48 protein-coding genes and 1 pseudogene (2 of these 49 cut by a window edge) are annotated in these 57,207 nt (G+C 65.2%); 29 read left to right on the top strand and 20 right to left on the bottom strand.

Annotated features, from left to right (window positions below; genetic code table 11):
* The 8 genes from ACEOAB_RS23435 to ACEOAB_RS23400 all read right to left on the bottom strand — a co-directional run.
* Positions 1-859: the 5' portion of a tryptophan 2,3-dioxygenase gene (locus tag ACEOAB_RS23435; RefSeq protein ID WP_413747795.1), read on the bottom strand. Its footprint begins 29 nt before the window's first position; 859 of the gene's 888 nt are visible here — the first part of the coding sequence; it begins with the start codon at positions 857-859; the stop codon falls past the left edge of the window.
* A complete protein-coding gene (locus tag ACEOAB_RS23430; RefSeq protein WP_495653144.1) occupies positions 856-2,259 on the bottom strand; it encodes an amidase in 1,404 nt (467 codons plus the stop codon). Before ACEOAB_RS23430 ends, ACEOAB_RS23435 begins: the two co-directional genes overlap by 4 nt.
* A 119-nt stretch (positions 2,260-2,378) precedes the next feature.
* Entirely contained in the window at positions 2,379-3,428 is a 1,050-nt protein-coding gene (locus ACEOAB_RS23425; protein WP_413747793.1) for a glutathione S-transferase family protein, read from the bottom strand.
* 174 nt (positions 3,429-3,602) lie between these two features.
* A complete protein-coding gene (locus ACEOAB_RS23420; RefSeq protein ID WP_413747792.1) occupies positions 3,603-4,226 on the bottom strand; it encodes a glutathione S-transferase family protein in 624 nt (207 codons plus the stop codon).
* A 167-nt stretch (positions 4,227-4,393) separates the two neighbouring features.
* Positions 4,394-5,257, bottom strand: a complete 864-nt coding sequence (locus ACEOAB_RS23415) for a hypothetical protein (RefSeq protein WP_413747791.1) — start codon at positions 5,255-5,257, stop codon at positions 4,394-4,396.
* Between the two features lie 31 nt (positions 5,258-5,288).
* Positions 5,289-6,257, bottom strand: coding sequence for an alpha/beta fold hydrolase (locus ACEOAB_RS23410; protein ID WP_413747790.1), 969 nt, complete (start codon positions 6,255-6,257; stop codon positions 5,289-5,291).
* 119 nt (positions 6,258-6,376) lie between these two features.
* Positions 6,377-7,420, bottom strand: a complete 1,044-nt coding sequence (locus ACEOAB_RS23405) for a LysR family transcriptional regulator (protein ID WP_413747789.1) — start codon at positions 7,418-7,420, stop codon at positions 6,377-6,379.
* A gap of 166 nt (positions 7,421-7,586) precedes the next feature.
* Positions 7,587-10,457, bottom strand: coding sequence for an ATP-binding protein (locus tag ACEOAB_RS23400; RefSeq protein WP_413747788.1), 2,871 nt, complete (start codon positions 10,455-10,457; stop codon positions 7,587-7,589).
* A 528-nt stretch (positions 10,458-10,985) separates the two neighbouring features.
* Here ACEOAB_RS23400 and ACEOAB_RS23395 point away from each other — a divergent pair.
* The 7 genes from ACEOAB_RS23395 to ACEOAB_RS23365 all read left to right on the top strand — a co-directional run bounded on the left by ACEOAB_RS23395 (position 10,986) and on the right by ACEOAB_RS23365 (position 17,537).
* Positions 10,986-11,798 carry a sensor histidine kinase gene (locus tag ACEOAB_RS23395; protein ID WP_413747787.1) on the top strand — a complete coding sequence of 271 codons (813 nt, stop codon included), beginning with the start codon at positions 10,986-10,988 and terminating at the stop codon, positions 11,796-11,798.
* Between the two features lie 162 nt (positions 11,799-11,960).
* Positions 11,961-12,308 carry a hypothetical protein gene (locus ACEOAB_RS23390; RefSeq protein ID WP_413747786.1) on the top strand — a complete coding sequence of 116 codons (348 nt, stop codon included), beginning with the start codon at positions 11,961-11,963 and terminating at the stop codon, positions 12,306-12,308.
* A 100-nt stretch (positions 12,309-12,408) separates the two neighbouring features.
* Entirely contained in the window at positions 12,409-13,230 is an 822-nt protein-coding gene (locus ACEOAB_RS23385; protein ID WP_413747785.1) for an alpha/beta fold hydrolase, read from the top strand.
* Between the two features lie 34 nt (positions 13,231-13,264).
* Complete coding sequence (locus ACEOAB_RS23380; protein ID WP_413747784.1) at positions 13,265-13,513, top strand: hypothetical protein; 249 nt, start codon at positions 13,265-13,267, stop codon at positions 13,511-13,513.
* Positions 13,514-13,595: 82 nt separating this feature from the next.
* The gene (locus ACEOAB_RS23375; protein WP_413747783.1) at positions 13,596-14,225 is read left to right on the top strand and encodes a LuxR C-terminal-related transcriptional regulator; all 630 of its coding nucleotides are present in this window, start codon (positions 13,596-13,598) and stop codon (positions 14,223-14,225) included.
* Positions 14,222-14,842, top strand: a complete 621-nt coding sequence (locus tag ACEOAB_RS23370) for a LuxR C-terminal-related transcriptional regulator (protein ID WP_413747782.1) — start codon at positions 14,222-14,224, stop codon at positions 14,840-14,842. Before ACEOAB_RS23375 ends, ACEOAB_RS23370 begins: the two co-directional genes overlap by 4 nt.
* Positions 14,835-17,537, top strand: coding sequence for an ATP-binding protein (locus ACEOAB_RS23365; protein WP_413747781.1), 2,703 nt, complete (start codon positions 14,835-14,837; stop codon positions 17,535-17,537). The genes ACEOAB_RS23370 and ACEOAB_RS23365 overlap by 8 nt, the downstream gene beginning before the upstream one ends.
* Here the strand turns inward: ACEOAB_RS23365 and ACEOAB_RS23360 are convergent.
* From ACEOAB_RS23360 to ACEOAB_RS23335, 6 genes are all read right to left on the bottom strand, one after another.
* The gene (locus ACEOAB_RS23360) at positions 17,528-20,257 is read right to left on the bottom strand and encodes an ATP-binding protein (protein WP_413747780.1); all 2,730 of its coding nucleotides are present in this window, start codon (positions 20,255-20,257) and stop codon (positions 17,528-17,530) included. The genes ACEOAB_RS23365 and ACEOAB_RS23360 overlap by 10 nt on opposite strands.
* Positions 20,258-20,545: 288 nt before the next feature.
* The gene (locus ACEOAB_RS23355) at positions 20,546-20,902 is read right to left on the bottom strand and encodes a c-type cytochrome (protein WP_413747779.1); all 357 of its coding nucleotides are present in this window, start codon (positions 20,900-20,902) and stop codon (positions 20,546-20,548) included.
* A 10-nt stretch (positions 20,903-20,912) separates the two neighbouring features.
* Positions 20,913-22,673 carry a GMC family oxidoreductase gene (locus ACEOAB_RS23350; protein ID WP_413747778.1) on the bottom strand — a complete coding sequence of 587 codons (1,761 nt, stop codon included), beginning with the start codon at positions 22,671-22,673 and terminating at the stop codon, positions 20,913-20,915.
* A gap of 11 nt (positions 22,674-22,684) precedes the next feature.
* Positions 22,685-23,434 (bottom strand): gluconate 2-dehydrogenase subunit 3 family protein, encoded by a 750-nt coding sequence (locus ACEOAB_RS23345; RefSeq protein WP_495653143.1) that lies wholly within the window; start codon positions 23,432-23,434, stop codon positions 22,685-22,687.
* A 197-nt stretch (positions 23,435-23,631) separates the two neighbouring features.
* A complete protein-coding gene (locus tag ACEOAB_RS23340; protein ID WP_413747776.1) occupies positions 23,632-24,111 on the bottom strand; it encodes a carboxymuconolactone decarboxylase family protein in 480 nt (159 codons plus the stop codon).
* A 129-nt stretch (positions 24,112-24,240) separates the two neighbouring features.
* Positions 24,241-25,158, bottom strand: a complete 918-nt coding sequence (locus tag ACEOAB_RS23335) for an MBL fold metallo-hydrolase (RefSeq protein WP_413747775.1) — start codon at positions 25,156-25,158, stop codon at positions 24,241-24,243.
* Between the two features lie 750 nt (positions 25,159-25,908).
* Between ACEOAB_RS23335 and ACEOAB_RS23330 the strand changes: the two genes are divergently transcribed.
* The 3 genes from ACEOAB_RS23330 to ACEOAB_RS23320 all read left to right on the top strand — a co-directional run bounded on the left by ACEOAB_RS23330 (position 25,909) and on the right by ACEOAB_RS23320 (position 33,510).
* Positions 25,909-26,046 carry a hypothetical protein gene (locus ACEOAB_RS23330; protein WP_413747774.1) on the top strand — a complete coding sequence of 46 codons (138 nt, stop codon included), beginning with the start codon at positions 25,909-25,911 and terminating at the stop codon, positions 26,044-26,046.
* A gap of 645 nt (positions 26,047-26,691) precedes the next feature.
* Positions 26,692-32,739, top strand: a complete 6,048-nt coding sequence (proA, locus tag ACEOAB_RS23325) for an anti-phage protein ProA (protein WP_413747773.1) — start codon at positions 26,692-26,694, stop codon at positions 32,737-32,739.
* A gap of 129 nt (positions 32,740-32,868) precedes the next feature.
* Complete coding sequence (locus ACEOAB_RS23320; protein WP_413747772.1) at positions 32,869-33,510, top strand: hypothetical protein; 642 nt, start codon at positions 32,869-32,871, stop codon at positions 33,508-33,510.
* Between the two features lie 67 nt (positions 33,511-33,577).
* On the opposite strand, the gene ACEOAB_RS23315 is transcribed toward ACEOAB_RS23320, so the two are convergent.
* Entirely contained in the window at positions 33,578-34,231 is a 654-nt protein-coding gene (locus ACEOAB_RS23315; protein ID WP_413747771.1) for a hypothetical protein, read from the bottom strand.
* A 419-nt stretch (positions 34,232-34,650) separates the two neighbouring features.
* On the opposite strand from ACEOAB_RS23315, the gene ACEOAB_RS23310 reads away from it, so the two are divergent.
* Complete coding sequence (locus tag ACEOAB_RS23310) at positions 34,651-34,962, top strand: hypothetical protein (protein WP_413747770.1); 312 nt, start codon at positions 34,651-34,653, stop codon at positions 34,960-34,962.
* A 40-nt stretch (positions 34,963-35,002) separates the two neighbouring features.
* Here ACEOAB_RS23310 and ACEOAB_RS23305 read toward each other — a convergent pair whose 3' ends face one another.
* Positions 35,003-35,323, bottom strand: coding sequence for a hypothetical protein (locus tag ACEOAB_RS23305; protein WP_413747769.1), 321 nt, complete (start codon positions 35,321-35,323; stop codon positions 35,003-35,005).
* Between the two features lie 214 nt (positions 35,324-35,537).
* Positions 35,538-36,581, bottom strand: coding sequence for a hypothetical protein (locus ACEOAB_RS23300; protein WP_413747768.1), 1,044 nt, complete (start codon positions 36,579-36,581; stop codon positions 35,538-35,540).
* A gap of 135 nt (positions 36,582-36,716) precedes the next feature.
* Here ACEOAB_RS23300 and ACEOAB_RS23295 point away from each other — a divergent pair, with 135 nt between their 5' ends.
* The 4 genes from ACEOAB_RS23295 to ACEOAB_RS23280 all read left to right on the top strand — a co-directional run bounded on the left by ACEOAB_RS23295 (position 36,717) and on the right by ACEOAB_RS23280 (position 40,029).
* Positions 36,717-37,490: a helix-turn-helix domain-containing protein gene (locus ACEOAB_RS23295; protein ID WP_413747767.1), complete on the top strand. Its 774-nt coding sequence runs from the start codon at positions 36,717-36,719 to the stop codon at positions 37,488-37,490.
* A gap of 2 nt (positions 37,491-37,492) precedes the next feature.
* Positions 37,493-38,326, top strand: a complete 834-nt coding sequence (locus ACEOAB_RS23290; protein ID WP_413747766.1) for a hypothetical protein — start codon at positions 37,493-37,495, stop codon at positions 38,324-38,326.
* 30 nt (positions 38,327-38,356) lie between these two features.
* Positions 38,357-38,482: a hypothetical protein gene (locus ACEOAB_RS23285; RefSeq protein WP_413747765.1), complete on the top strand. Its 126-nt coding sequence runs from the start codon at positions 38,357-38,359 to the stop codon at positions 38,480-38,482.
* 110 nt (positions 38,483-38,592) lie between these two features.
* Positions 38,593-40,029, top strand: coding sequence for a hypothetical protein (locus tag ACEOAB_RS23280; protein WP_413747764.1), 1,437 nt, complete (start codon positions 38,593-38,595; stop codon positions 40,027-40,029).
* 300 nt (positions 40,030-40,329) lie between these two features.
* Here ACEOAB_RS23280 and ACEOAB_RS23275 read toward each other — a convergent pair whose 3' ends face one another.
* Positions 40,330-41,550, bottom strand: a complete 1,221-nt coding sequence (locus ACEOAB_RS23275; protein WP_413747763.1) for a tyrosine-type recombinase/integrase — start codon at positions 41,548-41,550, stop codon at positions 40,330-40,332.
* 587 nt (positions 41,551-42,137) lie between these two features.
* On the opposite strand from ACEOAB_RS23275, the gene ACEOAB_RS23270 reads away from it, so the two are divergent.
* The gene (locus tag ACEOAB_RS23270; RefSeq protein WP_056595065.1) at positions 42,138-42,815 is read left to right on the top strand and encodes an NAD(P)H-dependent oxidoreductase; all 678 of its coding nucleotides are present in this window, start codon (positions 42,138-42,140) and stop codon (positions 42,813-42,815) included.
* Between the two features lie 89 nt (positions 42,816-42,904).
* Positions 42,905-43,003 (top strand): annotated as a pseudogene (locus ACEOAB_RS23265) (transposase domain-containing protein); the annotation flags it as partial.
* Positions 43,004-44,525: 1,522 nt separating this feature from the next.
* On the opposite strand, the gene ACEOAB_RS23260 reads toward ACEOAB_RS23265, so the two are convergent.
* On the bottom strand, positions 44,526-44,969 hold the full coding sequence (locus ACEOAB_RS23260; protein ID WP_413748653.1) for a universal stress protein: 444 nt from the start codon (positions 44,967-44,969) through the stop codon (positions 44,526-44,528).
* 105 nt (positions 44,970-45,074) lie between these two features.
* Here ACEOAB_RS23260 and ACEOAB_RS23255 point away from each other — a divergent pair, with 105 nt between their 5' ends.
* From ACEOAB_RS23255 to ACEOAB_RS23205, 11 genes are all read left to right on the top strand, one after another.
* A complete protein-coding gene (locus tag ACEOAB_RS23255) occupies positions 45,075-47,396 on the top strand; it encodes a heavy metal translocating P-type ATPase (RefSeq protein ID WP_495653142.1) in 2,322 nt (773 codons plus the stop codon).
* Positions 47,396-47,533: a cbb3-type cytochrome oxidase assembly protein CcoS gene (gene ccoS, locus ACEOAB_RS23250; protein WP_056595060.1), complete on the top strand. Its 138-nt coding sequence runs from the start codon at positions 47,396-47,398 to the stop codon at positions 47,531-47,533. Before ACEOAB_RS23255 ends, ccoS begins: the two co-directional genes overlap by 1 nt.
* 65 nt (positions 47,534-47,598) lie before the next feature.
* Positions 47,599-49,038, top strand: a complete 1,440-nt coding sequence (gene ccoN, locus ACEOAB_RS23245) for a cytochrome-c oxidase, cbb3-type subunit I (protein ID WP_413748655.1) — start codon at positions 47,599-47,601, stop codon at positions 49,036-49,038.
* Between the two features lie 9 nt (positions 49,039-49,047).
* A complete protein-coding gene (gene ccoO / locus ACEOAB_RS23240) occupies positions 49,048-49,677 on the top strand; it encodes a cytochrome-c oxidase, cbb3-type subunit II (protein ID WP_413748656.1) in 630 nt (209 codons plus the stop codon).
* 19 nt (positions 49,678-49,696) lie between these two features.
* Positions 49,697-49,837 carry a cbb3-type cytochrome oxidase subunit 3 gene (locus tag ACEOAB_RS23235; RefSeq protein ID WP_130424671.1) on the top strand — a complete coding sequence of 47 codons (141 nt, stop codon included), beginning with the start codon at positions 49,697-49,699 and terminating at the stop codon, positions 49,835-49,837.
* 13 nt (positions 49,838-49,850) lie between these two features.
* Positions 49,851-50,768 (top strand): cytochrome-c oxidase, cbb3-type subunit III, encoded by a 918-nt coding sequence (gene ccoP / locus ACEOAB_RS23230; RefSeq protein WP_413748657.1) that lies wholly within the window; start codon positions 49,851-49,853, stop codon positions 50,766-50,768.
* Between the two features lie 15 nt (positions 50,769-50,783).
* The gene (gene ccoG, locus ACEOAB_RS23225; RefSeq protein ID WP_413748658.1) at positions 50,784-52,196 is read left to right on the top strand and encodes a cytochrome c oxidase accessory protein CcoG; all 1,413 of its coding nucleotides are present in this window, start codon (positions 50,784-50,786) and stop codon (positions 52,194-52,196) included.
* A 9-nt stretch (positions 52,197-52,205) separates the two neighbouring features.
* On the top strand, positions 52,206-52,520 hold the full coding sequence (locus ACEOAB_RS23220) for a FixH family protein (protein ID WP_413748659.1): 315 nt from the start codon (positions 52,206-52,208) through the stop codon (positions 52,518-52,520).
* Positions 52,517-52,783, top strand: a complete 267-nt coding sequence (locus tag ACEOAB_RS23215) for a hypothetical protein (RefSeq protein ID WP_413748660.1) — start codon at positions 52,517-52,519, stop codon at positions 52,781-52,783. Before ACEOAB_RS23220 ends, ACEOAB_RS23215 begins: the two co-directional genes overlap by 4 nt.
* Positions 52,780-54,186 carry an oxygen-independent coproporphyrinogen III oxidase gene (gene hemN / locus ACEOAB_RS23210; RefSeq protein ID WP_413748661.1) on the top strand — a complete coding sequence of 469 codons (1,407 nt, stop codon included), beginning with the start codon at positions 52,780-52,782 and terminating at the stop codon, positions 54,184-54,186. The genes ACEOAB_RS23215 and hemN overlap by 4 nt, the downstream gene beginning before the upstream one ends.
* Positions 54,187-54,188: 2 nt before the next feature.
* On the top strand, positions 54,189-54,890 hold the full coding sequence (locus tag ACEOAB_RS23205) for a sulfite exporter TauE/SafE family protein (protein ID WP_413748662.1): 702 nt from the start codon (positions 54,189-54,191) through the stop codon (positions 54,888-54,890).
* Positions 54,891-54,941: 51 nt separating this feature from the next.
* On the opposite strand, the gene ACEOAB_RS23200 is transcribed toward ACEOAB_RS23205, so the two are convergent.
* Entirely contained in the window at positions 54,942-56,585 is a 1,644-nt protein-coding gene (locus tag ACEOAB_RS23200) for an oleate hydratase (RefSeq protein ID WP_413748663.1), read from the bottom strand.
* A gap of 164 nt (positions 56,586-56,749) precedes the next feature.
* Here ACEOAB_RS23200 and ACEOAB_RS23195 point away from each other — a divergent pair, with 164 nt between their 5' ends.
* Positions 56,750-57,207: the 5' portion of a universal stress protein gene (locus ACEOAB_RS23195; RefSeq protein ID WP_413748664.1), read on the top strand. 367 nt of this gene lie beyond the right edge of the window; the window shows 458 of its 825 coding nt (coding positions 1-458); the start codon lies at positions 56,750-56,752; its stop codon lies off the right edge, out of view.

Raw genomic sequence — 57,207 nt, 5'->3', positions numbered from 1 at the left:
ACACGGGCGGCGGGTCTCCGATGAAGGTGCGCGCCGACCAGAGTTCGGGGAACGGAATCTCGTCCATCGTGGGCGCGAGCCACGCGACGCCTTCGGTGCCGAAGTACGCCGGCCTTGCGCCGAAGGTGCGCCGCGTCGCCATCAGGTGGCGGAATTTCCAGTTGCAGAATCCTTCGGCAATGTCGGCCAGCGTCTCGCCGAGCTGCTGGAGTTCGACGTTGGCGCCGGGGTCGGCATAGACCTCGCGCCAGACCTGCTCGACCTCCTTGCTGGGGGTGTAGGGCGCGCTGAGGTCGCGCGCGAACAGATGCGCCGGCACGTTCATGCCCCTGCGCCGGAGAAAAGCGAGCACGTCGTCGTAGAGGCTGGGTTCGGCCAGTGCCTTCCCGAGTTGTTCGCGGCGATGCGGCTGCGGCTCGAAGTGCTGCAGATGCTCGGCCTGCTTGATGCCCAGCAGATAGACCATGTGCCGGTAGGTCCAGCCCTGCAGCGCAGTGTCCTTGCCATGCGTGGCGACCGCGCGCGAGAGGATCGCCAGCAGGTCGTTCGGCGTCATCCAGTCGATCGAGCGCCAGATGGCGTCCAGCGGCGCGTGGTGCGCCACGACCCGCTTCAGCGTGCGCCAGGCCTGCGGCAGGTCGTCCGCGCGCAGGAAGGCCTGGGCCGTCTGGATCTCCTTGATGATGAGCATCCAGTAGAGCTCCGACACCTGCACATGCACGATCCAGGCGTGCTCGCCCGGATGGTCGCTGACCGTGCGCTGCAGCGAGTGCAGCGCGTCGGTCTGTATCCATGCGCTGTAGGGTGTCTGGCCGGACGCAGGACGTTCGATGGTCCGAGGGGTGGGGGTGTCGTTCATGGTGTGCTCCTGGTGGTGGGGTAATGCGTCGATGCGCCGGCGTGCAGCAGGCGTTCGATCCGCTGTGCCATCTGCAGCAGGGCGCCGTCGCGGCCCGGCTTGGCCACGATCTGCATCCCGGCGGGCAGCAGGCCGTCGCGTGCGGCGAGGGGAATCGAGATGGCGGGGAATCCCGCGACATTGAAAGGCGCCGTGTAGGTCATCAGCGCCTCGCGTACCGTGCCCGACCAATGGCCGATGTCGATCGATGGCTGGCCCACCCGCGGTGCGGTGCAGGGGCAGGTCGGCAGAACCAGAAAGTCGACCACCGACATGGCGCAATGCAGCCTGGCGGTGAAGTCGCGCCGCACCTGCAGCGCGCGTGCGTAGTCGCCCAGCGTCACGGTCCTGGCGCGTTCGAGCCGGTCGATGGTCTCGCGCCCGTAGTGGGCCGCGATGCGGTCGGCGTCGTTGCGCCGGAAGTGCTCTGCGCCGCCTTCGGTGAGCACGATGTGCGCAAAGGCCTCGAAGACGCCGTCGAACAACCCCGGCTCGTCGAGCGCCCCGCACGCGAAGACCTCGTCGAGCCGTGCAACAGCGGCATCGAACGCCGTGGCGACCTCGGCGCTCGGCGGCACGGGCGCGACCTCGCGCACGACGCCCATGCGTGCGTGCGGGTGTTCGAAGTCCCGCGGCGCCTCGATGCCGAGGGCAGCCGCGAGGATCGCGACGTCGTCCACCGTCTCACCCAGCAGGCCCGGATGGTCCAGCGTCGGCGCCAGCGGAAAGATGCCGCGCGTGGACAGTGCGCCGAAGGTGGGCTTGAACCCGACGACCCCGCACAGCGCGGCCGGGATTCGCACCGATCCGCCGGTGTCCGTGCCCAGGCCTGCGGCCACGGCCCCGTAGGCGATGGCCGCGGCGCCGCCGCCGCTGGAGCCGCCGGGAATGCGTGTGCGGTCCAGCGGGTTCAACGTGTCGCCGAAAACCTCGCTGGCCGTCGTCACGCCCCATGCGAACTCGTGCGTGGCCGTCTTGCCGATGGTAATGGCGCCGCGATCGACCAGCGCCTGCACCACGTCGGCGTTGGCGGCCGGCACATGTCCCAGGTAGGCGGCCGACCCGTAGCGGGTCTCGATGTCCCGGGTGTCGATCAGGTCCTTGACGCCGATGGCCAGCCCCTCCAGCGGGCGCTGGCGGCCCTGGGCATAGCGCCGCTCGCTTTCCACCACGGCCCGCAGCGCGCCGTCCCAGTCGATGGTGGGGAAGGCGTGCAACTCGCGCTGGCCGGCCTCGGCGGCATCGAGCGCCTGCTCGACCAGGCCGCCGACCGAGATGCGCCCCGTGGCCAGCGCCTCGAGCGCGCGGCGAAGGCCGGGCGCGCGCGGGACCACGCGGATGGGTTGGCGAACGGCGTTCAATGCTTGCCTCCGTGTCGGATGGGTGTCATGGGGCGAACGCGCCCGCCGTCACGAAGCGACGGGCGACAGGATCGCTGGCGGAAAGGGGCGGCGTGCTGCTTCGCGACGCGCGGGAAAAATCAGGCCAGGGCTTCGGCCTGGCAGTTCGCCACGGCCTCCATCCAGCGGGAGGGCGGCATCGAATCGAGCGAGGCCCGAATCGCTTCCCTGCACAGCGAAGGCCGCTTGGCCAGGAGCTCGAAATAGTGCGTGACATGGGGCAGCGCATCCCACATCGACGCCAGGCCGAGGTAGTTCAGGCGCACGAGGTTCACGCCCCACAGCACGTCCGCGAGCGAGAAGGCGCGCCCGTTCGAGAAGCCGAACGTGCCCGCGGCCAGGTCGCGCTCCAGGTCGGCCAGCAGCTGCGCTGTCTGAAGGCGCGCGGCGCGCTGGAACTCGGGGTCCTGGCACACCTTCTTGCCGCCGCTTTCCTTCGCGATCTTGGCCCGGTAGGCGGCCACCAGTTCGGGATCGTCCGCGTTGTCGTCGATCAGGCGCTGCAGCGCCATGAGCTTGTAGTCATAGACCGTGCGCATCGCCTCCTTGAGCGCGTCGGGCCGCAGGTCCGCATCCGGATGGAAGCCGTAGAGGAGGGCGCCGTTCGGAATCCTGTCGACGATGCCGACCTGGCGCATCACCTCGGCGCGCGCGTCGGGCGCGTCTGGCAAGAGCTGCGCCGGCTCGCGCGAGACCTCGTCCAGGTAGACGCAGATGCGCTGCGAATCGGCGATCACGCGGCCGGCCTCGCGGTCGACGAGCAGCGGCACGACGCAGGGGTCGAAGCCTTCCGACTCGACCGAAGTCCGTCCGCTGTAGCCGCTCACGTAGTCGCGCTTCAGGGTGCGCCCGGCGACCAGGCGCAGGCGGATGTAGGCGGGGTCGTAGTGTTCGGCCGGAACCAGCCCTTCGCTGCCCATGGCGCCAAGGATCCGCATGTCGTTGGAGCGGTAGGCCAGCGCCTTCTCGTGCAGCACCGTGCGCACTTTCTGCGAGCACAGCGAGCTCGCCGCATGGAACAGCTCGAAGCGCGGCTCCGGGGAGCTGCCCACCAGGGTGATGCGGGCGGGGTCCGCAACGGCGGCGCGCGCGGCGGCGGTCATTTCGATCAGGGAGGCACGACTCGTCATCACATTCCTCATCCGCCTGCGCGGCAGGCACACCAACCAACAATCAATGAGCAGCTTTTCGTTCGATCCGGCTCAGGATGAACGCAGGCAAATCGTAGGGAAGCGGTGGGTGATTGAGAAGGCGTCGGACCTTGTACGCACGGTCCCGGAATGTCGAACGATCGAAGGCGCGGTTCAGCGTCCGGCTGCCTGGCCGGCTTCGGGAATCAGCGGCACCCAGCCGCGCTGGCCGTGCACGCGCACCAGCCAGTCGCGGATGCCGGCAAAGCGCGCCATGTCGTAGCCGCCCTGCCCGGCCAGTGACACGTAGGCGGACAGTGCGAGGTCGGCGACGGTGTAGTGCTCGCCCACCAGCCATGTGCGGCCGCGCAGCCACTGCTCGAGTTTTTCGAGGCCTGCGTACCCGTCGACGTGGAGCCGCTCGATGTCCTGCCGCCGATCCTGCGCATGGCCGTGCAGGTGAAGCACGCGCGGGACGGCAATGGCTTTCTGGAGGTCGGCCTGCTCGAAGAAGAGCCAGCTCGTGACCTCCGTTCGCAGGTAGGGATCGTCGGGAAGGTAGGGGGTGCCTTGGGCAAGATGCAGCAGGATCGCGCCCGATTCGACGATCGGGCGGCCGTCTTCCAGCACGAGGACCGGCACGCGTGCGAACCGGCTGATTTGGCCAAACGCGAGTTCGCGCGCCTCGCCTTTCTGCAGATCGAGCGTGACCCGGTCGTAGTCCAGGCCCAGCTGGCTCAGCAGGATGCGGATCTTCCAGGAGTTGCCCGATAGACGACTGTCGTAGAGACGCAGCATGGTTGACTCCATCAAGTGAGGCCCGCGGCCGGAAGATCGGGCGGGGCCCGAAGGCCCGGCCGCCGATTTTCACCGCAGAAGGCGATGCCGCCAACGGCCTCGCGCGCCTCGGCCCCCGCGCAGATGCAGCGCAGGAAGCTGCCGTCGGACGTGTCTCGAACCTCCGTTCAGGCGCTGAGCCAGAAGGCCACGTTGCGCACGTACTGCTTCGTCGAGCGAAGCGCTTCGGAGAAGCGGACGATGCCATCGCCGGCCGGTTCGGTCACGAAGGAAGGACAGCCGGCCGATGGGTCCCAGTTGTAGTCTGCGAAATGATGAAAGGTCGATTGCGCGATGGCCCGGCCACCGTGCTCGGAGTGCTCGAACGCGACCGCGATGTTGTAGCGCCTGCCGGACATCGAGCTCTGGCCTTCCATGACGACGCGGCAACTCGAATCGCCTGGAGGGACGCTGACCGTGCCTTCATGCGGATGCGCGGGCAGGTACTGGATCACGCCCGTGGCCGAGCGCCTGTCGCGCATCACCGGGTGAATGCTGCCGACCGAACGGATGCGCTGGTAGTCGCCATTCGCGCCCGAGTGGTAGTTGGGCCATGAGATGGGGGCCGAGAACGGGTTGTCGGCGCATTGGCGATTCGTATCGGGCTCGCAGTTGCGGGTATGGAAGTGGTGCGCGGCGCCCACGCCGCTCAGGTTGCAGATCGAACTGCCCAGGTCCATGTGGTCGCGCGTGACCATGAGGCCGCCGCCGCGACGGCGGAATCGGCTGATGCTCGCGCAATCTTCCGGTGTCAGGCCGTCGCCGGTATCGACGGCAAAGAGCCAGAGCTGGTCGAAGTCCGATTCATCCAGCGTCGACAGCACGGGGTCTGGGGCCGCGCGTGGCGTGCGGTTGCGCGCGGTCACCTGGAAAGCGGGCCGACCGTCGTCGTCCTGCAGCTGCGAGAGAAACGAACCCAGGCGACTGAAGCGCGCGATGTTCCAGTCGTCCGGGTCTCCTTCGATCGTGGTTTGCAACAATAGATTCAGCATGGTGCAGGTTCGAGGTCAGTCATGTTCGCGTTCAGCTCTTGAGGAAGGCAAGCAGGTCCGCATTGACCTTGTCCTGCATCGTGGCGGTGAGCCCGTGCGGCGCGCCGGGGTAGTAGATCGCCCTGGCGCCCTTGACGAGCTGCACGGACTTCTTCGCCGAATCGTGGATGGGCACGATCTGGTCGTCCTCGCCGTGCATGATCAGGGTGGGCACATCGATCTTCTTCAGGTCTTCGGTGAAGTCGGTCTCGGAGAAGGCCTTGATGCACTCGTAGGAGTTCTTCTGGCCGCATTGCATGCTCCAGAGCCAGAACTGGTCGAGGATGCCTTGCGACACCTTCGCGCCCGGGCGGTTGGCGCCGAAGAACGGGAGGGAAAAGTCCTTGTAGAACTGCGAGCGGTCGCCGGCTACGCCGGCGCGAAGGCCGTCGAACACCTCGATCGGAAGGCCTTCGGGGTTCGCCGCTGACTTCACCATGACCGGCGGCACCGCGCCGATGAGCACGGCCTTGGCCACGCGCTTGCTGCCATGGCGGCCGATGTAGCGCGCCACCTCGCCGCCGCCGGTGGAGTGGCCGACCATCGTGGCCTTCTTCAGATCGAGCGCCTCGAAGAGAACTGCGAGGTCATCGGCATAGCCGTTCATGTCGTTGCCCGACGAAGACTGGCTCGAGCGGCCATGCCCGCGCCGGTCGTGCGCGATGACGCGAAAGCCGTTGCGCGCGAGGAAGTGCATCTGTCCGTCCCATGCGTCCGCGTTGAGCGGCCAGCCATGGGAGAAGGTGACGACGGGGCCGTCACCCCAGTCCTTGTAGTAGATCTGCGTGCCGTCGGGGGTGGTGATGGTGTTGCCTGTCCTCGAAGGGCTCCGGGGTTGGGTCGAACGGTTGCGGGTTGCCGCGTCGGCTGCGTCCTGCATGCCGAACGCGAGGGTTCCGGCGGCGACGGCAGCGCCGGTTGCAATCAGGTGACGGCGCGAAGGGTTCTGTGCGGTCTTCATGGTTTTCTGCGGTTGAAATTGGAACGGCGGACCACGGTGTTCGAGCGCTGCCAAGGAGGCCGTGGAATGGTTCAAATGCTAGGTCCGCCAAGGGCGAGGGGGTAGGCCCGCGCAAGGACTCACGCTGTTGTCGCGGCGGCACCAATCCCGGTGTCGGCCTGCAGCTTCGGGCTGAGGTCGGCGAGGCAGTCCAGGTCGGCGCTCCGGATCTTCGAGGTCATGAAGTCGATGAACACGCGCATGCGCGAAGGCAGGTGCTGCCGGCTCAGGTAGCAGATGTAGTGGCCGCTGTCGTCGGGTGCGTACTGGGGGAGGCACGGGACCAGCGCACCCGTTCTCAGCGACTCGCAGGCCAGGTAGCCCGGCAGCTGGGCGATGCCATGGCCGTCGAGCACGGCCTGCAGCACCAGGTCCGCGTCGTTGTAGGTGAGCTTGGCCTGTGGCACCAGCTTGCGTGGCTGGCCCCCCACCTTGAACTCCCACTCGAAGATGCGACCGGATGAAAAGCGGAAGTTGATGCACTCGTGCTGCGCCAGCGCTTCCACGCTGGCGGGCAGGCCGTGGGTTGCCTGGTAGGCGGGAGAGGCGCAGAGAAGCAACTGCATGGGGATGATCTGCTTGGCGATGATCTGGGCGTCTTCCATGCGGCCGTTGCGAAACGCGATGTCCACGCGGTCCGAGGTGAAGTCGGTCGGCTTGTCGTTGAGCAACAGGTCGATGGTGACCTCCGGGTAGGTGGCGCGAAATTCGCCCAGTAGGGGCGCAACGACCCGGCGGCCGAATCCGACCGCGGCGTTGATGCGCAGGTGCCCGCGGGGCGGGCCTTGCCGCAGGTCCCGCATTTCTTCCACGGCCTGGACGATCCGGTCGACCCCGGTGTGGCAGTTGGCGTAGAAGAGGTCGCCTTCGCGCGTGAGCGTGGTGCTTCGCGTGGTGCGCAGGAAGAGCCGGACGTTCAGCTGGTCCTCCAGCTTCTGGACGCTGCGGCTCACGGCGGAACGGCCGATGCCCAGGCGATCGGCGGCCCGTGCGAAGCTGCCTTCCGTGACGACGGCAATGAAGGCGACCACCCCTGCATAACTGGTGGCGAAGCTGGAGGCCAGCGGGTCCGCGCGTGGCGCGAGGGGGATGGAAGAGGGCGAAGGGAAGGCGGGGGTTGTCATGAGTCGGCTTCTCGGTTCGAGGGATCGGGTGTCCTGAATCCCTCCATGAAAGCGAAGCGGCCACTCTGCGCGCAAAGCCACGCCGGGGCCAGTTAAGCCCTGTCAATGTTTGTTATGGCCGGCCATCCGGCGCCGCACGCATGCGCCGGATGCGACGCGGAGTCTTTCAGCTCCGCAAGAGTTCGTTGCGCAGCGCGCGGGCGTGCGCAAGGCCGGGGTGCTCGCCGCGAGGCGCGGCGCGCCCGCAAATCTCGTCCAGCAGTTCGAGGGCGTCCTTCGCCTTGCCCAGGCGAACCCACAGCCTGGCAGTGCTGATCGCCGCGCGGAACTCCCATCCCAACGCGCCTTGTTGCCTGGCCGTGTCGATGGCGCGCCGGTAGAACGCCTCGGCCTCATCGTCGAGGCCGCGCTGCTCGCAACGCAGCCCCGCGGCGCGCCAGATCTCGGCGGCGCTCCATTGGCCGTGTCCGGCGCCGGCCCGCGCGATCGTCTCGTCGTCGATCCAGTCGGCGCAGAAGGTCACGAGCATTTCCTTGCGGGGCGCGTCGAACTCGTCGAGTTGCCGCGCGACCTGGCGAACATGGCGGTCCCGGTCGTCCGCGGTGCGCGTCTGCAGGCCCAGCGCATAGCAGTGCGCCCACTGGTGCCAGTACACCAGGCCTCTGCGCTGGGCCTCGTCCAGCAGCATGCGAACCCATTTGCGCGCCAGTTCCAGCTCGCCCGACCACAGGGCGACTGGGCATGTTCCGAACAACGCGAAGCACAGCGACAGCGCATTGCCCCCGGCCTCGGCAAGAGCCACTGCGCGGGTGGCGGTGGCCATGGCCTTCGCCGCATCGCCCTGGAGCCAGAGCGTGCGGGCCAGCAAGGCGTTCGATGCGACGGCGGCATCGACCTGGAACAGGTTGACGGGCGTCTGGCGCACGGTGTCGCCCACAAGGATCGCCGCCTGGGCGCCGGCATTCGCGGCGGAAAGATCCCCGCAGAAGTGGCTCGCCAGCGCGGTCATTCGGTGCGCGAGATTGAGCGCGGCAGGGTCGGCGGTCGATTGCGCGAATTCGGACAGCACCTGCGACTGGTGCCGCGCGACCGCGTATTCGCCGCGAATCGCATGAAGCACGCAGATGCCCCAGCGGGCCTGCAGCTCCAGCACGACCGACCTGACCGACATGGCGACAGCAAGCGCGCGCTCGCAGGCGGCGCCCATTTCCGGGACTGGTCCCCGGGTGTGCCACAGCGCATTGCCCAGTGCGATCTGCAGCCAGGCCTCCGTCTCCGTGCCCGTGCCTGGCTGTTTCGCGAGGCACCCGAGCGCGGCGATGACCCGGTCGCGGTATTCCTCGACCTGCGAGACGTGAAACCACAAGGGCGCCGAAGCGATGGTGAGTTCCGCGCCGGTCTGCCAGTCGTCCGGTTGTGCGAGGCAGGCGTCCAGTGCACTGCGCACGTCGTCCAGCCGGTGCGAGTAGCGCGCGTTCCAGGCGTGCACGGTGAGTTCGCCTGAATCCGACGTCGCGGCGCTCATCAGCTCGCGCATGAAGAGCGCATGGCGCCTTCGCAGCGCCGGGCCTTCATCGGTTTGCGCGAGAAGTGCCGCGGCGTAGCTTCGCGTCGTGTCGAGCAGCCGGTAGGGTGCGATGGCGTCGCTGTTGTCGAACGACACCAGCGACTTGTTGGCCAGCGAGATCAATGCATCGAAGGCTACTTCGGGGTCCATGTCCGCGCGGGTGACGCTCAGCGCGGACTCGACGTCGAAGCGCCCCCGAAAGACCGAGAGCCGCCGGAAGAGCCGCAGCTCCGCGTCGTCCAGCAGTGCGATGCTCCAGTCCAGCGCCGCCGCGAGCGTGCTGTGCCTGGGCACGGCGGCCCTGCAGCCCGCGGAGTAGAGCCGCATGTGGTCGTTCAGCCGGAACGCAAGGTCGCCGACCGGCTGGACGCCCAGGCGTGCTGCCACCAATTCGATGGCCAGCGGAATGCCATCCACCTGCCGGGCGATCGTTGCAAGCAACCGGCCGTCCGAATCCTCGAACGCGCGAGCACCCACGGCCTTTGCACGCTCGATCAGGAGTTCGACCGCTGGCGATGCCATGGCTTCGGCCAGGTCGGCACATTCGGTGCCGGGCACCGCGAGCGGCGACAGCCGCTCGATGTGTTCTCCCTCGATGCGAATGGCCTCCCGGCTGGTTGCGAGGATGCGCAAGCCGGGCAGGGCGCCGAGCAGTTTGGTGACGAGCAGCGCCAGCGAGTCAAGCATGTGCTCGCAGTTGTCGATCAGAAGCAGCACATCGCGGTCCGCCAGCCGCTGGAGGATGGCCCGTGTCGTGTCGGGGGTGTCCGCCGGTGCGCCGAGCGAGCGGGCCACCGTGCTCGCCAGATGGGCCTGCGAGACCAGCGACGAGAGGTCGATGAAGGCCAGCTGGATGTCCGTGCGTTCTGCATGGCATTCGGCCGCATGAATGGCGACACGGGTCTTCCCGATGCCGCCGGTGCCGGCGATGGTGACCAGCCGGCGCGTGGCGAGTGCCGCCATCACGCGCTCCATGTCGGCGTCGCGGCCCACGAGCCGGGTGAGGCGCTCCGGCAGCTTCGCGAAAGACAGTTCGGGCAGGGCGATCGCCCGCGACCGATCCTCGGTCGGCATGCCGACCGGCTCGCGAAGAACGCTGCCATTGAACCGGTAGCCGCGCAGGGGCATGTTCGAGATCCATTCCTTGCAGTTGTCTCCTTCTTGCGGTTCGCCCAAGGCCTTGCGAAGTGCGGAGATGTGGACCCGGACACTGGACTCCTCGACGACCACGCCGGCCCAGACGGTGGCGAGCAGCTCGTCCTTGCTCACGACCTCACCCGTGCGCCTGAGCAGCTGCAGGAGCAACTCGAACGAGCGGGAGCCCAGGCGCACGCTATGCCCGAGTCTTTCGAGCCGGCGCTGGGCCTCCCAGAGGATGAATGCGCCAAAGCGCCAGTGGACCTCGCTCGGCCCCTGCGCCGCGCCGGCATGCGCCTGCGATGGCGTGGAACGAGCCGCGATGTCGTACATGTCACCCACTCGTCAGCCCTCGCAATGCTTGCGCTGCGGGCAGGCCCGCGCGACGTCGGACAACGACGATCCGCCAGCCCACGATGGGAAATGCCTCGAGCGCAGATTTTTTCATTCGACGATCCAGTCAAGAAGATGAAGGCCGCAGCTGTTCGGGCCGCACGATGCGGGGGAGGAACTGCCTGCCTGCGGGCCGGGGGACGCGCCCCTTCGAGATGCAAGACGGCCGGGCACGGGGTTTTGTGACAGGGATCGCGATTTGCGCCTTCCACGGGCAGCAATCGCCGCCGTCGGCGATGTCGAGCCATTGGATGCGACGAGGGGCCGTTCAGGAACCCCGCTCGCTTGAACGAAGAGTCCGAAGATTGCGAACGATGTGTCGCGGCCGACCCCTGGCGATTGGTGTTTGGCCGGCAACACGGTGCGCCACCGCAGCGGCCTTCTGCGAGGGTGCGCGGCTGCCTACGATCGGTTCCATCGCGAGAACCAGAGAACAACGTCGTTCGTCACCGAGGCCCCCTTTTCGCGATGAATCCGGGGCGGCCGCATCAAGAAGCACGGATCCTCGTGAACCTTTATCACACCGGGGGCGCGCAATCCGCCCTTCAGACCCCACGCGATTCCCGTGGCGCAACGAGCTTACGCTGCGCGACCCGGGACCGGGCGCTGGCCGTCATCTCGCACGAACTCAGGCAGCCCCTGAATGTCATCCAGATGAACGCTAGCCTGCTGCAGCGCCTGCCCGCATCTGCGGTGCCGGTGCAGCTGCAAGGCATCGCCCAGGCGATCCAGCGCGCCATCGAGAGCCAGTCGCGGCTTATCGACGACCTGCTCGATTTCTCGCGCCTGCGAACAGGCAAGCTGGCGCTGCGCCGCGCGGAGGTCGACTTCGGCGCGCTCGCGCTGGACCTTGTCGCCGCATTCGGTGCGCGCTGGCCTTCGGGGCGCTTGCGCGCGCAGATGCAGGCGGCCGATCCGTTGATCTGCCATGCGGACCCGGTGCGCTTGGAGCAGGTCGTCGGCAACCTGCTGGACAACGCGATGAAGTTCTCGCCCGCCGGCGCCGAGGTTCAGGTGCGCCTTTCCTCCGAGGATGGCTTCGCCCGGCTTGCCGTTGCGGACAAGGGCTGCGGCATTGCGCGCGAGTTCCTGCCGCATGTCTTCGGCCTGTTCAGCCAGGCCGGCACAGGGGAGGGCGGCTCGCGCGAAGGGCTGGGCATTGGGCTGGCACTGGTTCACGGCCTTGCGGTCGCCCACGGCGGTTTCGTGAAGGCGAGCTCCGCGGGGCGGGGATGCGGCGCCGAGTTCAACGTGTGGCTTCCTCTTCAACGACGCGCCTGACGGTGCGCCGCACATTGATGCCAGGCATGCAACACGGCAGTACCTGCCGCATGACTACCGCAACCGGGATGCCAAAACTAGCATTCGAGCCATGCCGCGATGTTCGCGAACCGGAGCCCAGCCGTCCTGAGGCCAGGGCCATGGCGCCCTCGAGGAGTCACCATGAAGCAGCGCATTCAATCCCTCGCGCAACCCGGCGCACCACGCCGTACGCGCAGGGCACGGGAGCAGGCCTGGCAGGCGGCCGCCGACGCCGCGCCACGCGGCGCGATGGATCGCGTCTGGACCGTGGGCTACATGACCGTCTCGCTGCTGGCCATCGCGGCGGCCTGCGTGGTCGCAGGCGGTGAGACGGCCCACGCGGAACTCCGATTTGCCACCGTGGCCATCCGTGCGACGCCGCCCGTGCAAGACATCTGCTCCGCGGGCGCCGCCCCGTATGCCAGCTTGTCTGCGCAGGCGTGCGCCAGCGCCTCTTCGCATGGGAACGGCGCCTCTGGCGCATGTTGAGTCGCCGAAGGCCAATTGCCTGTACCTGTCGCTCGCGATGCATCCCGAAGGGGATGCGAAATTTTCAAATCAGTCCATTCATTCACCAACGGAAATCAGCATGAAGAATCTCTCCCGCCTCGCACGCGCATTCACAGCCATCGGCATCCTGGCGCTGCACCTCTGGGCACCCGCAAGCGCGGCCACGTCGGACGCACGGCCGGCAAAGCCCACCGTCGTGCTGGTTCACGGTGCGTTCGCCGAATCGGCCAGCTGGAACGATGTGGCGCGCGACCTTCGTGCGCACAGCTTTCCCGTTGTTGCGGCCGCCAATCCGCTTCGCGGCGTGAAGTCCGACGCGGACTATGTGGCCGCCATCGTGGGTTCGATCCCCGGGCCGGTCGTGCTGGTCGGGCATTCGTATGGAGGTTCGGTGATTTCCGCTGCGGCGATCGGAAAGCCCAATGTCCAGGCGCTGGTCTTCGTTGCGGCGTTCGCCCCCGAAGTGGGCGAATCGGCGGCCGACCTGTCGGGCAAGTTTCCCGGCAGCACGCTCGGCCCCACGCTGGCCTCGCCAGTGCTCCTGCCGGGCGGCGCCAAGGACCTTTACATCCAGCAGGACAAGTTCGTCAATCAATTCGCCGCAGACGTGCCGCCGGCGCTGGCGCGGTTGATGGCCGTGTCGCAGCGCCCCATCACCGAGGGCGCGCTGGGCGAAGCAGCACCTGCCGCCGCCTGGAAAAATCTGCCCTCGTGGTTCATCTACGGCGACCGCGACAAGAACATTCCGCCTGCCGCGCTGGCGTTCATGGCCGAGCGTGCAAAGTCGATGAAAACGGTCGTGGTCAAGGGCGCTTCGCACGTGGTCATGATCTCGCGGCCGAAGCTGGTGGCCCGGCTGATCGCCGAAGCCGCCGATGCCGCCGCGACGGCAAAGCCCTGAGGCTGCGCCACTTGCGTCCTGAAGCCTCGCACCCATGAAGGTCTTGCTGCCTCCTCGCCACGCCTGGATGGAATGGCTCAAGCAGGTTGCCAGCGCCGCCGTTGTGGCGATGGCACTCGGCGCCGGCGCGGTGATCGCCGCTTCCGAGTCGCAGCAGCCCATGCCCGGCAACGCCATCGTCGTGCTCCTGGGCGCGGTCGGGAGTTGCCGAAGCGCGGTGAATGCGGAGACATCCGTCCCCCGCGAGGCGGCGGTGCAGCCCTTGGCGCATCTGGACCCTTAACAAGGCTTGACACGGTTTAACTGGCGACGGGTCCGCCGAATGCACAGACTTCCACCCATGACTCCCAGAAGGACTTGAGCCCATGACCGCGCCGACCCAGGCCAGGCCGATACACGTCGCGGTGGCGCACCGCGACCCGTACATGGCTGCCGGCATCGCATCGCTGCTGCGCTCCCGCGCCGACTTCGTCGTTCGATCCGGCCTCCCCGATGCCAATGGCGATGGCGACACCGTCGACGTGTTCGTCACGGACTACGCAACCGGCGTTCGCAAGGCGACGGATGTCCAGCCCGGCCGGAGTGGCTCCGCGTCCAAATCTGTCCTCGTGGTCACGGACCAGAGCACCGGATGGCAGATACGTCGGGCCATGGACGCGGGCGTGCGCGGCTACCTTCTGCACGACTGTTCGGCCGAGGAACTGTCGCACGCGGTGCGCTGCGTTGCAGAGGGCCGCAGGTACTTGTCCTGCCCGGTGGCCGACCAGTTGCTGGACAACTTTTCGGCCGCCGTGCCGACCGACCGCGAACTCGAAGTGCTCCAGCTCATGGCGGAGGGGCTGGCCAACAAGGAGATCGGTTGGCGCCTGAGCATCGGCGAAGGCACCGTCCAGACCCATGTGAAGACGATCCTGCGCAAGCTCCAGAAGCCGACGCGGATTGCCGCCATCGGCGAAGCCTTTCGCCGCGGACTGCTTCTGGAGGTATCGCCATGACCGGCTCCATCGATCTGTGCGTGCGTGTGTGTCATGGCGATCCGCTTGCCATGGCCGGTCTCGTCTCGCTCATCGGCCAGGAACCGGGTTTCCAGGTGCAGGCGGGGACCGAGCCCGGCGAGGGCATCGTGGACGTGGTCGTGGCTGACCACGCCTGCGCGCTGAGCCTGCTCGCTTCGGCTTCGGCACTGGATCAGCCGGGCGTGGCAGGCGGCTTTCGTGTGCCGCGCGTCATCGTCGTGACGCGGCGGGACAGGGAGGGGGAGGTCATGCAGGCGATCGCCGGCGGGGCGCACGGCTATGTCTGTCAGGAAGCGAATCCGGCCGAGCTGATGGATGCCATTCGCCACGTGGCTCGGGGAGGCTCTCTCTATCTCTGCCAGCGCATGAAGACGCTTTTCGGGCACGGCATGCCGCGCACGGGTCTCACTGCCCGGGAGGAGGACGTGCTGCGTTTGCTGGTGAGAGGCGATTGCAACAAGGGAATCGCCCGCAAGCTGGACATTTCGGCCTCGACCGTCAGGACGCGCGTCGCCAGGATCCGTGAGAAGCTGCATGTCGACTCGAGGGTGCAGGTGGCCGTGAAGGCAACGCAGCGCGGGCTGGTCCGTGTCTGAGGTTCGCCGGTGGCACTTCGGCGCCTTCGCGCTGTGGGAAGCGGGGCCCAGGCTCGAGCACGACGGGCAGCCGGTGCGGCTCGGATCGCGCGCCATGGGCCTGCTGGTCGCCCTCGTGGGTCGCGCCGGCGAAGTGATCAGCAAGGACGAACTGCTCGCGGCGGTCTGGCCGGACACGGTGGTCGAGGAGGCGAGCGTTCGCGTCCACATGTCGATCCTGCGCAAGGCCCTGGGTCCACCCGGCGCGCAGGACGGGTGCCTGGAGTGGATCGCCAACATCCCCCTGCGCGGCTATCGCTTCCTGGGGCGTGTGCACTGCGAGTTCGTGCCCTCGGCCGTCTCGGCGCAAGTGACACACGTGTCGCGGGATACGCCCACCGGGTTGCCCGCTCGCTTCTCCAGGCTCGTGGGGCGCGAAGTGGAAATCGAGCGCCTGCTCGGCATGCTCGCGGCGAACAGGCTGGTCACGGTCGCGGGGCCCGGCGGCGTGGGAAAGACCAGCGTTGCCATCTGCGTCGCCGCGCGCTATCGGGAACGGCTGCAAGCCCAGGTCGGTTTCGTCGATCTCGCACCCCTGACATCGCAGGATCACGTGCTGACGACGATGGCGCGCGCCGTCGGCGTGCGAGGCGGTGTGTCGGACATCGAAGAAGCCATCGTCCAGCGCCTCGAAGGCCAGGCGATGCTGCTGCTCGTGGACAACTGCGAACATGTCATCGAGCGGCTGTCGCCGCTGCTGGGCAGGTTCCTGGCGGCATTGCCCGGACTGCAGGTCCTTGCAACCAGTCGCGAGGTGCTTCGCGTGGGAGGCGAGCATGTCTTTCGCTTGATGCCCCTGGCGGTTCAGCAGGCCGCGCCTGGTTCCCTGGCGCATGCGTTGCTCTCGCCGGCGGTGCAACTGCTTGTCGAGAGAGCCGAGGCTGCGGGCGCCCGAGGATTCGACGACGCGAGCAGCGGCCCGCTGACCAGGATCTGCCAGCAGGTGGACGGCATCCCGCTGGCGATCGAGTTGGTGGCGGCCCGCCTGGGGGCCCAACCCGTGAGCGACCTCGCATTCAGGCTCGACGATCACATGCGCCTGCATTCGACGGCCAGGCGGGCCGCGCTGGCAAGACACCGCACGCTGGCTGCGACGCTGGACTGGAGCGTCGGCCTGCTTGGCGACGCCGAACTGCTGCTGTTTCGCAGGTTGTCGGTGTTTCGCGCTTACTTCGGCATCGCGGCGGCGCTGAGCGTGGCGGCCAGTGCGCTGGACCCAGACGTGGCGTCCGACGCGTTGCTGAACCTGGCCAGCAAGTCGCTCGTCGTGTACGACACCGATCAGGCCGCGGATTCGCCATATCGCCTGCTCGACACCACTCGCAGCTATGCGCATCTTCTGCTCGAGCAGGCGGGCGAGACAGACGCGGTATCTAAAAGCCATGCCCTTTTCATGCTGGACCTCATGGGCATTGCCAGCGCGGACCTCGCTGCGCTGGACGCCGATGCCTGGACGCAGCGCTACCGTGGCTGCCTCGACGACGTTCGTGCGGCTCTGGATGCCTGCATCGGCCACCACGACGACATGACGATCGCGGGCGCGCTCGCTGTCGCATCGGCGCCGCTCTGGTTCCGCTTGTCCGAGGTCAGCGAATACCGGGATCGCGTTCGCGCGGCGCTGGACCATGTCGATGCCCTGAAGGTGCCCGACCGCCTGATGGCCGGGCGCTTGGAGATCGCGCTCTACAACGCGTTGTGGCACACCGGCGGCACGGTTGCGGAGATGACACAGGCGTGCGAGCGGGCGCTGGCCTGCGCACTCGAATTCAAGGTGAAGACGCTCGAATTCCAGGCTCGGTGGGGCCTTTGCGCGCTGAACATCACGCGCGGCGCGTACACACCGGCGTTGCGGCATGCCGAGATCCTCCGCGAGTTCGCGAACCACTCGACCAACGCCGTGACGCGCAACCTGTCGCACCGGATGCTGGCGCTCGCCAGTCACTTCTGCGGCGCGTTCGCCGAAGCCAGGGCGCATGCCGAAGCAGCGGCGGACGTGGACGACGCGATCCGGCGCAACCATGCCAACGCGTTCCAGCCCGACGCGCGCACCACCGCGATGGCCATTCTTGCAAGGACGCTGTGGATCCAGGGCGAGAGCCGTCTTGCGATGGCGACTGCCATAAGGTGCATGGAGGAGGCCGAGGCGCTGGGGCATGCGCTGTCCCTGTGCGTTGCCCTTTTCTGGATCTGCCCCATGGCCCTGTGGGCTGGTGAACAACGAGCAGCCCGCGCCTGGATCGACACGATGCTGCAGCAGACCCAGTCCAAGGGCTTCGCCTACTGGCATGACTGGGCCCTTTGTTACGACGACGCCATGAAGCTCGACGAGGTCGATGACGCCGGCGCGCACATCGATGCCGTCGCGGCAAAGGTCCTGGCCATGGATGAGCCCCGCAGGGAAATGATGGTCACGTTTTGCGACCGGTGGATAGACGATGACCTGGTTGCCCGCGCAATGCGAGGCGAAGGGCAATGGAGTGCAGCCGAGGTTTGCCGCGCTGCCGGGCGGCGCAAGGAACTGCGAGGCAGCGACGCCGAAGCCGAGGCGCTTTATCTGCAGGCCCAAGCCCTTGCGCACTCGCAGGGCGCATTCGCCTGGGAACTGCGTGCTGCGGGTGCGCTGGAAGGATTGCGCGCCAGGACGAGTCAGCGATGAACCGTCTGCGCGCCTGGGCGGCGGGCCCGTGCCGCTGCGGCGCGCCGCTCCCAGGCGACGGCGCCTTGTCGCCTGGCGGTCTCGCTGGCCCGCTGGTAGAAGGCCTCTGCCTCATCGGCGGCAGCGTTTTGCTCCGCGCGCCAGCCGGCGGCACGCCAGACCTCGGCTGCGACCCAGGGGCTCTCTCCGCGCGAGACGCGCTCGATCATCTCGTCGTCGACCCAGTCGATGCAGAAGGTCGCGAGCATCTCCCTGTGGGGTGCGTCATAGGTCGCGAGCTGGCTGGCCACTTCGCGGACGTAGCGGCCCCTGTCCGGCGCGATGCTCAGCTGCAGGCCCTGCGAGAACCATTCGGCATAGCGCAGCCAGCCCACCAGTCCCTTGCGCTGTGCTTCGTCCGTCATCAATTGAATCCATCCGGCGGCAAGCTCGAGTTCGCCGGCCCACAGCGCGACCGGGCAGGCGCCGTACAGCGCGGAGCACAGCGAGACCGATTTTCCTGCGGCTTGCGCGCGGTCCACCGCGTCGCTCGCTTCTTCCAGGGCCTTGGCCGTCTCCCCTTGCACCCAGAGTGTTCGGCTCAGCATGGCTTTCGCCGCAACGATGGCGTTGACCCCCACCATGTTGGCCCGGGCATGACCGAGGCCGCCACCCACGCGCACGGCAGCTTCGCTGTGCACCCTCGCAACATCGAAGTGGCCGCAAAAGTGGTTGGCCATCGCCATCACCCGGTGAGCGAGGTTGAGCGCGGCGGGATCGGACCAGGATTGCGCGGCCGCCATCAGCGTCTGCGCCTGATCCAGGGCCACCGAATACTCGCCGCGGAACATGTCGTGCGTGCACCGCCCCCAGCGGGCTTGCAGTTCCAGCACGGGAATCTTGACGGCCAGCGCGCCGGCCAGGGCCTGGTCCGCGGCGGCACCCAACTCGGGTGTGGACCTGCCGGTGTGGAGCAGGGCGCTGACCAGGGCCGTGTTCAGCCAGGTCGCCGTTTCGGTGTCGCGCGTGGGTTGCCGATCGACCAGTTCCAGCGCCGCGACGATCCGATCGCGGTATTCCACCACCTGGGCCAGGTGAAACCACAGTGGCGCGGAAGCCGTCACCAGCGAGGCGGCCATCTTCGCGTCGGGCTGCTGCGTCAGGCAGACCTCGAGTGCAAAGCGCACGTCGTCCAGGCGGTGTGCGTGACGGTCGGTCCAGGCCTGCTCGGTCAGATCGGACAGCTCCGCCGCCGCTGCCTTCATGAGATCGCGCATGAGCACCGCATGGCGCCGCAGCAATGCCGGGCGTTCATCGCTCTGCGCGAGAAGCGCAGCGGCATAGCTTCGCGTCGTGTCCAGCAGCCGGTAGGGCGCAACAGCGTCGTTGCTGTCGAAGAAGACAAGCGACTTGTTGACCAGGGAAATCAGTGCGTCGAATGCCGCCTCGGTGTCCATGCCGCCCGCGCTCACGCCTAGCGCGGACTCCACATCGAACCGGCCGCGGAACACCGACAACCAGCGAAAGAGCCGCAGTTCCGTGTCGCTCAGCAGCGCAATGCTCCAGTCCAGCGCCGCGGCCAGCGTTCGGTGCCGTGCGAGCGCGGCACGGCTGAAGGCATAGAGGCGCATGTGGTCGTCCAGCCTGTGCGCCAGATCGACGATCGGCTGCACGCCCAGGCGCGCGGCCACCAGTTCGATCGCCAGGGGGATGCCGTCGACCTGCCTGGTTATCTGGGCCAGCAGGGGGCCATGCGATTCGTCGAACGCACCCGCACCCGCGGCCTTGGCTCGCTCGACGAGCAATTCCACGGACGGCCAGTGCAGCGCCTGCGTAAGCGAGACCTGCCCGGCGTCCGGGATCGCAAGCGCTGGCAACCGGAGGACATACTCGCCCGTCACGCGAAGCGCCTCGCGGCTGGTTGCCAGGATGCGCAGATCCGGCAGGACGGAAAGCAAGCCGGTGATCGGCAGCGCCAAGGAATCCACCACGTGCTCGCAGTTGTCGATCAGCAGCAGCACGGCGCGCCCCATCAGGCGTTGCGTGATGGCCCCGACGATCTCGGGCAGGTCGGCGGGCACCCCCACGGCGCGCGCCAATGTGCCGAGCACGTGATCCTGGGAAATCAGCGACGACAGATCGATGAAGGCGATCTCCGTGCCGTGCCTTTGCTGATGGTTCTCCGCCACGTGGATTGCAAGCCGGGTCTTGCCGATGCCGCCCGTGCCCACGATCGTGACCAGCCGGCGGGTTTCGAGCGATTCGAGAACGCTCGCCACATCGGCTTCGCGACCGACAAGTTCGGTCAGCCGAACCGGCAGCGGGGTGAAGCCGGGACTGTGCAGTGGTGCCACGAGCCGGGTCGGGATGCCGGTCGCCTCACGCCGGACACGCCCATTGAAGCGGTAGCCGCGCAGCGGAATATTGGAGATCCACTCCTTGCATTCGTCGGTCTCGCCCGGCTCCCCCAGCGCCTTGCGGAGCGTGGACATGTGGACACGCACGCTGGCCTCTTCGACCACGACGCCAGCCCAGACTGCCGCGAGCAGATCGTCCTTGCTCACGAATTCGCCGGCTCGCTTGATCAGTTGCAGCAGCAGATCGAAAGAGCGTGGCCCCAGCCGCACGGCCTCGCCGGCCCGCTCGAGTCGGCGCTGCGCTTCCCAGACAACGAAAGCGCCGAAATACCACCGGACTTCCGCCGATGCCAGGCCAGATGGCTCCTCGGGCTGCGCTTGCATGATCGGGTCTGTGAACGGCCGCCTCATGTCGCCGCGAGCCAGGCATAAGCGGCGCAAGGTGCTCGACTGGGAAGGCGGATCGGTTCGGCGGTTTCCATGGGCTGAGACTCAAGTATCTGTCTGATCGTAGCCCGGACTGCGCGACATCGGGCCAGGCCTTGTTGCCCATGGCTCGTCGCGCCATGTAGCCCGAAGCCACCGGTGAATGAGGGTGGCGATCAAAGGAGAAAAGTCGAAGCCCCGCGGGCGGCCGGGCGTGCAATGCATAGGCCGCCCGGCAGCTTCCCGCTATCGCAGCGTCTTCAGGTACCTGACGAGTTCCGCAACTTCGCCGGGATCTGGAACGCCCCCAAAAGGCATCCGGTTGCCCGGCACCGCCTGCTGTGGATCGCTGAGGAAGGCCGCCAGGGATTTGTCGTCCCAGGTGATCTGTGCGTTCTTCATGGCTCGGCTGTAGCCAAACCCCGGCGACGAGCCGGCCTTTCGGCCCACCACGCCGACGAGTGGCGGCCCGATGGCGCCCGCGCCTTGCGCCGCGTGGCATGCCGCGCAGGTGGTCCATGTCTTGGGCGGCTGCACGGCCGGTTGAGCCTGCGCCAGGTTCATGAAAGCTGCAGCGCAGGCTGCGAGAAGGAGTGTTCGCATTTCAGTCCCCTCAAAGCATGCGCGGCTGCTTTGCATAGCGCACCAGGTCGTCGCCCAGGCGCAGCGCCAGTGCCGCGAGCGGACCGGTCGGGTTGTATCCCGCGTTGTGCGCATAGACCGAGGCGCCGACCACGAAGAGGTTCTGCGCATCCCAGTGCTGAAGCCGCGGCGACACCACGCTCGTTGCGGGATCGGCCCCCATGATCGTTCCACCCGTGGTGTGCGTTGTCTGGTACTGGCGCGCATCGAAGTCGCCTCGCCGGGGTTGCGGGGTTCCGACCGTGGTGGCCCCCATGGCGCGCGCGATCCCGGCGGCCTTGTTCGTGACGTACTCGCTCATCCGGTGGTCGTTCTCGTGGAAATTGAAGGTCATGCGCAGCAGCGGCGAGCCGTAGGCGTCCCGGTACGTCGGATCGAGGTCGAGGTAGTTCTGGCTGTGCGGGTAGTTGCTGCCGTGCACCGCGACGTTGAAGGCGTGCGCGTACCAGTCGGCGTTCGCCTGCTTCCATGCCGACCCCCAGCGCGGCGTCCCGGCCGGATGGAGCCGGGCATTGATGGGGCGGCCGTTCGTCACGTTCGAGTAGATGTAGCCGCCGCCGAAGAAGCCGAGCCCGGCGTGGTCGAAGTTGTCGCCATTGAATTCGTCCACCACCATCTGCGAGGCGCCCGACGCCATGAACGGGTTGATGAAGCGATCCTTGAAGAACACCGGCACCGAGGACATCACCTGATAGCAGAAGTTCTTGCCGACCACGCCCTTGCCCGTCTTCGGGTCGTAGGGGCGCCCGATGCCGCTCGTGAGCAGCAGCTTGGTGTTGGTCATGGTGAAGCCGGACAGCACGACGACATCGGCCGGCTGCTCGTACGTTTGCGCGGTCTGCAGGTCGATGAACTGCACGGCCGTCACGCGCCTGGCGTGCTTGTCATAGACGAGGCCGGTGACCTGCGAGTGAAGACGAATCTCGAAATTGCGCTGCTTCTGCAGCAAGGGATACAGCAGCACCGCCGGGCTGGCCTTTGCATTGGCTTCGCAGATGAAGCGCTCGCAATGGCCGCAATACTGGCACGGCGCAAGGCTCGCGCCGTCCGGGTTGGTGTAGGCGCGCGGAGAGTTGGCCGCGGGCAGCGGGAACGGCTTGTAGCCAAGGCTTTGCGCGGCGGCCTTGAAGATCCGGCCCGACTCGAGGATCTCGAGCGGTGGCTGCGGAAAATCGCGTTTTCGGGGCGCCTCGAAAGGGTTGCCGCCCTCGATCAGTCGCCCGCCGACATTGCCGGCCCGCCCCGCGATGCCGAAAAGTTGTTCGAACAGGTCGTGGTACGGCTCCATCTCTGCGTAGCTGACGCCCCAGTCCTGCACCGTCATCTCGCGTGGAATCGCGGCCTTGCCGTAGCGGGATTCGAGGCGGGTGCGCAGAGCGGGGTCGTACTCGGCCCAGCGCCAGGTTTGCCCGTTCCAATGATTGGCCGCGCCGCCCATGCCTTCGCCAGGGAGGAACGCCTCCATGCGGCGCACGGGCAGCGCGCTCTCGCTGATTGCATGACGCAGCGTGTAGGTCTCGTTGGCCCAGTTCTGCACCAGGCCGTTGCGCACGCCCCAGCGCAATTCGTCGCGCTGGTTGGGCAGCGTGGCGGCCGCACTGCCGGCGAGATCGCCACCGCGCTCGAGCACCAGCACGTCGATGCCGGAGTTCATCATCTGCCGTGCCGCCAGGCCGGCGGTGAGGCCGCCGCCGACGAAGACGACGGAGCGCTTGGGGAGTTTTTGAGTCATGGGGAATGCCTTCAGCTGAAGTCCTCGATCGACTGCGGCTTGGCCGCGCCGGGGAAGGGCAGGCCGCGGTACTGGACCACGTTGCGCGCGTGAAAGGCGGGCAGGCCGGGGAAGCCGACGGCGCGCCAGAAGGACTTGTCGCGGTTGCCGCCGTACATCGGGTCGGCAAAGCAGGCCTGGACGAACAGCGGATAGAAAAAGTCGTTGAACCACGCACCGAGCGCATAGCGCTCGTCGTCCATCCCGCCGACAGCGACCTCCTGCAGCAGGGCATCGAGCCGGTCGTCTTCGAGCTGCTCGATGGCCTTGCCGGTACGTCGTTGAACCTCGCGGCGAAGCATTGCGAGGCCTGCCTTGAAGTGCTGCTCCGGCGTGAGGGGCGACTGGTAGCCGTGCTGCGGTTTGCCGGGGTGCCAGGGGCCCTGTCGGTAGAGCTGGTCACCGCGCCCCCAGGCACCGGCCAGCTGCCGATCGATGTACAGATGCAAGCCGCAGTCGACCCCGTTCGGCGTCATCGTGTCCGCCGGACACATCACGTTGACGACGGCCTCGACGCAGGCGGCTTCCTGCGGGCCTAGCGACAGGTAGCCCGAAGGGCGGACACTGTCGGCCGGGTGGGCTGCGACGCCCTGCGCCCGCTTCGGCGCAGGGGCGAGGCCACCCAGCAGTGCTGGCGCCGCGAGCGCCGCAGCACCGGAGGCGCCGCCGATCTGGCGCAGGAAGAGACGCCGCGCGGGCGGCTCTCGGTCATTCAGAAACATGGAGGTCTTTCTTGGAGTGGCAGAGTTCGTGCAGACGCATCGATCAGAAGGGCGCACTGAACGCGATGCGCGGTCACCGATGGCGAGGCGGGAGGCTGCGCTGACAGCGCCACGAACTGCGGCGCGAAGAACACCGCTGCGCACGAACACGGCAAGCAGGCACCGCCGGAGGCGGTGCCTGCGCCTGCTGCAGGAACTCAGGAGAGGTTCGCCTTGTCGAGGCCGAAGGCCTTGTCGGACGATCCGGGCACGGTCTGGAATGCGACGTTCACGCGGTTCCATGCATTGATGGCCATGACGCTGAAGGTCAGGTCCGAGAGCTCTTTCTCCGACAGCTGCGTGCGCACGCGCTCGTAGATGTCGTCGGGCACGCCGAGTTCAGGCAGCTTGGTCAGTGCTTCGGTCCAGGCCAGGGCCGCACGCTCACGCGGAACGAAAAGCGTCGATTCACGCCATGCGGCCAGGTGGTGGATGCGCAGTTCACGCTCGCCGTGGATCTTGGCCTCCTTGATGTGCATGTCGAGGCAGAACGCGCAGCCGTTGATCTGCGATGCGCGGATCGAGACGAGGTCCCGAGTCGTTTGCTCGATAGTGCCGCTGTCCACGAGCGTGCTGAACTCGATCAGCTTCTTGAAGAGCTCGGGCGATTGCTTGATGTAGTTGAGACGATGGGTCATGTGTGGCTCCGGCCTCAGAGCGGCTGAGGTACCCGTTCGCGAGGACCGCGGGGGAAAAAGAAAAAGCCTGGGCGTGACGATGCGGCGCAACGGGCCAGCGGCCTGCTGCTCGCGCGCCGCGGACTGCGTTCAGTAGTCCCAGATGATCGGAACCCAGCGAAAGATGTCACCGTCGATTGCTACCCGGCCGATGGATGGGAAGGGCAGGTGAGCTGCCACCAGCAGTCCGCGGGTTTGCGCCAGTTCGCGGAAGAGGCCGATGCGAACGCGAGCCGCTTTCTCGGGGTCGTGTTCGAAGCCGTTTTGCCAGTCGGGATGGTCGAACGCGACCGGGAACATCGCGTCGCCGGCGAACATCAGGCGCTCGCCGCCCGACACCAGGTCGACCACGCTGTGTCCCGGGGTGTGGCCGCCGGTACGGCGGACCACCACACCCGGTGCCACCTCGCGCCGCTCCTCGAAGGTCTGCAGCCGGTCGCGGTATTCGTTGTAGAAGCTCGTGGCCGTCGAGCGGAGCACCTCCGGCACCGGATTCGGCATCACTGTCTGGGAGAAATCGGGCGAGATCCAGAAATCGACTTCGGCCTTGGCCACGTGGATGCGCACGTCCGGGCGCAGGCGTTCCTTGATGCCGGGAACGAGCAGCCCGCCCACGTGGTCCATGTGCATATGGGTGACGATCACGTCGGTGACGGACTCGAGCTCGATGCCGGCCGCGGCCAGACGCTGAGGGAACTGCCCGGCGCGCGGAAAGCCCGGGAACTGGCCACCCAGACCCGCGTCGATGAGGATGGTCTGCTTGCCGCTGCGGGCCACCATCACGTTCAGCGGCCAGTCGTACTTGTCGGGCGGCATGAACATCTGGTCCAGCCAACTCGCCAGGTCCGCCGGGTCGACGTTGGTGGCCATCGTCGAGGTCGGCAGCGGCAGCACGCCGTCGCTGACCACCAGCGCGTCGATATCGCCGATGCGTAGGGCGTAACGGGAAGGCACCAGATCTTTGGGCTTCTCGCTCGTGGGTTGCAAGGTGTCATCTGTGGGGGACATGGCGGGATCTCCAAAAGGGCGGCCCGATTGCGCGGGCCTGGCCTGCCAGGCGACTGGCAGCAAGTTGCCGTTCAACTCCCAAGGGTTGTCAGGCACGGATCACGGCAGAAGGCCGCGTGCTGTTCATCGTAGATAGCGAGGGAGGTGAGCGGTAGGCTCGAAAACGGACGCACAGTGGTGCCTGATACGCACCAAAACACCTGGATCGTCGATGGTGGGGTGACAGTCTTGTGTTAACCGGTGCAAGGCGAGACGGCGAGGGCCTGAGCAATGACCGAAGGCAAGGGGGCGCCGCCAGCACAAACACCTTTGAAACTCTCGCAGTACCTGGGTGTCTCTGGATGTCCGAACGGGAGAGGCCGCATCGCGGACAAGTCACAGCACGTGGTGCGACGGCTTTCAATTTCCTTCTCGGTCGGGAACTGCCAGCGACGCTGCGTGCTGCCGCCTGGCGAGAAGGTGATGGTCCTGAGCATTGGGGGCTGCTGGTCAGCCGCACAGGCATCGTCATCGGGCATCAGCGTGTGTTGACCTGGTTCTCGGGGCGATTCGCATGGCCATGTCGAACCCGTCCAGCGTTTGGAGGGCGGCGGCCATATGACCGCCCGCGACAGTTCTCAACTAGTCTTCGATCAACCCAAGGAAATTCTTTGAGCGCTGACTTGCGGTCGGCATGAAGTACGTCAAAGTGAACAAGCCGCGGATCAAGGGGGTCGGTGCCATCCTCACCTGTCAGCTCTCGGCTTGGCCATGGCGAAAAACCAGCCAGTCGTGAGCGAGGCGGTGAAGGACATGCGAGCCAATGGCACCATCGATCGGCTGTCAAACCGCTGGCTGGGCGGGAGCTACCAGATGGCTGCCGAAATCGCGAACGCGGAAAAGCCATGAAAGCCGCTCGACGGAGCTTCGCGGTGGCAACGCTCACCTGGGTCGTACTCGCTCATCGGTAGCGCATACGAAGCGGGAAAGTACTGTCCGGTATCTGGGAATCGAGTAGGCGACGCGCTGAAATTTCAGAGTAGCCAGGGCTATAGCACTGAGTCCGGCAGCCGTACTCTCGGACCTGGTCGTCGGATATCGGCCTCAATGCAGACATCGGTGACTTGGAGTCCGACGACGGCAATCGCTGCAAGATGGATACGCACTGCTTAGTCACTCGATCCTCAGCGTTGAATCGGCGAGCGAAGTTGCGAATGATTAGGGGGGCCGGTGAGTTGAGTTCCCCATAAGCCACATTTTCGATAGCTGACTGGGCGGGCTTTCATTGCTGGGGTGCAATCGCGTCAGCTTCGTAAACGCCCACTTATCGTCAGTCGAGTGCGAGCGGCGTACGCAAACTGCGTGCGACTCACTTTCCCTATTGGCTCGCCGGATGGCGAGCTCAGGACCCGGCGCTACCGATCTCGCTCGATCGACGCGCAGTCGACTGGGTGCGCAGTAGATCTTCTTGGAAAAAGTAGGCGGCAACCCGGACGTGTGCGCCAAGACTCGTTGCACCGGCGCAAAATGGCTTTTCCTCTGGAGGAGTGAAAGTTGGACGTCCTAAAAAACGATGAAGCCTTGCCGATTGGTTCCAAAGAGAGCACAGAGCCAAGCGTTCCACTTGAAGTGGTCCTCATTGACATCGAAGCGGATGGGACGCTGGGGTATGCCTCGATTCAGAACGCCGTGCCGGTCATCCGGTCCTTGCGACTGACCAACAACGGGCCTGTGGCTCTCGAAAGCCTCGAGGTACTGTTGAGCTGCAATCCGCGATTCGCCGAAGGGGCCAGGCTGCGGTTCGACCGCTTGGCACCCAGCGAGTCGCGCCGAATCTCGCCCATCGACCTGCGCCCGGACCACTCCTTCCTGGCCGACCTTCAGGAAGCCGCCCGGGCAACGATTGCGGTGGCGGTCACGGCGGGAAGTACGGAACTGGCGCGCAAGACACAGGCGGTCGAGGTCCTCGCCTACGACCAGTGGGCCGGCACCCGGGCGCTGCCGGAACTGCTCGCAGCCTTCTGCATGCCGAACAATCCGGCCATCGATGTACTGATTCACAAAGCATCTGGGCTCCTGAGGTCCGCTCACAGCGAGCTGTCGATGAATGGCTACCAGTCCAAGAATCGGGACGTCGTCTGGAAGCAGATATCCGCCGTTTACAGCACCATCGCGGCCGCCGGGCTGCACTACTCGGAGCCGCCTGCATCGTTCGGAACCGATGGCCAGAAGATTCGCACGCCGGACCGCATCCTTGACGCCGGGGTCGCCACGTGCCTCGACCTGGCGATGCTGTTCGCGTCCTGCTTTGAGCAGGCCGGCCTGCGGCCGGTGGTCCTGTTCAAGGAGGGCCATGCCTGGGTGGGCGTGTGGCTCCACCAGGCGAGCTTTCCGGACCCCCTGACCGATGACGTGCAGGCCGTGCGCAAGCGCGTCGACAGCGGGGAGCTCCTGGTCTTCGAGACCACGGGCATTGCACTGCACCACAGCCATCATCCCACCTTGCGAATCGCGATGGAGCAGGGCAACGGCCATCTGCTTGACGAGGAGTCTTTCCGGTACGCGGTGGACATTCACCGTGCGCGCGAAGTCCAAATCAAGCCTCTGCCATCCAGGGCGGCGCACGTCCGGCGAGCAGAAACCGTAGAGGACGAACCGCCGGTTGCTATCGAGCCGACCCCGCGGCTGCCAGACCTGGACGTGGCCGCGCTCACCCCACTGGACCTTCCCTATGACGACACGCCAGAGGGACGCCTGTCAAAGTGGAAATCCCGTCTCCTGGACTTGACGCTGCGCAACAAGCTCCTGAACTTCAAAGCCACGAGGACGACGCTGAAGCTGATTGCCCCGGACCTGGCGCGCCTTGAAGACGTGTTGTCTGATGGCAAGGACTTCAAGGTCCGGCCGCTGCCCGCCATCATGGAGGGTGCCGACCCGCGCATGGCCCAGGTCCACGCCGGCCGCAGCGGCAGCTCTCCGCTGGATGACATGGCGCTCGACGCATTGGCGAACAGAGATTTGCTTGCCGAAGTGAAAGCGGACGAACTGGATGGACGCCTGCTGGCCATCCATACCGCCGCGCGCACGGGCTTGGAGGAAGGCGGCGCCAACACGCTGTACCTGGCCATCGGCCTGTTGCGGTGGACGGAGGATGAGAAGTCGGAGCGCCGGAACCTCGCTCCGATTCTTCTGGTCCCTGTCACGCTCCAACGCCAGTCCGTGCGTTCCGGCTTCAGGCTGGCGAGGCACGACGATGAGGCCATCGTCAATCCGACGCTCCTGCAGTTCCTCAAGGCGAACTTTGAACTTCGTGTTCCCGGGCTGGAGGTCATGCCCAATGACGAGAAGGGCATCGACGTGGCCCGCGTGCTGCAGGCCTTTCGCCTGGCCGTCGCTGAAATCAAGCACTGGGAAGTCCGCGAGGAGGCCCACCTGGGCCTTTTCTCCTTCACGAAGTACCTGATGTGGAAGGACCTGCAGGACCGCACCGAGCAGCTCAAGGCCAATCGTGTGGTGAAGCACCTCATCGACAACCCAGGTCAGGCTTTTGAACGGGATGGCGAGGTCGGGGAATTCGAGCAGTTGGACCAGAGCCACAGACCTCAAGACATCCTTGCGCCGCTTCTGTCCGACTCGTCGCAGCTGAAAGCCATCTGCTCCGTCGACACGGGTCGCGACCTGGTGCTCGAGGGGCCGCCGGGCACCGGTAAGAGCCAAACCATCACCAACCTCATTGCCCACACGCTTGGGCGCGGAAAAACTGTTCTTTTCGTGTCCGAGAAGATGGCGGCGCTCTCGGTCGTGCATCGGCGGCTCGAAGCCATCGGGCTGGGGCCATTCTGCCTGGAGCTTCATTCATCGAAATCGAAGAAATCGGAAGTCTTGCAGCAGTTGGGCAGCGCGCTGGACATGGCCGGCCAGCGCACGGCTGACGACTGGTCGCGGGAGGCGGAGCGCCTCGCGCAGCTGCGCCAGGAACTGAATGGTCTCGTCGGCTCGTTGCATCAGGCCTACCCCAACGGTCTCACGGTCTTCGATGCCATCGGCACCTGCATCGGCAAGAGCGCCAAAGAGCCGTCCTCGATGCCGTGGGCCGATGCCATGACGCACACGCGCGACGAGCTCGACAAGCTCAGGGAAACCTCGCGCAGCATGGCCACGCTGGCGGGCTCCATCGGTGGATTGCATGGTCACCCGCTCAGCCTCATTGGCATGACGCAATGGAGTAACACCTGGGGGGACAACCTTCTTGTCGTTTGCCAGGACCTGGCCCGCGTGACCACGGTACTCCATGCCAAGGCACAAACACTCGAGGCACTCCTTGGGCTGAGCCTGGCGGGGTCGAGCATGGACACCCTTGGGAACATGGACACGCTTGCCGACATATTGCTTGCGGCACCCAAGGTGCCCGTTGCGGTTGCGCGGCAAGCCCACGAACCCGCGACACATGCACGCCTCCAGGCGCTGGTGAAGCACGGCACCGCGCGGGCCGCCCACTGGGAAAGCGCCGGGTCCGGATGGACGCCGCAGCTGGCGAAGCTTAATGGCGCCGAACTCCTTTCAAACTGGTCACAGGCGAACGCATCCTGGTGGCTGAAGGCGATACTGGGCAAACGTGCCATCACGGCGAAGCTGGCCGCCTTCCGCGAAGACAAGAAGCGCCCCACGGCGGCCCAGGTCGACGCGATGCTCCAGCCCTTGATGGAGCTGAACGAGGAAGACCAAGTGCTGCGGTCAATGCACGCCGATGCACAGGCCTTGCTCGATGACGCCTACGACGGCCTGAAAACCGATTGGAGCGCGGTGGCGGCTCACGATGATTGGGCAAAGCAGTTCACGCAGGCGGTGGCGCGAGTCACTGAAGGCGACGATGCGCGCGCACAGGCCCTGCGAAGTGCCTTGCAGCCGCTGGTCGCGGAGAACCGCGTCGCGCTTGAGGCCAACGGCAAGGTTGGACAGGCGCTCCTCGAGTTCCGCGGCGCTCTGCGCGACATGCGCCAGAAACTCGACGCGGTGAACGACGCTGCGAAGCCGATTGCGCCGATGGCTGGACCGGGCCACGCCGATGGGGCTTTGGATCGCATCCAAGGCGTCATCGCCGGCTGGCAGTCGTCCAAGCAGCGTTTGCAAGCATGGTGCCTGTGGCGGAATGTGCGTGACCACGCCATTGCGCAAGGGCTCCAAGGCCTCGTGTCGGACCTTGAGCGCGGCGTCATCGGCTTGAGCGAGGTCGACGAGCACTTCGAGTTCAGCTACCGCAATTGGTGGGCGAAGAAGGCCATCGATGCGGACCCCATCCTTCGCAACTTTGCGAGCGCCGAGCATGAACGCAAGATTCGGGAGTTCCGGGCCGCCGATGCGAGCTTCCAGAAGCTCACGGAACGCTACCTTGCTGCCACCCTGGCGGGGAGAGTCCCTTCCGCAGCGGGCGTCGCGGCAAAGGCAAACCCGGAAATGGGGCGTCTCCTGCGCGAGCGCCAGAAGCAGCGCGCGCACATGCCTGTGCGCCAGCTGGTTCAGGCTATGCCCACCCTCCTTCCCAAGCTCAAGCCATGCCTGCTGATGTCACCGCTTTCGGTATCGCAGTACCTCGACGCTGGCTTCTCGCAGTTCGACCTGGTCATCTTTGACGAAGCATCTCAGATTCCGGTGTGGGATGCGGTGGGCGTGATTGCACGCGGCAAGCAGGTGGTGGTCGTTGGCGACCCCAAGCAGCTGCCTCCCACCAACTTCTTCAATAAGTCCTCCGACAGCGAAGAGGGCAGCTCTGGCGACGAAGAACGGGTCGAGGACCTCGAGAGCATCCTGGACGAGTGCCTTGGGGCGGGTATGAACAAGCTCAGCCTCAAGTGGCACTACCGCAGCCGCCACGAAAGCCTCATCACGTTCAGCAACCATCGCTACTACGACGATTCGCTGGTGACCTTCCCGTCTCCGGTGACCGACGACCTGGCCGTCAAGTTCCAGCGCGTCGCAGGTGTCTACGACCGCGGGGGCAGCAGGACGAACCGCGCAGAGGCGGAAGCCATCGTGGCGGGCATTGAAGAGCACTTTCTGAATCCAAAGAAGCGTGACCTGACCCTCGGTGTTGTCACGTTCAACCAGACGCAGCAGTCGCTCATCGACACGTTGCTGGATGCCCGGCGCCGCGCGAATTCGGACCTGGACCGCGCCATTGCGGCGCAGACGCGCGAGAAACTGTTCGTCAAGAACCTCGAGAACGTTCAGGGCGACGAGCGCGACGTCATCTTCTTCTCCATTACCTACGGGCCCGACGCCGCAGGCAAGACGACCATGAACTTCGGGCCACTGAATGGCGAAGGGGGTCACCGTCGCCTGAATGTCGCCATCTCTCGAGCGCGTGAAGCGGTGGTCATCTACAGCACGCTGATGCCAGAGCAAATCGACCTCGCAAGGGTGCGCGCCGCCGGCGTGCGCGACCTGAAGCACTATCTCGAGTTCGCCATCCGCGGTGCGCGGGCGCTGGTCGAGCAGAGCTCCCCGACCGGCTTGGAGCCCGAGAGTCCATTCGAACTTGCGGTCATCAAGGTCCTGCGCGACCTGGGGTGGACGGTGCATCCTCAGGTGGGCTGCTCGGGCTACCGCATCGACCTCGCCGTCGTGGACCCGCGTGCCCCGGGCCGCTACCTGGTCGGAATCGAGTGCGATGGCCGCGCATACCATTCTGGAGCCACGGCGCGTGACCGCGACCGCTTGCGCCAGCTGGTCCTTGAGGGCCTTGGCTGGAAAATTCACCGCATCTGGTCCACGGACTGGTGGGTCAATCCCGAGGGCGAGGTTCAGAAGCTATCGGCATTGCTTCAGTCGCTGGTGGAAGAAGTAGGGGACGATGACGACGCGGGGGGCGCGCCGAACGAATACTCGCCAACGCCGGAGGCGTCGCTCGACACAGAGGTTGCCGACGCTAGCCCTGAAGCACGGGGCGCAACAGAAGTGCCCGAGACGATTCGAGCAGCAGCTCAGGTGGTCCCCGATGGGTCGCAAGGAAGCGGCTTGCCTGTCTACGCACCGGCTATTGTCGAACCCGGCAACCCGCTTGCTTTTTATGAGTCCCATTCGAACAGCCGACTTGCGGACCAGCTTCAGCTCATTGTGGAAACCGAGGGCCCGATTCCCGAGTCGACCCTGCTCAAGCGGGTCGCGAGGGCGTGGGGCCTTGAACGCACGGGCGCCAAGATTGTCGAGCGTCTCAGGTCCCTGGTCCCGGCCAGTTTGCCGCGGACGGAAGAAGTCCATGAGACCTTCTATTGGCCAGCCGACGCCGAACCGAAGACCTGGAACGGTTTCCGCATCGCCGACGTGACCGAAGGGTCCAAACGGCACGTTACCGAAGTCTGCATCGAGGAGGTAGCAGCCCTGGTATTGCATGTGGTTCGCGAAGCGGGGTGGCCTTCTCGACCCGATACCGCGAGGGCGGTGTGCCGCCTGATAGGCATGGCCCGTATGCCCGCTGAAGCTGAACGCCGTGTCATGGAGGCTGTCGACGCGCTCGTAGCGACGAAGTGCCTGACCGACAGTGGAGCCCTTCGCATTTACGAGGATGACCCGTATCGCTTTGGGGTGCCATTCAGTGGTCGGTAGGTCGCGCACCGTTGAGGCTCGAGCGGCCACTGTCCCTTTTCGGGTTCGCGACTTTCGCGCCGGCGAAGTCGTTGCCCAGCTCGGCCCGTTCGAGCCATCGGCATAACGCCAACATTTGATGCCTTGTGTATGTTCATCGAGCATCCAAGCCAGGCCCTGAACTCGCTATTTCGCGATAAGCCCTACCAAGGCGTGAATCCGGAGGAGGCCAAGTTCCTGTTCATTGGCCTTGACGCAAACTATGAAGCGCAGATAGATGCCAAGCCAATTTTCGCGAAGCTGCGGGAGTATCACAAGGACGGGGCCGCCTTCTGGCGCAGCCACCAAGTGCATCACCCGTTTCTGCTGCCTCAGTACTCAGGGGACGGCCGCTTCTATCACCGCAGCTTCGCCCGCATTGGCTTTACCCCGGAGCACGCGAACCAAGTCTCGTTCATAGAGCTGCTGCACCTTCCGACTGTCGGGCGAAGCAGTCTTGTGCCAGCAGATTTGAACGAGGAGCACCTATCCAAGCTCTCCCAGATTGTCTTGGCTGGCACGGCGCAGCACATCTTCGTGCCACAAGCCGTAGCTCGCCTGATGCATGCGACAGGCCGCTTCGCGTGGCTTTTGAAGAGACCGTCGGAACAATTTGGTCCCCTCGGCATCCTGTATCGCCAGCAAGCGAAGACCGTTTATAGCCATCTTCACTTTTCCGTGTATGGAAAGTTCGAGGCACGTAAGATTAATGAAGCGACCGCAATTCGGTCTCTTATCAGTGCAGGCATCTGAAGTCGTTGGCGAAAGCTTAGAGTCGGCAAGGAGCGGCAGTGCGGCCGGGGACCACGGCAGTTGCCGTCTACTCGCAAGCAGCCGAGGGGGCGGATGGGTCCGGCGGGAAGGGCCAGGGATTGGCTGGCGAAGTCGAGCTTGCGAACAACGAGGCACTCAAGTCTTTCAGCGCCCGCGGGTCAAGAATCTCGAACTTGCTGAAACGATAGGCATGGGCTTTCATCAGTGCTCGACGTTCCTTGGCATCAGCGTGGTCCGTGCAGTATTCCCACAGCGGCCAACCCGTCCGTTTGTCCTCGGCCACCACGACCCAGGACTTCGCAGGCGGCGGTATCTCCAGCCCTCGAATCTGGTAATCGGGGCACGACTCGAAGAGCTCGCTGCGCTGGTCGAGGAATGCCAGCAATCCTCGGAACTTCGCCACGACGAAGGAGGCGAGCTGCCGAAGCTCGTCCATGGACGCGGTCTCTGGCGGCACTGAAGTCCAGGCTGATTCCATGACGAGGCGGCCTTTGTCCTGGCGCGCCTCGTCACGCTCGACTTGCTCGACCTCAAGGCCCAGTTCGAGCCCCTCAAGGACGGCGGCAGACATCAGGACCCGAGCCAAGGCATCAATGACCTCAAGCTGTGCCGGGCTGTAGCCCTCGTCGTTGCAATACACGAGATGGAACCAGGTCAGCCCTTCCTGCAGCTTCGCGTGCCTCAGGACGAAGCGCCGCATCGACTTGTGGTGGCGACCGCCCGGCTTTGCTAACAGGGCTTCCCCCTCCAGTAGCGACTTCCTGGCCTCGCGGGCCCTTTCGCAGTCTCGAGACATCAGGTGTTCCTCTGGCCGAGAGCTGATGGCGGCAACGGACTCTGGGCCGTCTGTGCGTGCGCAACCTGAGTGGCCTTGAGCGGGAGTGCGGTGCGCGAAAGGAGCATGTTTGAGACAGACGGCGGAGGTGGACGCTGGACTTTCGGGCGCTCACTTTACCCAAGACCGGCTGCTTGGCTACGCCCCAGCAGCAGGCATTCGCGGTGCGCGCACAACAGTTTGCCGCTGCTTAGGAGGTCGCGGCTTCTGAAGCGCGTGCATACAAACCTGCCTTCAGGAACAATCGGCAAGTGCGATATGGAGTGGCTGTGAGGAGGGGAAAAATGCGAAATGTCTCGTTGGTGCGCATGCATGTGGGCATTGCCGTGTGCTATCTGTGCGTCTTCCTCTTCATCGTCTACGCGGTGGTCACGAGGTCGACCAGCAACCTGGCCGGTCTTTGGATACTAGGCGCCATTGCCGCCGTCCCGATTGGCCTGCACCTCTGTGCGGCGCAAGGCGCAAGAAGGGGAGCCGACTGGGGCAAGGTAGTGTCGAGAATCCTCGGCGTCATCTTGCTTTTGGGTTTCCCCATTGGAACGTTGCTGGGCGGCTTGATTCTGGTCAAGACCGGCGAGAAGGATTGGCAGTCGTAGCGGCAGTTGGCTTTCCACCAGGCGCAGACGCGCCGCCTTGTCACCAAACGATTTTCTTTTCGTTCCCCCAGCCTTCCCGGCCGGTTGTGACCCCGCGGTGTGCCGGAGTCGCCTGAATGCGGAAGACGATGCGGCCGTTCTCCGGGCCACCCTGGTGCACGCGGAAGCCGAGAATCGTGCCGCCAAACCTCGAAGGCGCCGCCTGTCCGTCGTGGAGGTAGAGGTCGGCTTGCTCTGCGACAAGCCGTTCGGCGGTGCTCACCGCGACGACCCAGTATCCACAGTCGTACTCGTGCGGATGTTGTGCATCGCTAACCTTGTGGGTGTTTCCCAGACGCTCGACAAAGTGGATCGCTGGCATTTTTTTGCTTCTCGTGGATTGAAGCCGATTGTGAAGGCATCAAGGCACCATGTTGCCGCACCGGTCGTAGGGAAGCGACAACCGGCGCGGCACGCAAAGTGCCTTTTCCGCAGATGCGAACATCGAAGGTCACTCCCTGGCTCACATGGCCCTTGAACCAATCCTTGCCACCCTGCCTCGCAAAGCGAGAGACTTGAGATTTCGCAAGTCCGCCTTATGCAAACATTCGCTTGAGTGATGCAAGCGGCCCTGCCGCTGAAGCCAGACTGTTCAGCGCATTTCCCGTAGGCTCGGCGGCAGGGTGCATGACGAAGTTCGGCGTGTAGGCCTCTTTGACAATGCCATCGCGCGCGGCCGCAAGCTCCGACTCCTCAACAGGTTCGGTCAAGTCTGCCATCTCGCCGGGCTTCAGCTTGAGCAATCGGGTCAGTGCCAGCACGTTGTTGTGCATGGCGCCCAACAGCTCCTTCTGGCGGTCGGTGAACGCCAGGTAATCCTTCGAGGCATCCGCTGCGAAGTCACTGAGCAGTTGACGCAGTTTGTGCGTGTGCTCAACCGTCAGGGCATACAGTCCGGAAACCTCCATGGATTGCCGCTGGACAGCTGCGTGGGTCTCCGAGAGCTGCTGCAAGCGCTCGGTGGCTTCCTCAATGGTGCAACGATTCTTGTAGGCCGCCCAGCCGACACCCGCAATCAGCGATGTACCGGCGAGAGCGATGCCCACCGGGCCGGCCATTGCGAGTAGCGCATTGCCGGCCGCCATCCCCCCACCGCCTACGGCAAGCGTACCGCCCCCAAGCCACGCCAGCGCTGCATTGGTCGCCGCGGCACCGGTGAGCGCCGAAATTGCAGTCCCGGTCGATGCGGTCCCAAAAGTCGTGGCAATGGCGAGTGCGGCAGTGGGCGCTCCGAAGGCAGTGGCCGCGCCCGCGGCGGCACCCAGGCCCGCCGTTGCGCTACCGACGGTTGCGGCATCACGAATATCCTGGCTGAAGCCTTCGCTGAACATCTGGCTCGAATCATCGAACTGCTGCAGGTGCAGGTGATACAACTCAAAGGTCCTGTCATAGGTCTTGGGGTGGCGCGCCAGCGTGTTCACATAAGCTTCGACGTCGGCCACCAGCGTGCGTCCCACCTCCGAGCGCAGGGTGTGGAGCTGGGTGCATTGCTGGACCAACTCGTCGCGAGACGCGCTGAGGTCACCCTCGGCTTTGACAACACGGTCTCTCATCTCGGCAGCTTCAGAAAATTTCAGCACGTTGGCTCCTCGGTTGTGGATTGGTTGTTCGGGACCGGCAAAGTATGCCCAGCACTGATGGCAAAAGACCCGTGGGTGCTCGCGCTTTGTCTACGATAGTGGACACACTTGCTTGGGTTGTTTGCATGTGCTGTCATGCTGGAAACGCGCCACTGGTTGCTGGTAGCAGAACGGCTGAGCGCCCGCAAGCTCGCAATGTCTTGCATGCTGGACAGTCGGACTTCGGCGGATGGACAGGTAGTTCGTAAACTGCCGGCCATTCCAACAAAAGAAGGTTCCAACGTGAATGAACTAGCCGCTGGGGAGTCTCGGCTTTTCGAGGCCGTATCGCGCAGCTTTGCCGATGCCGTGCGGCGCGCGATGCGCGTTGCGGGGGAGGGTGAGGAGGGGAATCTAGGCTCTCTGACGCAGACGGACTTGGCTGCACGGGCCGACATGGGGCGCTCGACACTGGCCAAGTATCTTGGGACGGGACCAGAGGACCCTGCGCCGAACCCGACCTTGGATGTGGTCTGCCGACTCGCGGATGCACTTGGGGTGCCGCCCGCCTTCCTGCTCATGCGGCCGAAGGATTGGGCCAGCCTTGCCACCAGCACGCTGACCTTCCTTCAGGCACTGCCAGCCAGACAGTTCGGGGAGAGGGTTTCTGACCTGCAGGCAATGAAAACGACGAACTCCCTGGAAGTCGCCAATGAGGCAGTCAAGCTGGGATTGCTCCTGAACACCGTCGAAGACGACGAGGACGAAAACCTGGCGACCGAGGTTCGGGAGTTTCGTCACGCTGCCAAGGTCTCCACGGCTGCAATCGCCGCATCTATACCCTTCCGCTTTGACGGCGTCTCCAAAGAACATCTTCCCGTCTTGCTGACCCTGTGCGGCATCGTCGGGACCACCATTGCAAGGAATTGAACATGGCTCGCTCTCTCTCCCCGGCCCCCCTGGCCGAAATCCTTCGCGGGGCCGACACCGGCGACCTCGACGTTCTGGTCGACTACATCACCGACTCTGGAAAAGGCCGTATGGCACTGGACAACGATGTTTGCGCACAGCTGGTGCGCGCTAAATCCGCGCAGGCCTACGGTCCGAATGAGCGGATGCTGATTGAAAGCGAGCTGCGCCAGTTTGGTGGCAACACGGTCGCAAACCTGATGCGCAACATGCGCGGTTTGCTCGGCAGTCTCACCTCCTCGGCGTCCGGGTCCTCGTCGACTCAAGCGGCGACAGTGCCCTACGACGAAATCGTTCGCGATGTGGCCGAGCATCTGAAGGTGGAATTCGACAAATACGCCAGCACGCCCGAAGTTGAAGACGGCATCATGAACGCTCTGTTGGCCGCGTCCTTCGAGAAAATGAAGCCCGACCAGCGCGAACTGATTTTGAATGACCTCGGCATTCCCGGCGCGGCAGACCTTGCGCAGCGCAGCGCTGCGGCCATCAGCGCAGGAATCGCAGCGGCAGCACTCAGCTCGGTCATGGCATACCACCTCTCGCGTTCGGTGGCGGCTGCTTCGGTTCAAGCGCTGCTCGGCCGAGGCCTGGCCATTGGCGCAACTTCCGTGATTGCCCGGCCCATCGCAGTTCTGGCGGGTCCTATTGGATGGGCTGTAACGGGTGCATGGGCGCTTGCAGACATGGCGAGTCCGGCCTATCGCGTGACGGTGCCCTGTGTGGTCCAAATCGCGTACATGCGCAAGAAAGCGCAGATGAATGGCCGTCAATCCGAGCCGACGCCGCAGCCCGCTTGAACACCGCCCCCCCATCAAAGGAGACTCTCCATGCTCATCCCAAGTCCGACCGAATACCTCAAGACCCACATCATTGCGTTCCTTGCCGGGGTCGCGTCCGTTGTGGTTGCCCAGCTTTATGTGAAGTGCGCGAGCTCCAAAGATTCATTCGACTGAGCGACGGCGAGGTCCCGCACGAAGGCGGGCTACCGGGCATGGCCTTCGACGATAGAAGTTGACCCTTGCATCCAACCCAAGCGTGCCTCCGGCGCCGGCAAGACCCTGACATGGCTGACACAACCACTGTGAAAACCGACTCGCTGTTCGACCAGACAATGGCCTCGCTGGTGCAGCTGGCCAATACCGCGCGCGACGCGGCCGGCGCCGCCAAGGTGGATGCGCAGAACCTCCTATTCGAGCAGGCTAGCATCTACATCGACACCGTTCGGGAGTTCATCGACAAGCCTGGCAACATCCTCGGTTCGCCCGCGACCAAGCACGGCGAAATCGCGGAGGTCGCAGAAGTGGGCGTGCGCAACGCCTGGGACGTCTTGAGCGGGTTGACCCCTTCGGCAAGCTCGCATCCCGACCGGATTGGCCCAGTGGACATCATCCTGGGAGAGTCCGATGTGCAATCCAAGTTCTACAACGGGATTCGCAACACCCTCGGTGGCGTGACCGAGCACCTGGAGAAGTACCCCGACTTCCCCGAAGGGACGAGCCACTACCTCATTCCCAAAGACCAGTACGAACTCTTGCAGAAGGCGCTTCGCGGCGAAGCCACCGAACTGAGCCCCATGTCCATCGAGCGGCTGAAGGAATCGGTCCAGAACATCGAAGCGCTGACAGGCCGCGAATTCGATGATGCGGTCCGCCCTGCCTCCTTTGGCTACAAGGAAGTTCAGTTGGGGCGCATCGATGAGACCCTGGACGAAAGACAGGATGAGCTCTCGCGCGCCAATGAGAAGCGCGTGGAAGACATCCAGGCCGAATACGCGCCTTCGTGGCAGGAAGGCCTCAAGACGACCGCGATTGCCGCGGGGGTCGGTGCGGGTGTGTCGTTCGTGCGAGCGTCCTTCGGCAAGTACCGGGAAGGCAAGAACATCTTCAAGGGCGAATTTACCGCCGAGGACTGGCAAGACGTCGGCTTGGATACCGCCCAGGGCGCAGCCATTGGTGGCGCGACCGGTGGGGCGCTTTATTTGATGACGAACTGCGCCAGCATGTCCGCCCCTTTGGCAGGCGCCGTGGTGTCCGCGGTCAAGGGACTGGCGCCTCTAGTGCAGGGATATCGCGCGGGCGACCTCACGCTGGAACAGCTGGTGGATACTGGCTGCATGGTGTGCGCCGAGGTCGGCATGGTTGCTGCTGCGACCGCCATCGGCCAGGCCGTGATTCCGGTGCCTGTTCTTGGCGCACTCATCGGTTCGATTGCTGGACAGGTGCTCTCCAGCATCCTTGCGAGACAAGTCCAGGAAAGCACCCAGGCCATTGCGGCGCGGGTGGCCGGGTACACCGCCTCCCTCGACCTCCAACAGAAGCAGGTCATGGACGCCCTGCTCACGCGCTTCGCGCGCCTGGGCGAACTCACTGTGGCTGCGTTTGACGTGGGCCTGAACGCAGGCATCCTGGAAGCCAGCGCGACATTGGCGCGTACCTATGGCATTGAGGCCTCGAGCGTCCTGCGCACAACGCGTGACGTTGACCGCTTTATGCTCGGCTGAACTGGAGTCAATGAAAAACCGCCCTGGCACAGGGGCAGCTCCACGAAAAAAGCCGGCCCACGCGAAGCGCAGACCGGCTCCGACCGGGTGAGGGCGCCCGTCGCCTAGTTCGATGCGACGGCCGAGGCGACTGCGCCTTGGTGCGACCATCAGCAAGCCGGAGTGTTCCTCGTCTTCAAAGAATGGCCTTATCGTGGATTGCCCTCTAGTGAGTGCCAAGGGAGCGCAAACAAGGGAGGCCTTGGTTTACCGTCTGAACCAGAAGTTTGGGAGTCAGGAGCTTCGCTCCCAAGTTTGACTTCACTTCCCTTGAAGGTAATTAGCCCAGTCCTCCATTAGCTGCTTGCGCTTTTCCACCATGTCGCTACGCGCGTAGGCGCGTACTGTTTGGTCACCAACGACGTGTGCCAGTGCAAACTCCAGAAGCTCATCCGGGTAATTAGTGGCTTCCATTCCCCAAGTACGAAAGCTGGCTCTGAATCCGTGCATCGTGTAGTCCAGTTCCATGCGGCGCATTAGCTGGGTGAACACCATGTCGCTGTAGGGTTTGCTCTTGGGATTGGAAAACACCAAGCCATTGGATGCCTGGTCATCTGCGATGCCTTGCAGCTTACGCGTTTCGAGCAGGACTTCTCGAGCGCGCGTTGACAATGGCACCCGGTGCTCACGACCGGCCTTCATGCGCTCGCCTGGCACGATCCAGGTTGAAAAACTGGCGTCGAATTCGGACCACCGAGCGCCACGAGCTTCCCCGCTGCGGGCCCCTGTGAGCACGATGAATTCGAAAGCCAGCTTGACCGCAGGTGTGGCGGTGCCGGCTTTGACCTTGGACAGCAGAGCGGCAACTTCAGCATGCGGGCACGAGGCGTGGTGCTCGACTTTCCGCGCGCGATCATTGGCTCCTAGCGCCAGCTTCAGTTGCTCCCAGAATTCTTGGTCGAGGCCGGTGCAGTAGTCCTTGGCGGCGCCGTAATTGAGAACGGTGCGAATCCGCTGAAATATGCGGCTCGCCGTTTCTGCCTTCTTCTTCCAGATGGGCGAGAGTGCCTTGTGAATCTCCGCTTTGCCCACTGCGCCAATCGGAAGCTTGCCGCATACCGGAAAAATGTACGTTGTTAAGGTGTTGATCCACTGGTCGCCGTGCTTGGCGTTCTTCCAGTTGTCCGCGTGGGCCTTGTGGTACTCGCGGGCGCATGCCTCGAAGGTCACGCTGGTTTGCGCCGCTTTAACCTCCGCAGCTTTTCGCTGCACGAGGGCAGCTGAGCGATGGGAGATGGGGTCGATGCCCTGGTTTATTAGCTCACGCTGCTGCTGCGCCAGCTCCCGTGCGCGTGCCAATCCCACGTCATAAACGGAGCCCAACCCCATCTCTCGCGATTTGCCGTTTAGGCTGTACCGCAGCAACCATGACCGGCCGCCCCTGGGCGCTATCTGTAGGTACAAGCCACGGCCGTCGAGGTAGTAGCCAGGTGGTTTGTTTTTGCTTTTTACGGCAGCGTCGGTCAGCAGGTTGTGGCGCATACAAAAGTGGTATAGCCAGAATCCGCATCCGAACTGGCTGTACCCCCAATATTACCCCCTTTTTTATGTTGCACTGCCCTGATTTTTGCTGCATCTTGCTGCACTATGGCTGCCGGCTAAGTGGCTGTTTTTAAACAGTTTTTGTACCTTGTTGGTTGCCCTTGCACGGCCCTGTAGTTAGAATGCGGGGCCACACTCTCCGCCAGCAACCCAGTATCCATGCGGGTTTGCAGGTGGGGTAGGCACTTACCCCCCCTTTTTCTTTTTGCGCTCAGGTGGGCTTTTTTGGACCCCTTTGCAGCGACGCGCTATGGCTATGCACGAAGCTGGTGGACATGCGCTGTGGCGCCGAGCTTTTGCTCGCACACGTGGTGCATGCGCTGGGGAGCTCCCACGGTCAATCCTGACGCATCGCATCTTCTACGACCAACTCGGCATGCTCTGAGCGGGCTCGGGCTGGGCCACGATTGTTTCCACCGCGGAAACTGAGTAACGCTCCGGCGCGCCCAGCGCCCCATGCAAAGACTTTGAAAATCCGGAGGGGGCGTATTGTGCGTGCCCAACCTTCCAATCAGACCGAACGATTCATGTCCAATTCTTCTACCAAACCCGCCACCGACGAACCCAATGCAGCCCAACTGCTCGCCACCTTGCAGTGGCGCTATGCGACCAAGAAAATGGATGCAACGCGCAAGGTCCCGAAGGAAAAGCTTGAGCGCATCCTCGAGGCCGCCCGCCTGGCGCCGACGTCCAGCGGCCTTCAGCCGTTCGAGATCTTCGTGGTTACCGACGCGGCGGTTCGCGAACGCATCAAGCCAATCGCTTGGAACCAGGGCCAAGTCGTCGATTGCTCGCACCTGCTCGTCTTCGCTGCCTGGGACGACTACACCGCTGAGCGCATCAACCACATGTTCGACCTGACCAACACCGTGCGCGGCACGAAGAACGAAGGTTGGGAAAACTACCGTGCCATGCTGCTCGGCAGCTACCCGCAGCGCGGCAGCGAGGTCAACTTCGCGCATGCGGCCCGCCAGGCTTACATCGGGCTGGCCGCGGCACTGATTGCAGCGGCGCACGAAGAAGTGGACAGCACCCCCATGGAGGGCTTCGACCCCGCGGCGCTCGACGACATCCTGGGCCTGCGCGCACGCGGCTTGCGCAGCGTCGCCATCCTGCCCGTGGGCTACCGCGTGGCGGACGAAGACTGGCTGGTCAACCTCACCAAGGTGCGCCGGCCGCGTGACCAGTTCGTGACGGAAGTCTGAGGCGACGACGTCGAGCGATCAGCCTGCGTGACTCGGAGGAGGGCTATGCAGGCGGCTCAGGTTTGAGCATGCGGCCGCCGTAGCAGTAGGGCAGCGAACTGGCTGGTCAACGTGCTGCGGCCGTGATGAGTCTCGTGCGGTCGCCCAAGATGCATGGCCACGATCCGTGGACTTACCTCAAAGACGTCCGCAGCTTCCACACAACTGGCGACCCGCAGCCTGATCGGCAAAACGCATACGAGGCTCCACCAACTGCCATCAAGGTGGGACGCCGAGCCGCTTACGCTGTGTCGCTCAACGACCCGGACAAAGATATGCTCACCAACAGAGCTCCGGGCGAATGACCGCAATTGTGCCGGAGACGTAACCTCGAGGTCCGAAAGGGACCGGTAGCAATCATTGCAGCATGAGCAAACGCGGCTGCACCTACGTGCAAACTTCGTAAACGCCCACTTATCGGTGGTTGGCGCATTCGTGAGAAACCACGGGTCAAATCCAAAGAGGGTTGGTCGCGGTGCATTCGGTTGCTCCAGCGGATTCGCTCGCGTCGGTTCGGCAGGCAAAGGTCATTGTCGGAGACGGCGTTTGAAATCATCGATGCCTCGGCGATCGACTCTGATTTCCCCCGGGCACTCCTCCTTTGCCTCCTTCCCGCCACTGATTCGGGGCACCGGCGCGCTTATCGTGGACGGTAAGAGCGCGTCATCGCGTCGCGATCTCAGGCCGAGCCCGAGCGTGGGTGTTCCGCGTTGCTGGCAGATGCAGCCATAGCTCGATTGGAGAACAGTCGGAGACCGCCACCTGTTGAACAAGAAATAGCAGGCCCTTCACACGCCGCTGCGCGCGAACGGTCGACTTACCAAGGCTTCCACCAACGGCGCCGTTCCTGCCGATGCTTAAGAGGCCTCAGGTCCAGGGTGTCGTGGTCAAGATGGGGCGCACCAGCGCGTCGCCGTAGCTCCGCCTCCAGTTGATGCGCTATGCCGCGAGCGTGCAGTTCACCCTGTAGCGCTCGTCGGCGCCATTCAATGGCCCGCGTGCCCAATTCCTCGTCGGGCAACGTCTCTGTTTCGATCATGGTTGGGATTTATGACGGGGTACCGCGCTCGAGCCTTCGACTCTCTCAGGAATTCTCGCGGGGCCAAACGCGCGTCATCAAACCAACGCTCGCAGGCCGCCTTGAGCGTAGGGGGTCGCAACCACCACCGACATCGCCAGAATATGGGATGTCGATTAAGTATCCAAAGATTGCCTTCAGCGCATGACGCTGCTCTTTCGACACGGTTTGTGCTTGCGCTTTGCGCCTTTTTTATGACGACCGCCTGAGTAACCATGCTGTCACTCGCCAAGCGCCACTCCGACACACAGCGAATGCGCTTGCTTCGCATAAGCCGGCTCGCAAGCGACGACCTCAACTCTTCAGCTTTTGGTGGCTCAAGGGGAACTACGTTCACCGACGCACCAGACGGCGCCCCATCGCATAGACCATGGTGGTCTTCGCCTTGTTCAGATCGCCTTCGGCGCGGCTCATGTCGAGAGTTGCCCGCGCCTGGGTGGTCTCGGCTCTCTTCGCAATGGAATCTCAAGCGCAGGCTCTTTGCTTGGATACCGATGCGACCGGCAGACCTTTGGTTGGAGTTGAGCTGCGCTATGCAGAAGTTCGTCGCAATCAACCGGAGGGCGAGGCGCACTGCACATGACGCCAGACCGCTACCGCAGCACCAGAACCGGCAGCGACGAGCGCACCAGAACCTGCTGCGTCTCGCTCCCCAGCAGCAGGCGCTTCAGGCCCTTGCGTCCGTGCGAGGCCATCACGATCAGATCGCTCTTGTGCTTCTTTGCTGCCGCGATGATCGATTCGGCGACCAGGTCCGAACTGGCTTGCGCCGTCTTGATCCGTACGCCACGTTCCCGTGCGCGATCCCGCACCTTGTCGAGCATGTCCTGTGCCTTCTCGGCCCACTGCTTTTCAATGCGGCCGATGTCTTCGGCCGAGAAGGTCATCGAGCCTTCGAAATAGCTCTTCGGGTATCGGGGAACGACGGTCAAGGCGACCAGGTCCGAGTCGTTCTGCACCGCCAGCGAGATGGCGCTGTCGACGGCCTTCTTCGAAAGGGCGGTGCCGTCGGTGGCGACGAGGATGCGTTTGAACATGAGGATCTCCACATAGCGTGCGGCAGCCGAGCTTAGGCGCGCTCCGGGCGATGCGGCTTGATTCAGATCAAGCGCTTCGCAAGGCCAAGCTCTTAGGCTCGGCCGATGAATGCCACGCTTGCCCCCGATCGGATCGCGATCCCCGTACTCCCCGCCGCAGCCAGCGAAGAGGCCTGGCAGGTGCTGGACGATCCGGCCGAATGGGCCGCCTTCGGCCGTGAACTGGATTCCGCCGATGGAGGCCATTGGGAGTCTCAGGTCGTGGTCGAGGGCATGCACTGCGCGGCCTGCGCCTTCACCGTCGAGGCCGCGCTGCGGCAGGTACCCGGCGTGAGCGAAGCACAAGTCAACGCGGCGAGCCGGGGCGCGCGCGTGGTCTGGTCGCCCGCGCAGACGCGGCCCTCACGGTGGTTCGAGGCCGCCGCGAAGTCCGGCTACCGGCTCCTGCCCGGCAGCGACCGCTCCGCCAGGGAACTGCGCCGGCGCGAATCACGGCTGGCCTTGTGGCGCTGGCTGGTCTCGGGCTTCTGCATGATGCAAGTGATGATGTACGCCTACCCGGCCTATGTCGCCAGGCCGGGCGACATGACGGCCGATGCGGCGCAACTGCTGCGCTGGGCCTCCTGGGTGCTCACCCTGCCCGTCGTGCTCTTCTCCTGCGGTCCCTTCTTTCGCAGCGCCTGGCGTGACCTGCGCATGGGCCGAGTCGGCATGGATCTTCCCGTGGCCTTCGGCGTGTTCGTGACCTTCGCGGTCAGCAGCGCCGCCACCTTCGACGCCGGTGGCTCGCTCGGCCACGAGGTCTACTTCGACTCGCTGACGATGTTTGTGTTCTTCCTGCTCACCGGCCGCTGGCTGGAGGCACGGCTGCGCGAGCGCACCGCCGGCTCCCTCGATGCCTTGATGAACCGGCTGCCGGATGGCGTCGATCGCCTTGCCGCCGACGGCAGCTGGAGGCGGGTGGCGGTGCGCCGGCTCGCCGTGGGAGATGTGGTGCGGGTGCGCCCGGGCGAAGCCTTCCCCGCCGACGGCGTGGTGATCGAAGGCGACACCAGCGCCGACGAGGCTCTGCTGACCGGCGAATCCCGCCCTGTGCCGCGGCCCTGTGGCGACCGCGTGCTGGCCGGCAGCCACAACCTCTCGGCGGTGGTCCGGGTGCGGATCGAATCGGTGGGCGAGGGCACGCGTTTTTCCCAGATCGTCCGGCTGATGGAAAGCGCTGCCTCGCGCAAGCCGCGCTTGGCACTGCTGGCGGACCGGGTGGCGAGGCCGTTTCTCGTTGCAGTACTCGCATCGGCCGCGTTGGCGGCGGTGTTCTGGTGGCACGCGGACCCGGGCAAGGCGCTGATGGTGGCGGTCGCGGTGCTCATCGTGACCTGCCCGTGTGCACTGTCGCTCGCGACACCGGCCGCCATGCTCGCCAGCGCCGGCGCCCTGGCGCGCGATGGCGTGCTGACCTCCAACCTGCAGGCGCTGGAGGCGCTGGCATCGGTCGATACGGTGGTGTTCGACAAGACTGGCACATTGACGGGCGACATCCCGCGCCTCGAGCGCATCTATTGCCGGCAGGGCCTGCGGCCCGGCGATGCGCTCGAGATGGCGGCAGCCCTCGCCGCGCAGTCACTGCACCCCGTCGCGCAGGCACTGGTGAATGCGTGGAATGCCCAGTTCCGCTCTCCGCCCGGCTGGACGGTGGAACAGGGCGTAGAAGCCGTGGGGCTCGGGCTCGAGGGCCTGATGCGGCGGACGCGCGCGGGCTCGGGGACGGGCCAGCGCACGCGCCTCGGCTCGTCGAGCTTCTGCGGCGTGAGTCCGCTGGGGGTGGACGCGGCACAAGTCCACCTGGCCGACGAGCGGGGATGGGTCGCCAGCTTCGTTCTCATGGAAGAGCTGCGCGCCGATGCCGCCGCTGCAGTGGCTGCGTTGCGTGCACAGGGCCTGACCGTGCGGCTGCTCTCGGGCGACCGCCGCAGCGCCGCAAAGGAAATCGGCTCACGCTGCGGCGTCGATTTCGCAGAGGGCGGCTGCACACCGGAGGACAAGCTCGACGTGCTCTGGCGGCTGCAGGCGGAGGGAAGGCAGATCGCGATGGTGGGCGATGGCCTCAATGACGGCCCTTCGCTGGCGCGCGCGAACGCTTCGTTCGCGTTCGGCCGTTCCGTGCCGCTGTCGCGCGCGCACGCCCATTTAGTAGTGCTGGGCGACAGGCTCGCCACCATTCCGCAAGCCATCGCACAGGCCCGCAAGACGCTGCGCGTGGTGCGCCAGAACCTCTTTTGGGCCGCGGGCTACAACGCGCTGTGCGTGCCGCTCGCCGTCGCGGGCTGGTTGCCGGCGTGGCTCGCCGGCCTCGGCATGGCCGCGAGTTCGCTCGTGGTAGTCCTCAATGCGGCGCGGCTCGCGGCCGCCGGGAAGAAGTGGCGCTGATGGACATCCTCTTCCTGCTCATTCCGCTGTCCGTGGTGCTGGTCCTCGCGATCCTTGGCGGGCTCTGGTGGGCCATCGAGCGTGGCCAGTTCGACGACGTCGAGATCGAAGGCGACCGCATCCTGCACGGCGATTGATTTGCATCAAGCCCACAAGGCAGGGCCCCACGGAAACTGCCCGCAACTCATTCAAGGGCACGACGATGCAACAACCGAATCCACCCGCTGCGGCATACGACGACACCGTCGTGCGGCAGTTCGCGCTGATGTCCGTGGTCTGGGGCGTGGTCGGCATGCTGGTCGGCGTGATCATCGCTTCCCAACTGACGTGGCCCGAACTCAACCTCGGCATTCCCTGGCTGAGCTACGGGCGCCTGCGGCCGCTGCACACCAACGCGGTCATCTTCGCCTTCGGGGGTTGCGCGTTGATGGCCACCAGCTTCCACGTGGTGCAGCGCACCTGCCAGGTGCGCCTCTTCGCGCCGAAGCTGGCGTCCTTCGTGTTCTGGGGCTGGCAGGCCGTGATCGTGGCGGCCGCCATCAGCCTTCCGATGGGCTACACCCGGGGCAAGGAGTACGCCGAGCTCGAATGGCCGATCGGCATCCTGATCGCCGTGGTCTGGGTCGCTTACGCCATCGTGTTCTTCGGCACCATCGGCAGGCGAAAGGTCCGCCACATCTACGTCGCCAACTGGTTCTACGGCGCCTTCATCATCGCGGTCGCGCTGCTGCACATCGTGAATGGCGCGGCGATTCCGGCCGGCTGGATGAAGAGCTATTCGGCCTACGCCGGCGTGCAGGATGCGATGGTGCAGTGGTGGTACGGCCACAACGCCGTCGGCTTCTTCCTCACCGCCGGTTTCCTGGGGATGATGTATTACTACATTCCCAAGCAGGCCGGCCGACCGGTGTATTCGTACCGGCTGTCCATCGTCCACTTCTGGGCGCTTATCTTCACATACATGTGGGCGGGCCCGCACCACCTGCACTACACCGCGCTGCCGGACTGGACCCAGTCGCTCGGCATGGTGTTCTCGCTGATCCTGCTGGCGCCGAGCTGGGGCGGCATGATCAACGGCGTGATGACGCTCTCGGGCGCCTGGCACAAGCTGCGCACCGACCCGATCCTGCGCTTCCTGATCGTCGCGCTGTCGTTCTACGGCATGTCGACCTTCGAGGGGCCCATGATGTCCATCAAGACCGTCAACGCCCTGAGCCACTACACCGACTGGACCATCGGCCACGTGCACTCCGGCGCGCTCGGCTGGGTGGGCTTCATCACCATGGGCTCGCTCTACTACCTGATTCCGCGCATGTACGGCCGCACGCAGATGTACAGCGTGAAGGCCATCGATGTCCACTTCTGGGTCGCCACCATCGGCATCGTCCTGTACATCGCGGCCATGTGGATCGCCGGCGTGATGCAAGGCCTCATGTGGCGCGCGATCAATCCCGACGGCACGCTCACCTACACCTTCGTGGAGGGCGTGAAGGCCACTTTCCCGTTCTACCTGGTGCGCGTGATAGGCGGCTTGCTCTACCTCGGCGGGATGCTGCTGATGGCCTGGAACGTCTGGATGACCGTCATTTCGGGCCGGTCGGTACGCGCCGAGATCCCGCCCACTGCCATGGCCCATGCCTGAGGACGCACCATGAACCAGAACACTGAAAAAGCCACGGGCTTCTCCCACGAGAGGGTCGAGACCAACAACCTGCTGATGATCGTGCTGATCCTTGTCGTGGTGGCCGTCGGCGGCCTCGTCGAGATCGTGCCGCTCTTCTTCCAGAAGTCGACCACCGAGGCGGTGGAGGGCGTCAAGCCGCTCACGCCGCTGCAACTGGCCGGCCGCGACATCTACCTGCGCGAGGGTTGCTACAACTGCCACTCGCAGATGATCCGGCCCTTCCGCTCGGAGACGCTGCGCTACGGCCACTACTCGGTGGCGGGCGAGTTCGTCTACGACCATCCGTTCCAGTGGGGCAGCAAGCGCACCGGCCCCGACCTGCACCGAGTGGGCGGCAAGTACAGCGACGAGTGGCACCGCATCCACCTGAACAACCCGCGCGACCTGGTGCCCGAATCGAACATGCCGGCCTACACATGGCTGGAAAAGACGCCGGTCGACGCGTTGGCCCTGCCGGACCACATGCGCGCGTTGCGCCGCGTCGGCGTGCCCTACACCGATGGCGAGATCGCCAAGGCCACGGAAGAGGTCACGGGCAAGACCGAGATGGAGGCCACGGTGGCCTACCTGCAATCGCTGGGCCTGGCGCTGAAGTAGGCAACAAGGGACCGAAACCATGATCGACATCACCACCTTGCGCATTGCAGCCACCGTCGTCTGCTTCGCGCTTTTCATCGGCATCGTGATCTGGGCCTATTCGCGTCGCAACGCGCGCGACTTCCAGGACGCGGCCCGCTTGCCTTTCGAGCAGGACTGAGGAGCGCACGACCATGAGCGATTTCATCGGCCATTTCTGGTCCGGCTACGTTGCCGCGATCTCGTTGCTGAGCATCATCGGCTGCGTGCTGCTGTTGTGGTTCACCGCGCGCAAGCGGGTCGCGTCCAGCGCGGACAACACAACTGGCCACGTCTGGGACGAGGATCTTCGCGAAGCCAACAATCCGCTGCCCATGTGGTGGATCGGCCTGTTCGTGCTGACCATCGTCTTCGGGCTGGGTTACCTGGCAGTCTTTCCGGGGCTGGGCAGTTTTCGCGGCCAGTCCGGTTGGAGTTCGCAGGAGCAGTACCAAGCGGAAGTAGCCAAAGCCACGCAGGAGCTCGCGCCCGTCTACGCGAAGTACGCAGCCATGCCTGTCGAGGAAATAGCGCAGGACCCGCAGGCCAAGGCCATCGGCGAGCGGCTCTTCATGAACAACTGCGCCCAGTGCCACGGCTCCGACGCACGAGGCAGCAAGGGCTTTCCCAACCTGACCGACAAGGACTGGCTGCACGGTGGCGCGCCCGAGAAGGTCATCGAGAGCATCACGAAAGGCCGCGTGGGCGTGATGCCGCCGATGGCGGCGGCCGTCGGCACGCCGGACGACGTGAAGAACGTGGCCAACTACGTGCTGAGCCTGTCGGGCGAGCCACACGACTCGGTGCGCGCCGGCCTCGGAAAGTCGAAGTTCACGGCCTGCGCGGCATGCCACGGCATCGGCGGCGTAGGCAACCAGGCCCTCGGCGCACCCAATCTCAGCGACAAGATCTGGCTTCATGGCTATGGCGAGGCCGCCATCATTCAGATGATCAATTCGGGCAAGCACAACGAGATGCCTGCGCAGGAAGGCCGGCTCACCGAGGCGCAGATCCGGATGCTCGCGTCGTATGTCTGGGGGTTCTCCAACAGCACGACCACGGCCACGCCCTGACACCGGCGGCTGACCATGACACGGAAGATCATTCCCATCGTCAATGCCGGCAGCGACGAAGTCGGCCTCTACGAGGCGACGAAGAAGGTCTACCCCCGCACCGTGCGCGGCACTTTCGCGCGCTGGCGCTGGGCCATGGTCTTTCTCACCCAGCTGTTTTTCTACGGACTGCCATGGGTGGAATGGGGAGGTCGGCAGATGGTGCTGTTCGACCTGGCTGCTCGCCGCTTCTACATCTTCGGGCTGGTGCTGTACCCGCAGGACCTGATCTATCTCTCGGGCCTGTTGGTCATCAGCGCGCTGTCGCTCTTCCTGTTCACCGCGGTGGCCGGGCGGCTGTGGTGCGGCTACGCCTGTCCGCAGACCGTCTACACAGAGATCTTCATGTGGGTCGAGCACAAGATCGAAGGCAACCGCACGGCGCGCATGCGGCTCGATGCCGAGCCCATGTCGCTCGAGAAGCTGGTGAAGAAGTGGTTCAAGCACATTGTCTGGATCGGCATCGCGCTATGGACCGGCTTCACCTTCGTGGGTTACTTCACGCCCATCCGCGACCTCGGCATGGCCTTCCTGCAGACGCAGATGGGGTCGTGGGAGGTGTTCTGGGTCTTCTTCTACGGCTTTGCCACTTATGGCAATGCCGGTTTCATGCGCGAGCAGGTCTGCAAGTACATGTGCCCCTACGCGCGCTTCCAGAGCGCCATGTTCGATCGCGACACGCTCATCGTCACCTACGACCCCCGGCGTGGCGAGCCGCGAGCACCGCGCCGCAAGGGCCCAGATCCGCGCACCATGGCGCTGGGCGACTGCATCGACTGCGGCCTGTGCGTGCAGGTTTGCCCGACCGGCATCGACATTCGCCAGGGCCTGCAGTACGAATGCATCGGCTGCGGCCTTTGCGTGGATGCCTGCGACACCGTCATGCAGAAGATGGCCTACCCGCCGCGATTGATCCGCTATGACACGCAGAACGGCATGGAAGCCGGGTGGTCGCGCCGCCAGTTGCTGCGGCGCGTACTGCGACCGCGCGTGCTGGTCTACACGACGATCCTGGCGGTGCTTGTGATCGGGCTTCTGGCCAGCCTTGTCGTGCGTGCGCCGTTCAAGGTCGACGTGGTGCGCGATCGGGCCTCGCTGGCCCGCATCGCAGAGGGCGGCCGGCTCGAGAACGTCTACCGGCTCCAGATCATGAACGCCACCGAGCAGCCGAGGCACTACCGCATCGCCGCCGTTGGGCTGGACGGCCTCAGCGTCTCGCCCGACGAGCCGGTGACGGTCGATGCGGCCGGGTCGCGCTGGGTTGCGGTACGGCTGCAGGTGCCCTATGGCGCCGTGCCGGCCGGGTCGCACACGGTGCATTTCCGTATTCGCGACGAGGACGGCGGAACGCAGGTTTCGGAAAAGGCGGCCTTCCTGGTGCCGCGCTGAAAGGTCGACATGAACGCAACAACGACAACGGCAACAACGACAACGGCAACAACGAACGAGCAGGCGGCCGGGCCTTGGTGGCGCTATCCGCTGCTCTGGATGGTGATCGGCGGTCCGGTGGCCGTGATGATCGCGAGCTTCGCGACTTTCTGGCTGGCCTGGCGCAGCCCCGATGCGCTGGTGTCCGAGGACTACTACCGCGAGGGCATCGAGATCAACAAGACCCTGGCCGCGAAGAAGCTGCTGCCCGCGCTGGCCGGCCGCAACCATGCGACCACGCCAGCGGACGACATGCCGCAGCCGGCCCGGAAGGCGGCGCCATGAACGGGTTGCGCCAGCTCGCCGGCGTCTTGTGGCCATCTTTCCTGGTGGCCTGTGCCATGGAGGTGCTGGTGTTCGCGCTCGTCGATCCGGTCCACGCGTTCTGCGGCGCCGACGCGCTGCGTATGTCGCGCCAGGGCGTCTATACCGCTGCCTTCTTTATCTTCTGGCTGATGGCGGCGGCTTCGAGCGCCTGCACGGCATTGCTCGCCATGCCGTCTGCTCCGGAATTTTCGGATGCACCCCAGCGGACGCCTTCGCAATGACTCACGCCGCTTTTACTCCTGCGTCCGGGGAGATTTCGTTGCCCGTCGACCTGCTGCGCCAGTTCGACGTTCCCGGGCCGCGCTACACCTCCTATCCCACCGCGGACCGGTTCGTCGACGCCTTCGGGGCCGAAGACTATGCACAAGCGCTGCGCCGCCGGCGCGAGGCGGGCGCGCAGGCGCCGCCACTGTCGCTCTACGTCCATGTCCCATTCTGCGAGTCGCTGTGCTACTACTGCGCCTGCAACAAGATCGTCACCCGGCATCATGAGCGAGGCCGGCAGTATCTGTCCGACCTGGCGCGGGAAGCCGGACTCCAGGCCGCCCAACTGGGCCGCGGCGCCACCGTTGGCCATCTGCATCTCGGCGGTGGCTCTCCCACCTTTCTCGACGATGCCGAACTTGGCGAGCTCATGGAGTTGCTGCACCGTTCCTTCGCCTTCGTGCCTGGCGGCGAGCGCTCCATCGAGATCGATCCGCGCACGGTCGATGCGCAGCGCCTTGCGAACCTGGCCGCGCTGGGCTTCAACCGCCTCAGTTTCGGCGTACAGGACTTCGACCCCGCCGTGCAGCAGGCCGTGCATCGCATCCAGCCGGCGCAGCAGGTCTTTGCATTGATGGATGCGGCGCGCGCGCTCGGCTTCGGATCGATCAACGTGGACCTGATCTACGGGTTGCCTCGGCAGAACGACGCGTCCTTCGAGCGCACACTGGCCCAGATTCGCGAGCTGCGGCCCGACCGCATTGCGCTCTACGCCTATGCGCACCTGCCCGAACGCTTCAAGCCACAACGGCGAATCGCGGCCGAGGAACTGCCGGATGCCGCCGCGCGGGTGCGCATGCTTGCAAGCGCGATCGCGCGGCTCACCGAAGCGGGCTATGTCTACATCGGCATGGACCATTTCGCGCTGCCTGACGACCCTCTCGCGATCGCCAAGAGGGAAGGGCGGCTGCAGCGCGACTTTCAGGGCTACGGCACCCGGCCCGAAGGTGACCTGATTGCGCTCGGCGTCTCGGGCATCGGCCGCGTGGGCGCCACCTACAGCCAGAACGCCAAGAGCCTGGATGAATACCGCGATCTCCTCGATCAGGGGCGCTTGCCCGTGGTCCGGGGTCTCGCGCTGTCGCGCGACGACCTGCTGCGGCGCGAGGTGATCATGGCGCTGATGTGCCGGGGCCGGATCGACTTCAACGCCATGGGGGATGCGTTTGCCATCGACTTCCGGCGCTACTTCGCCGTCGAGTTTGCGGCGCTCGGCTCGCTGGTCGCCAACGGCCTGGTGCGGTTGAGCGACCACGATCTCGTCGTGACCGAGCAGGGCTGGTTCCTCGTACGGGCAGTCGCCATGGTGTTCGACCGGTACTGCCGCGCGAACCGCACCCGCTTTTCCCGCGTGGTCTGACCATGCAGCTCGCGCTCGCCGGTGCCGCGCTTCTCATGGGTCTGGCCGGAGGGCCGCATTGCGTAGCGATGTGCGGCGCAGCTTCGTCGGCGGTGATACGGATCGTGCCGCTCGCGCCGGCGGGTCAGGGCGCGATGCCTGCGCTCGCGGCGCCGGGTGCCTTCCATCTTGGCCGCATCGCGAGCTACGCGATGGCTGGCGCCGTCGCGGCCGCCAGCGTCGACAGCCTGGCGCTGGCCAGCACCCAGGTTGCCGCCTTGCGGCCGCTGTGGGTGCTGCTGCACGTGTTCGTGTTCGCGTGGGGCGCGATGCTGGCCGCCACGGGACGACAGCCGCGGTGGGCGCAGCGCGTCGGCCGCTCGGTCGAATCGCGTCTTCGCCCCCACGTCGGCGGTACGTGGGTGGGTGTGCTTGCGACAGGACTGCTGTGGGTTGCGCTGCCTTGCGGGCTGCTCTACTCGGCGCTGATGCTGGCCGGGTTGGGCAGCGGGCCCCTGCAGGGGGCGGCGCTGATGGCGCTGTTCGCTGTCGGGAGCGGCCTTTCGCTGCTGGTCGGGCCATGGCTCTGGCAGCGTTTGCGCCTGGCCGGTGGCGCGGGGCGCCAGACCTGGGGGGCAAGGGTGGCCGGCGCGCTGCTGGCCGCCGTGGCGGTGCATGCCCTGTGGTCGGATCTTGTTCGCCAGATCGACGCCTGGTGCCGATGAGCCGCGAGGCCTCCTTTGGGGGCGCATCGGCGGCGAGGGTCTTTCCCGGCGTCAACCCATCAGCGTGCGCAGGCTCGCAAGCGCCACCTTCGGATCGGCGATGCCGTGGTAGATGGGCGGCACTTCGAGATCCAGGTCCATGAGCCCGTAGACCCCGTGCATCGCGCCGCGCACCGAGTACTCGACCGTGAAGACGACGTCTTCCGGAATCTCCACGTACTGGCCCAGCAATGCGAAGTTCTTCGCGCCGGCCGGGATGACGGGCGGGCGGTCCGACGCGCTGCGGCATGCGAACTCGCTGGTGATGTAGGGCATCATCACCGGCACTACGGTCGTGGTGTTCCGCACCTCTTCGAGGATGTCCTCGAAGCCAAGGTGATGCATCAGCTCCGTGAGAATTTCCTGGCCGCTGGCCTGAGCCATCGTCTTGTCGACGTGGTTGCCCTGGGTGTCGATGAGAAGCCCGTAACCCCACAGCGTGTAGACCCCCTCGGGTTGGTCCTCGAAGTGCGGCGCGTGCGGCACGACGATCGACATCAGCCAACTCGAATCCTTGAAGGTCATGAGTCCGCCGGTGCCGGGCGGATTGCCCGAGAAAGCCTGAATGCGCCGGATCAGCAGGGGGCTGCGCATCGTGAGCGTGAACGACTCCCACTTGCTCTCGTCCACGTTGCCGCAGAAGGTCTCCGGCCGGCCGAGGCCCGGCGCCTTGCGTGCCATGTTGCGCCACAGGGTCCAGGCCCCGTCGCTCAGGCCGCGTACGAGTTCGGGCGCCTGCTGGTCGTTGCCGTTGCGCGAGTCGGCGGTCATCGAGCCGATGGTGACGAAGGCGCATTCATCCTCGCCTAGGCGATACGCCAGGGGTCGGCCTTGCTTGATGCAATGCAGGGTCTCGAGCCGCAGGCCGTCTGCGCCGGTGACGAAGTCCGCATCGGCTACGCGCACGCCGTATTCGAACCGCACCCCGCGATCCAGCAGCCACTTCACCATCGGGCGCACGATGGTGTCGTACTGGTTGAATTCGGTGCGCCGCACGCCACCCAGCGTGTGGATGCGCGGCAGCTCCTGCAGGAAGCGCAGCATGTAGCGCTTCAGCTCGACGGCGCTGTGCCAGTTCTGGAACGCGAATGTCGTGCGCCACATGGCCCAGAAATGGGTGTCGAGAAAGTGCGTGGAAAAGCATTCCTCGATGCGCCGGGTTCCCAGCACGCGCTCCGGTGTGGCCAGCAGGCGCATCAGTTCCGCCCGGTCCTGGAAATTGAAGCCCAGGTCGTTGGCGTCGAGGATGCGGCGATTCCGGTCGATCAGCCGGGCGTGCGCGTCGGAGCGCCAAAGCGCATTGAAAGCCTGTATCTCGTCGCGTACCGTGCGGTTCGGCGAGCGGGACGAGGGAATGCTCTGCAGCACGTTCCACAGACATGTGTAGGTCTCGTCGGTGAACATGCGCCCGCCGCGTGTCACGTAGCCCTGGATGGCATTGCCACTGCCATCGAGCGCGCCGCCCGGCGTCGGTGCTTCCTCGAGGATGCGGATGCGCGATCCGGGCATGCCGGCGTCGCGGATCAGAAGCACGGCTGCGGAAAGGGCGCCGATGCCGCTGCCGACGATGCAGGCCTGTTGGAACGAAGTCATGTTGTGGTGCCTTTTTTCTAGCGGGTGAGTGAAGCGGTGCACGGAGGTATGAGGCCGTGACATGAAGCCGTAGGCTAGGCACGCATGGCCGGCTCGGTCTTGCGCCGGATCAAGCTTTGGCGCTGTCGGGTTCGGGCTCTAGAGCGGTTGATGCAGCGCAAGGCCGCGCAGGACGAAGGGGCCTAAGGTCGCCCCCATCACGTCCCGCCAGCCCAAGGAGATCCTTCATGCAGACCCCGAAATCCATCCTGCTCCACCTCGACGGTTCCCCCCGCACGGCGGAGCGCATCAAGCTGGCGCGCCAGCTCGCCGAGACTTTCGATGCCGAAGTGACCGCCCGGCCGTGCACTCTGTCCGCACTCATGCGCTACCCGTACGCCATCGAGGCCGCGGCGGAAGCGGTCGCGATCATGCAGGAGATCGACAAGGATGCACGCGACAAGATGCACGCTACCTTCATGACGCACGGCGCGGGCTCACAGCGCCTGCACTGGGCCGAACCGGAGAGCGACGGCCCGTGGGGATTCGCGCGGCGCGCGCTCTATGCCGACCTGCTCATCCTCGGCCAGCGTGACCGGAACGACCCGATGGACAGCGAACTGCCCGGCGATTTCCTGCCGAGCGTGCTGGTGCAAAGCGGCCGGCCGGCGCTGATGCTGCCCTACACGGGCCCGATCGGCCCCAT

It is taken from the genome of Variovorax sp. Varisp53 (assembly GCF_059491555.1).
The sequence above is the reverse complement of the archived record's forward strand: the minus strand, read 5'-3'. Positions and strand labels throughout refer to the sequence as shown.

Coding starts and splice junctions, on each gene's coding strand:
- ACEOAB_RS23425 (WP_413747793.1), bottom strand. CDS start 3,428: ATGACGAGTCGTGCCTCCCTGATCGAAATGACCGCCGCCGCGCGCGCC.
- ACEOAB_RS23420 (WP_413747792.1), bottom strand. CDS start 4,226: ATGCTGCGTCTCTACGACAGTCGTCTATCGGGCAACTCCTGGAAGATC.
- ACEOAB_RS23415 (WP_413747791.1), bottom strand. CDS start 5,257: ATGCTGAATCTATTGTTGCAAACCACGATCGAAGGAGACCCGGACGAC.
- ACEOAB_RS23410 (WP_413747790.1), bottom strand. CDS start 6,257: ATGAAGACCGCACAGAACCCTTCGCGCCGTCACCTGATTGCAACCGGC.
- ACEOAB_RS23405 (WP_413747789.1), bottom strand. CDS start 7,420: ATGACAACCCCCGCCTTCCCTTCGCCCTCTTCCATCCCCCTCGCGCCA.
- ACEOAB_RS23400 (WP_413747788.1), bottom strand. CDS start 10,457: ATGTACGACATCGCGGCTCGTTCCACGCCATCGCAGGCGCATGCCGGC.
- ACEOAB_RS23395 (WP_413747787.1), top strand. CDS start 10,986: ATGAATCCGGGGCGGCCGCATCAAGAAGCACGGATCCTCGTGAACCTT.
- ACEOAB_RS23390 (WP_413747786.1), top strand. CDS start 11,961: ATGAAGCAGCGCATTCAATCCCTCGCGCAACCCGGCGCACCACGCCGT.
- ACEOAB_RS23385 (WP_413747785.1), top strand. CDS start 12,409: ATGAAGAATCTCTCCCGCCTCGCACGCGCATTCACAGCCATCGGCATC.
- ACEOAB_RS23380 (WP_413747784.1), top strand. CDS start 13,265: ATGAAGGTCTTGCTGCCTCCTCGCCACGCCTGGATGGAATGGCTCAAG.
- ACEOAB_RS23375 (WP_413747783.1), top strand. CDS start 13,596: ATGACCGCGCCGACCCAGGCCAGGCCGATACACGTCGCGGTGGCGCAC.
- ACEOAB_RS23370 (WP_413747782.1), top strand. CDS start 14,222: ATGACCGGCTCCATCGATCTGTGCGTGCGTGTGTGTCATGGCGATCCG.
- ACEOAB_RS23360 (WP_413747780.1), bottom strand. CDS start 20,257: ATGCAAGCGCAGCCCGAGGAGCCATCTGGCCTGGCATCGGCGGAAGTC.
- ACEOAB_RS23355 (WP_413747779.1), bottom strand. CDS start 20,902: ATGCGAACACTCCTTCTCGCAGCCTGCGCTGCAGCTTTCATGAACCTG.
- ACEOAB_RS23350 (WP_413747778.1), bottom strand. CDS start 22,673: ATGACTCAAAAACTCCCCAAGCGCTCCGTCGTCTTCGTCGGCGGCGGC.
- ACEOAB_RS23345 (WP_495653143.1), bottom strand. CDS start 23,434: ATGTTTCTGAATGACCGAGAGCCGCCCGCGCGGCGTCTCTTCCTGCGC.
- ACEOAB_RS23340 (WP_413747776.1), bottom strand. CDS start 24,111: ATGACCCATCGTCTCAACTACATCAAGCAATCGCCCGAGCTCTTCAAG.
- ACEOAB_RS23335 (WP_413747775.1), bottom strand. CDS start 25,158: ATGTCCCCCACAGATGACACCTTGCAACCCACGAGCGAGAAGCCCAAA.
- ACEOAB_RS23330 (WP_413747774.1), top strand. CDS start 25,909: ATGGCGAAAAACCAGCCAGTCGTGAGCGAGGCGGTGAAGGACATGCGA.
- ACEOAB_RS23320 (WP_413747772.1), top strand. CDS start 32,869: ATGTTCATCGAGCATCCAAGCCAGGCCCTGAACTCGCTATTTCGCGAT.
- ACEOAB_RS23315 (WP_413747771.1), bottom strand. CDS start 34,231: ATGCGGCGCTTCGTCCTGAGGCACGCGAAGCTGCAGGAAGGGCTGACC.
- ACEOAB_RS23310 (WP_413747770.1), top strand. CDS start 34,651: ATGCGAAATGTCTCGTTGGTGCGCATGCATGTGGGCATTGCCGTGTGC.
- ACEOAB_RS23305 (WP_413747769.1), bottom strand. CDS start 35,323: ATGCCAGCGATCCACTTTGTCGAGCGTCTGGGAAACACCCACAAGGTT.
- ACEOAB_RS23295 (WP_413747767.1), top strand. CDS start 36,717: ATGCTGGAAACGCGCCACTGGTTGCTGGTAGCAGAACGGCTGAGCGCC.
- ACEOAB_RS23290 (WP_413747766.1), top strand. CDS start 37,493: ATGGCTCGCTCTCTCTCCCCGGCCCCCCTGGCCGAAATCCTTCGCGGG.
- ACEOAB_RS23285 (WP_413747765.1), top strand. CDS start 38,357: ATGCTCATCCCAAGTCCGACCGAATACCTCAAGACCCACATCATTGCG.
- ACEOAB_RS23280 (WP_413747764.1), top strand. CDS start 38,593: ATGGCTGACACAACCACTGTGAAAACCGACTCGCTGTTCGACCAGACA.
- ACEOAB_RS23275 (WP_413747763.1), bottom strand. CDS start 41,550: ATGCGCCACAACCTGCTGACCGACGCTGCCGTAAAAAGCAAAAACAAA.
- ACEOAB_RS23270 (WP_056595065.1), top strand. CDS start 42,138: ATGTCCAATTCTTCTACCAAACCCGCCACCGACGAACCCAATGCAGCC.
- ACEOAB_RS23260 (WP_413748653.1), bottom strand. CDS start 44,969: ATGTTCAAACGCATCCTCGTCGCCACCGACGGCACCGCCCTTTCGAAG.
- ACEOAB_RS23255 (WP_495653142.1), top strand. CDS start 45,075: ATGAATGCCACGCTTGCCCCCGATCGGATCGCGATCCCCGTACTCCCC.
- ccoS (WP_056595060.1), top strand. CDS start 47,396: ATGGACATCCTCTTCCTGCTCATTCCGCTGTCCGTGGTGCTGGTCCTC.
- ccoN (WP_413748655.1), top strand. CDS start 47,599: ATGCAACAACCGAATCCACCCGCTGCGGCATACGACGACACCGTCGTG.
- ccoO (WP_413748656.1), top strand. CDS start 49,048: ATGAACCAGAACACTGAAAAAGCCACGGGCTTCTCCCACGAGAGGGTC.
- ACEOAB_RS23235 (WP_130424671.1), top strand. CDS start 49,697: ATGATCGACATCACCACCTTGCGCATTGCAGCCACCGTCGTCTGCTTC.
- ccoP (WP_413748657.1), top strand. CDS start 49,851: ATGAGCGATTTCATCGGCCATTTCTGGTCCGGCTACGTTGCCGCGATC.
- ccoG (WP_413748658.1), top strand. CDS start 50,784: ATGACACGGAAGATCATTCCCATCGTCAATGCCGGCAGCGACGAAGTC.
- ACEOAB_RS23220 (WP_413748659.1), top strand. CDS start 52,206: ATGAACGCAACAACGACAACGGCAACAACGACAACGGCAACAACGAAC.
- ACEOAB_RS23215 (WP_413748660.1), top strand. CDS start 52,517: ATGAACGGGTTGCGCCAGCTCGCCGGCGTCTTGTGGCCATCTTTCCTG.
- hemN (WP_413748661.1), top strand. CDS start 52,780: ATGACTCACGCCGCTTTTACTCCTGCGTCCGGGGAGATTTCGTTGCCC.
- ACEOAB_RS23205 (WP_413748662.1), top strand. CDS start 54,189: ATGCAGCTCGCGCTCGCCGGTGCCGCGCTTCTCATGGGTCTGGCCGGA.
- ACEOAB_RS23200 (WP_413748663.1), bottom strand. CDS start 56,585: ATGTCACGGCCTCATACCTCCGTGCACCGCTTCACTCACCCGCTAGAA.